Genomic DNA, 51638 nt, shown 5'->3' with positions numbered 1-51638 from the left:
CGCGAATTCAACTTCGAAGTGCGACACTCGCCTATGCCGCCTGACGGTACTCTTCGAATACCTTGACAGGCTGCCTGAATCCGAGACATTTCCGAGGTCGTAGGTTGAGCCACTGCTCCGCTCTCCTGACATCCTCGTCCGTGACCTCTCTCAGGTCTGTTCCCTTTGGGATAAACTGCCTCAACAGCCCATTGCTGTTCTCGTTCAGACCGCGCTCCCACGAAGAGTAAGGGTGCGCAAAGTAAGTCTCGGCACCCAGCGCTTCCTCTATCGCCTTGTGTTCGGCAAACTCGCCGCCGTTGTCAAAGGTGATGGTATGCACCTGCTCGATGTAGGGAGTTAACATCTCGATTATCGCATCCCGCACCACCCCAGCCTGTTTGCTCGCGACCCGCTTGACCAGATAGAGCCGGCTCTTGCGCTCCACCAGGGTGACCAGTGCACCTGTGCCTTGCTTGCCCAGCACCGTGTCCGCCTCCCAATCACCGAGCCGCTCCCGGCTATCGACGATAGCCGGCCGTTCATCAATAGAGCGGGCTTCCTTGATGGGAGAACGCAGGCTGCTCGCCCCCTTGCGGTAGCGCTTGTGGCCCTGGCGCAGATGGCGGTACAACTGGCCACCCCGGGCTTTGTCGGCGGCCACATGGCGGTATATCCACTCGTGACTCACCATGAGGCCTATCTGCTTGCCCACCGCGCTTATCTGCTCCGGGCTCCACCACCAGGCGAGTGTCAGCTCGACAAACTGGATGACATCGGCAGATAGCCGAGATTTGGCCGCACTGGCCCGTCGGTGGGTGGCGTGCTGATGCGCATTGTCTGGCTGGTAGCCCTGCGGCCCGGCGTTACGACGCAGCTCCCGGTAGAGGGTGGAGCGATGAACGCCAATGGCGCGTGCGGTGGCAAGGATGGACATCCCCTGTGCGCGAAGCACCGATAACTGGTATCGTTGCCCCTCGGTCAACTGCTGATAGCTCATGGTGATACTGCTTTTACTTTGGCGAGCAGAAGGGTACCACCAATCAGCAGTTGGCCACCTCTCGCCATTCATCCATGAGTGTCGCACTTATTATCTGAATTCCCGCTCCACCTTGTAGAGGTTGTTCATCCGCCACCACTTATCACTGAGCTTCGAGCGGATATAGGCAATTTGCTCCGGCTCAGTCATGAGGGAGATATCGGGTTCAGTCATGGGAGATCTCAGGTAATAAAAAACCCGCCGAAGCGGGTTAGACTAACTAAATATTTTAGATAAGGCATATGAAATTAGAGCGGAACAGGTCACAAATGCTGGAAGCAATGAATCACCAAACCAAACTTCTCTATATGACAAAAAAAGCCACCGAACCCTATATGAAACATTTAATAGAAAAAATGGAATTACACGATTATATCGTACAGACAAAAGACCAAAACCATCATTGTTATACTTAGCTCGTACCACCTCGACTTCCCTACCAGTTAAGATATGTGGAGTGCCATCGCAACGACTGGAGCCATTTGTGAGTCCAATAGGACTTAACTCATCCTTATCATATAAGTCGGTTGGGCCAATCATTTTTATTAAAATGAAAGTAAAAAACACATCCTTAATTTCAATTTTCACTCGCCCGATGAGCTTACCATCCCCCACAATGGCAAACCCATATTCATCAACAGATTGATATGTCATTCCTGGGTTAAAAATATATTTCAAGTAACGCACTTCCTTACTAGGAAGATAGAGACCTTCTAAGACTTCATTACGGTGATGTCGCCTGATATCTCCAGATACGAGCCAATGTCTCCACTGCAGAAAGATCATAATGGCGATCATAAAATACTCAATCCAGTTAGGCCTAGAGAAAGTAAGTTTGGCTCCGGAAAAAGAAATGTCGTTATCAAATGCTCCCCCTGCAATTGAATATATCAGCACTATCATGCTAACAATCATCAAATTTTTCCTATACTGCCTCTCAAGCTCGACGTTTTCACTAATCATTTACTAATCCTTGACCACCATCTGATAGAATCCATATTATCATCTCATAAGCCCCCCAGTCCCCAGCCCCTGCAACTCCGCTGTCATCTCTGCGACTGGCGTCATGTCGGCACCACCATCCTTCTCAAGCAGGTCAGCCTCAGCGGTCAGCTTGCGGGTCGCGGCCTTGATGCGTTTGGTGTCAGCCTCAATCTTCGGCCCATTCACCTCATCGATACGCAGGGCGCTCAGGGTTCGCTCGATCGACTCAATGCGCTGGATATTGCGGTCTAGGGCCTGCTCAGCCCGCAAGATCTTGTCATAGAGCGCGAGCCGGTCGGCCAGCTCCTGCGCTTCGGCCAAGTCATGCTGCAGGGCCTTCAAGGTTTTGGTAACCGATAGTACGCGAGCTCGGGTGAATAACAGCTCATCCCGAAGTTGCAGTGCTTCTGCTTGGTCGAACAACTCATCAGCGTCGAGAAACTTGGCATAACCGCCATGTGTCTTGGTCAGTTGCATGCCTGGCTTGATGTTCGCCGGCGGATTGGGGTTGCCTGCATTACCCACTGACTCGCTGTTCCCCTTGTCAAAGCGCCCATCTGCGTGACGTCCGGAGTTGTTGTTCGGGCCCGGGCTTGAGCCAGCAGAGGCCTGTATGGAAGAAGCTGACCGTCCCCTTTTTCCTCTCCCCCTTTTTTCCCCTCTCTCTTGGGCTTTGCTCTCATTACGCATGTTGTGCACAGTTTCATCCAAATTGCGCATTTTTCCCTTGGATAATTGCGCACGACTTTGCGCACTGCGCACACTAGGCTGCGCAATTTTATCGTCAGGGTGCGCATCACTCACCTTGATGTAGCGTCTGGCTGACTGGTAATTCAGTCCATGCTGCTCGCACCAGGCCTTTGGGCTGATGCCGGTCTTGGCATAGGCGCTCTGATACTGAGCTGCCACGCTGCTCCAATCGGTCTTTGCCATTTAGATAGACAACTCGCCTTCAACGATGCTGTCACCAGGAACCGGCTCATGAGTAGCCGACACCACAACGCAAACGCCGGTGGAAAGAACAACCAAAGCCGCGCCTCCGTCGTAGCGCTCGACGCTGGCAATGACTCCTGTCACATCGATACCGTTTACCATTTCACCACTCCCGTTCATACGCATCGCCGCCCCCTTTCCAGAAAGACAAACCCCGCCTTGATGTGGCGGGGTTTCATGGTCCAGGCTGCGAGATAGCATCGTAGGCTCGTTCACAGGCTAGTCCTGATACTCGAGCTCGGTCATACGCTGCTGCCAGCTCACCCGCTCTTTCATCAGCCCTGCTGAGCAGGTCGGCGAGCACCATGGCAGGTTGTCCGGTTGCCTGGCCTCCTTGGGTAGTACCGGTATTGCTGGCGCACTGACTTGCTCGGGCTGCCAGGCGGCGGGCTTGCTCATGCAACCGGCCAGACTCAATGCCAGCAGCAGTGGCATCAGCTTGTGCCTGTGCGATTTCTTCTTGTGCATGGTCTCTCACCTCATCAATTTCAGCCTGCTGGCGCTTCTCTTCTGCCCGGGCGTCCTGCTCTGCTTTGGTCCGGGCGGTAGCTAAACGAACGGCCTCTTCATCCCACATTGCCTGCCAGGTCTTACGCTCCCCCTCTACCCCATCGGAATGACCTGATTGGTAAAGCGCTATCCCACCACCGACTAACCCAGCAATGAGCAATGCGCCAGCAAGGAATGGCAATGCCTTGCTCTGTGGCATCATCACCATCACGCCCCCTTACACTTTGCATTGAGTCGCAGCCGGTCTTTCCACAATCCAGAGCAGATCCGGTTACCCGGTGCCGAGCAGTCCTGCTTACCAGATCGCTTGAACAGCAAGATGGCCTCACAGGCTCCTGGGTAATCACTAACGTTCAGGCGCTTAACGATGGTAGAACGGCAGAACGCCCTGGAGCCGATGTTGTGGGAGAGCTCCACATAGGTGTCGAACTCATATTGATAGAGGGGAACGTTGATACATGCCTTGAGGGAGCTCTCGAATACCCGTACCTCCCGCAGACTCCGGTTTACCGCGGCAACGGGAGTGATGGTGTCACCCATCTTGACCCCTTCGGTACTGCCAAAGCCGATGGTGGGGAGTTTGGTGCCGTGTACCGGATCGGGATAAGCCACTGGCTCGAATCCCTCCCGATCCAGGATCCCCACAAAGCCAGCGGCGCTCAGTGTGAGTGCTGCGATTGCGATGCGGACCTTGCTCATTACTCATCATCCAGCCGACACCGGGGCCGGATGATGTTTTGCCACAAGAACCACCCCATCTGGACGGCAATCCACATCAGCGTAGCAACCAGCACCCAGTCATTGACCGAGTACCCTGCCAGTGTCATGCCGGACACCACGACAGGCGGCGCCGTCTTGGCTACCCCTGCAGCAGCGGCAGCCGTCGCGAACCCTTCCTCTTTGGCCATGTGCCCTCCCCCCAGAAACGACAAAGCCCGCACGAGGCGGGCTAGAAATGAAAAAGGCCAGGGTCACGGAGACTCTGGCCATCTTTAAGCAATACTAACGCTGGGGCGGCGGCGATTCAACCAGAAGCATTATTCACAACATGGTCATGTTTGCCACTATCTTGCTCACCGATGTATTCAATCTATCTCTGCAACATAATTTTCTAATAAAATTAAGGAACGGTCGTCATCAATGACAGTACCTTGCAGACATGACTGAGCACGAATAGCGCGAAAACGTTACAACACCACTAAGCTGTTTAAAAACAATGGACTATATGAATGATAAATGCCTTTCTTCTCTGATGTAGCCTACTTGGTGATAAGCTATGCTTGATATCAATCATATCAGCTGCGCTAGATCTCTGCCTTAGAACCGTGCATATTGCCCCACTTAATCTGCTGACATAGATAGCCTTAATTATCCCTGTTCATATTGTTGTATGTGAAGGCTCCTCCTAAGGCACTAAACAGATTAGCGATGTGTGATTGTTGCAAACGACTACACTTGATGTTACGGGAATGGTTATTAATAATGGTATCTTCATGAGCAAAACAGCAATAAATTTTTCTGATGTTTTTATTAAATATTTTCCTGGGTTTCTATCAGTAAGGGACAGCAAACACCGGATTGTCTATATAAATGAACCATTTAGAGAATGGGTTGCAAGTCTCACAGATATGAACATTATCGGTTTAACGAATGATGATATCTGTGACTTAGTCGATGGCAATGTCGCAAATGTATTTGCCCAATGCCATGACTTGACTCTAACATATATGGATAACAATGAAGAATCCAACAAGATTATGTCGTTCAAATTTGACGATAACGTGCATTATTTTGATGTCACAAAATTTAAGAGTGTAGTGGAAGATGAGGTATATATATTCACCTTAGCAACAGATATAACTGACTCATACAATGAAAAAATGTTGTACCAAAAACAAGCTAAAACGGACCCGCTGACTGGAATTTATAATCGAAGTGTTCTAGAAGACCTACAATTAAAATCAGATAACCTACTGATTTATATGGACCTTGATAATTTTAAATACATCAACGATTCATTTGGTCACTTAGCAGGTGATAAGGTTTTGTGTGATGTAGCCAATATTTTGAAGAAAACCTTCCGGCATGATGACTACATTGTGAGAATGGGGGGTGATGAGTACCTTATCATCATCGACTGTACTGAAGATGTAGATGTGAAAGAGGCATTACAAGAAATCGAAATACGATTCAAAACTAAATTCCAAAAGAATTACCCTCGGCTTTCATTTTCATTTGGTTACAACCGCTTTGAGTCAAACATAGATACGACCTTAGATATCATTGACAGGAAAATGTACAAAAATAAAGCAACCAAAAAAGCAACGCCTACATGAGTTAAGCGCAGTGACTCCATGGGAGCTGACACGATAGGAAGAACCTCACTCCATGACCATTTCCCGAACCTGCCGCTCCATAGCCTTAGTGAGATCTGACGCTTGGTAGATCACCTCATCCACCATGCTCTCTACAGATAGTTGTACTTCCCCTCCGAATCGACGGGAGACCAGAGCCATGTCAGGGGCCACACGCCCGGTACCATGACACTTGGGACACTCGCCACCGATTCGTAGCCGCCTGCCGGTTCCAGTGCAATGTGGACAACGCCCGGATATCAGCATCTCATCGACACAGCGACCATGCGCGGCATTTAGGATGGCATTACGCTCATCTAGCAGGCGCAGATATTCATGATCATTACCGTGACGGTGAGCCCGCTTGGCCTTCTCCATTACCACTGCAGCACGGCGGCGTTCTTTGTCATAGTAGGGATGAGATAGAACTAGCCTCTCCAATTGCTCTGGCAGTGGACGTTGTAGCAGGATAGCCAATGCCATACGCCCTACCTCCGCATTACACAGGCCATCGTTGAAGTGAGCCTGCAGCGCCTCTATAGCTTGTTTATCGATCAGGTGATCAGCCATCAGATACTGCAACCCCTGGGGATTATCCTTGGAGGCTATCTGTAGCGCACCAATCAACTCGTCACGCCCAAGAGCGCTGAAGTTACGGGAGGTCGGTTCATGGAGAGCTCCTTTTGGTGAAAACAGGCGCAGTGCCATTTCCAATGCTTTGCTCATGGGGTGGTCCTCAAGTGATTGGTATTCCGGTCAAATGCTTTCAGCAACCAGGCGCGCAGCTGGCCAGTCTTGATATGCTCAGGAGTAACTTCGATAACGGACCATCCAAGCAATGTGGCCTCATTCATCTTCACTCTGTCCTCAACGAACCCTTTGCCCCGGGTGTGCCGCCCCCCAGAGTGGATCCCGCCGTGGATCTCAAGGGCGATCATGTTGAGTGGCCAGGCATAGTCGAACCTCCATTTTCGAACTGGGTGGAATAGCAGCTCGGTCTTTGGCTCCGGAAAACCAACTAGCTCGGCCATCACATTGCCATGCAAGCTGTCTACTTGTTGAACTGTCTTCAGTTGCTCAACTTCCCGCTTAGCTTTGGGGTAATTAGCAAGCAGACGACTAGCTTCAAGGGCTGATAGGTGGATCATGTTGCCCCTTTCACACTAATAAGCCCGCGCACTACCCACTGATGCAGTTGGCGGATCAGGGCGAAGTAGAGGACTTCCTCCTTCTCTCCCGGTAGCCAGCCATAGTTGAATCGTCCATCGATGGCATCGTGGCACGCTGCACAAGCCTCGACTGCAATCAGATCATCACCCTTCAGGGCCATCCCATGAGGCATACTCGGTAGGTGAGCCAACACCGTCGTCTCGGTACCGCCTTGGCACACACCAAGCAACTGCAACTTGCACAACTGCCCTCTGGCGCTATTCCGCAGTGCTTTCGAGCGAATAGGGCTAGTATCAAACCTCATCCAGAAAATCCCATCAGCTGAGCAATGGTATTCTCGGCCTCAGCCTCAGAGCCAAACTGCTGATTCAACACATAGCGCCAACAAACACCGAATACAGCTCGATATAGATCTGAAAATTCGGCCTGTTCCATCTTGGTAAACCGAATGCTTTTTGGTTCTTTGCGCATCCCACCATCCGGCAGTATCACGATAGTGAAATATCCAGCCTCGACAGTCAGCCACTTGCGCATTACCTCGAATGACTTTTCAGCTTGAGGTCCATGACGCTCGACCCTGTTAATGGCTAACAGCTCGATGAACTCATCCTTCGCTTGGTTAAGTGCCTGAGATGAGCCAAAATGTGAGAGGTAACGAACAAAGCGATTCAAGATCCCCTGCTCTGCTGGTGACACCATTCCGCCTGCAGGTTCCCAGTAATCGAAAGTCAGATTGAGTAATGCGAAGAAGCGGCGATGAAAAGCAGGATTACGGCGCCCGCTTCCTTTGGCTTGAATAAATGAGCCAATGGGTAATGATCGGATCGCTTCAGCATCAGCTGGGGTGGAAGGAACCAGCACGCCGCCAGACATTTTCAGCAGAGTCAGCTCCATATAGTGCTAATAAAGACTGGTCTGGTTTGAAGAATTTTAATATTCTTGGTCACGCTTGGCCCTTTTTAGGTTAATAGCCGGATGGTCTAGTTTCGGCATAACCATGGTAAGGCCAAAGTTTGATCAATGTCACGCACCAGTAATTGTGATACTATTGTGTTAGCGAGATATAGAAAACAATCGAGTCTAATCGAATTTATTTTAACAGAAAATAATTCATATCGGTTTTCAATCAAGCCCCAAGCATAATGCTCGGGGCTTTCTCTCAACATCGTGGAGCTCGCTACAGAATGGCCCACATTAACCTTATAAAGCTTAGCCACTAATTTTTACATAAAGCTTGAAATCATGCTTGGCTTTACTGCTTTTGTCTGCCCCCATCTGATAAACTCGAATGGTATAAGTCCCTTTCATCGGCAGCTCACCTTCAAAGCGGTCACCTTTCATAGCACCAGAGAACATGGCATCAGCAGTACTACCAGGAGGAAGGATATTAAAATATGTGTTGTACTTGGTGTCCAATGTCACAAGCATCTTCTGGCCCTTGTTGGCCGTTAACTTATAATCCAAGTTCTGATCACCTTTGATCGAACTGTTAATTGTTGTCTCCGACGTCCCTTTTTTAAACTGAACCTGATGAGCCTTGCTATCATTTGCAGCAAATGCAGGCCAACTACTACCAAACAATCCAATCGAGCAGGCCAATACTAGCATCGTTTTTTTCACGTTATAACCTTCTTGTTGGGTGAGCCTCGCCAAATTTTACTGATTCAGAGATGAAGGTCTATCTGAAATTTACGTATAAGCTCTAATAACAAAAACAGTAATATCTATTGCTATATCTGTGGTTTCTTACAACCGTCAAATATTGAATAAGCGCCAGAACTTGTCTAATAAAAAACACCGGCTATCAGCCGGTGTTCATCAAAGACATATCCTTTCTCAGGCTTAAATGCGGAATTTCCTGACTACATCTTGTAACTGAGTAGCTAAGTGGTTCAAGTCATGGCATGCCTGGGACATCTGCTTAGCGCCTGCTGCGACTTCTTCCGAAGCATTGCTGATGTTGACCACGTTGCGATTCAGTTCTTCACTCACAACCCCCTGCTCTTCTGTTGCGGTGGCAATCTGGATATTCATATGCGAAATACTGCTGACAGCACTGCTGATCTCTGAGATTGACGCCCCTGCTTCCCGGGCGGTGGTAACCGTTTCAACCATCATGGTCTGACTTTGCTGCATCGTGGCTCCCGCTTCATTCGCGCGTTCCTGCAGTTCGGAGATGATACCGTTTATCTGGGAGGTGGAGTCTTGGGTTCGTTTAGCCAGCGTTCTGACCTCATCGGCCACGACTGCAAACCCACGCCCTTGTTCGCCAGCTCGAGCTGCTTCAATCGCTGCGTTCAGCGCCAGCAGATTGGTCTGCTCCGCAATGCTTTGAATTACCTCCAGCACCATGCCGATATTACGGCTATCATCGCCCAGCTGGCGGATCACCACTGCAGTATGCTCTATCGCTTCAGCCACCTTCTCGATACGCACGATAGAGTTGTTCACTGTGTTACTACCCTGAAGGGCTGTTGTACTTGCCTGGGTTGCAGCACTGGCAGCATCGTTAGTATTGCGTGCTACCTCCTGCACAGTGGCCTGCATCTCATTCATAGCTGTGGCCAGTTGGTTCAGCTCATGCTTTTGACCATCCATATTATGGGCAGACTGCAAGGCAACGGCACTGATCTCTTCGGTTGCAGAACCGAGTTGAACCACAGAGCTTGAAACCTCATTTACGAGCATCCGCAAGTTGTCCTGCATCTCGTTCAAGCCCTTGGCCAGCATGCCGAGTTCATCATGGGAAAAGACTTTCATATCGAGCTTGCTGGTGAGGTTACCAGCAGATACCTGATGAATTTGCTCTAACAAAATCATGATCGGATTGCGGATCTGACGGATAAGTAGTAGAGCCGCCAGGATCACAAAAACCACCGTGCCTGCACCCATTGAAATGCTGAGTGTCTTGGCGTTGTCATAAACTACCTTGTCATGAGCGGCCATCTCATGAGCAATCCGATCATTTTCTGCACGCAGACTCAAGGCATCCTGCCCAGCCTTTTCCAAGGCTTGCTTAGACTCGTTATTGATAAGGGACTTTGTTTTGGTCACGTCACCTTGCTCAACGGCCGTCAACAGAATGGAATGGGCAGAAAAGTAATCCGATGCGGCTGCGACAAGGTTCTCGAAGTATTGTTTGTCCCTCTCTGAGACAAAATCCATCTTGGAATATTGTTGTTGCGCAGCCTCAAAGTCACGTTTACTGCTCTCAAAACGTTGTTTGTTGGTACTAATCGCACTCTGATCACTGTCTTGAATACCAATCAGCATGCTCAACTCAGCCCGGCGAGCATCAAGCAAGGCCGTATGCATTTGGCTTGAAGCTCGTATTGACGGAATGACGTTGTTAGTGATCTCGGTTGTATCACGGTAAATGTTCGATAGTTGGGTAACAGAAAACCAGGCAAATCCCAGCATCAGCACCACAAGGGCCGAAAAAACAGTTATCAGTTTATTGCCTATTGTCATTGATTTAAGCATCTAGTTATCCTTATTAACTTTTACATCAACGCTCTATGTCCCACATTTAATATCGGCATCAAAAGTCAGCACCTTAACAAAAAACGACGACCCTAAACTAATAACATTTTAAACAATACATAGCCCTCTCCAACAGCAATAAAATTGCCTAACCGTAAGTATAGAATATCGTAACTAAAAATTGATCTAGATTGGCATTGAGATTTTTCCGCTATAACCATGAACATGTGTTAAATCAAATTTGGTTTTTATTACGAGTAAAAAACGAATCCGGCCTCACAAAAATCACATCACACAATTAAATATAATTGACCATCATCTACCGCTCTTTTTAAAATCCCCTGGCTTGCAGAAAATAATAAAAAGCTGAACCATACAGGAGTCTTTTATGAATAAGCTTGTAATACCCGCCATTTTACTTGCCAGCTCTACGCTGGCGCACGCAGATTCAGACACAACAATAAATGGCTTGGATTTTGGTCCCCTGGCACAGCTAGTGGGAACATGGAAAAGCACGGACAGTGGTGGTGTAGACGTAGCCCCAGGGCAAGAAGGGAGCAAGGTTGGTAAGGGTGGACCTGCAGTCGAACCGTACTATGAGACCTTTACCTTCGAGCCCGCTGCGGATGCAAAAAACGCCAGTGACCAATATTTAGTTGCGATGTATTACAAGCAAGAAGTATTCAGAAAAAGTGACAACGGTAAGTTTCATGACCAGCGTGGTTATCTGATTTACGATAAAAAAAATCAGATGATCTACAACTCATACTGCATACCTCGTGCTGTTTGCGTTGTCGTCGAAGGTAAAGCAGGCAATAAGGTTGATTTTAAAACAGGGAAGCGTGGAATTGCTGAAAGTAGTTATATGTCAGCAAATGATTCAACGACTGACTTTATGATGTCGCTTGATTTCTCTGTTAAAGATCAGCTCAAGTATAATCAGACGACAAGTCTGCAAGTGTACGGTAAACCATTTGCACATTCTGATAGTGGTACATTAATTAAAATCAAATAATGTGAAGAGCCAAGGTGATTTCACCTTGGCTTTTTTAACTGTAAAATTCATATAAATTCCGTACGCAGTTCCAGCTCATCACTAGACCAATTGGTATTCAACACATTTGCATACCATAGCGTCAAAACCACATCCATCTGATTGTTATGCTTCAATGAAGCTGCGGCATCACACGCTGCAATAACTTCTTGCCATAAGTCATCAGGGTTAATCGGTGTGGATTTATCTTTAGAGGAAAGGATGTCGAGTGCTGTCGCGACATATTTCTTAGTTTTGATGGCTGTATCATAGTGGATTGGCATAATGCAACTGATGCTACCCAAGCTGCAGAGGGTCAGGAATGTTACCTTCGGGTTGTTTTTATACTGTTTTTTTTCGCCTAAGTCCTCTCCGAATGCTTCAAATATTGCCATATCCCAAGCAGTGATATGATCATAGTTGTTCTGCACCATCAAATGTACGGCCCTAAGCGCTGCTCCGCCGTATTTTCCATAGATAATCATAGGCACCCCCAAATTTCCCACATGATATATCACAATCAATGCTCTGAGGTTGTTTAATTATCTATTGGGATTATCGATTTAGCCTATTGCTGACAATTTCAAGCTTAAGTAAAAATAGACTTTGATTTAGATCAAGTTCATTTGCAATGTTATAGTTATGTCAATCCACATTAATAAGTAAATAAATGCGTTGGTATATAGGGAGGACGAATGAGTAACACTGGTCTTATGAACAGAGCCTTCAAGACTCGGAATAATCTACCGACTCACTCTCCGAGGTATGCAAGCGACCAGCCCCCTCAACTTCTCAACGACTACCTCATCTTTAGGGCTGGGTAGCACCACAACTTTTGTTTTGAGTGGTTTGGGAGGCTTGGCGGGTTTAGGTGGCCCACATGGTTCGCACGCAACTTTGACGACGCGCACCATCACCATCGTCATGGTTTGCCCATCACTGATGATACATCTCTCAGTAACCCGGGGATGAGTGATTAAGCGGCGGATGAGCCGCCCTGCTACAGCTAGCGAGAGATTAAACTGGTCACACAGCTGCAGGCTGGTGATGAACCTTCCCTGCTGTAGTGCCCAAGCAGCTACGTCTTCAAAGAGTTCTTCTGTTGACATCCTTGTCCTCCGAAAGCACTCAATACTTGTTCCAATAGAATACCTATTTGCTTATATAGCAACTTTGCTCTCTTTCCTACTCCTCAATCCTGGCTCATCCCCCTAATACACAGGCCTTACCTCAACAAATGGAACCATTCGAGTTACCATAATGGCTTCTGTCCATAGAAGCAGTCTATAGGGAATTACAGTGGCATTCTGGTGGGTAAACCATAAGCAAACGTACAGCGCAGAAGTTGAGGGCGGCTACATCTGGTCGCCCATGAAGAACCGCAACGGCTCGAAGAACCAGACCTATATCAACCTCACGCTGACCAGGCCAGGAGATGTCGTAATATCCTACGCCGGCGGCCTTATCAAGGCCATTGGCCTGGTAACAGCCCCTTGCCTGGAAGCTAGGAAGCCCTCTGAATTCGGCAGTTCCGGCGATTCTTGGTCCGACAACGGCTGGGAAGTCCTCATCGACTGGGAGCTGCTGGATAAGCCAATTAGACCAAAAGACCATCTGGAGTTGATAACACCCCTCCTCCCTTCGAAGAATTCGCCTTTGCAGGCCAACGGGAACGGGAACCAGGGTTGCTACCTCGCAGGTATTAGTGAAGATCTGGGCAACCTTCTTCTCTCACTGGCTCCGGAGGTAAACCTCCGAGGCACAACTCCAAGTCCAGCCTGGAACGTCCAAGTCTTCGACAACAAGGAAGAGGAATACCTGTACTGGATTGAGCAGAACCCATCTGGCTTCGTGGCCAATATGGATAAGGCCAAGAGCATGAGGCAATACCCGATGATCCACTCTGCGAGTGATGCTGCTATCTCGAAGGATAAGCGAGGCAACTTTACGACGCACGCCTACTTCAAGATTTGCTCAACGGACCTTCAAGAGCTCAGGAGCCATCTCAAGCGTGAGTTCCACCGGTTCACCTATTGCATGAAGTGCTTCGAGACACTGGAGGAGCAAAGGGAGCATGACGGCGAAGCAGCCATTGCGGAAATCCAGAATTCCCCACTCACTGTGACCGAGAAGGAGCAATTGGTGAAGTCGCGCCGCGGCCAGGGCCTCTTCCGTAGTCGGCTCGAGCAAATAGAGCCCGCCTGCCGGGTCACCGGTGTCACCAACAAGATCCTGTTGATTGCCAGCCACATCAAGCCCTGGTGTGAGTGCGATAATACTGAACGCCTGGATGGTAACAACGGCTTGTTGCTCTCCCCTCACATAGACAAACTGTTCGACCAGGGTTGGATTACCTTCACTGACGCCGGCGACCTGCTGTGTGCAGATCCCAGCATCGAGCAAGCCCTACAGCAATGGGGTGTTTCGCTCCCCCAGAACGTCGGCCCGTTCAACCCAGTCCAGGCCGAATACCTCGAATTCCACCGTGACGAGATTTTCAGGGCTTAACAGGAACTCTCCGCTTAAGACTCCCCGCCCAGGAGCAGGGCCTCATTCCTGCTCCACTCACTGACCATCTCACCCGTTATCTCTTCCTTGTAGCAGATCGGAGCATATCCACCTGCCCGACCCCACGAACTGCGCTTACCCCAACGGCTCCCGGTTGTAAGGATATGGGCAGTTGCCTGGGTAGCTATCGGAGGGCCTAATGTATTTAGGGACCAGATGGAAGGTATAAAAAAACGCCAGCTAAATGCTGGCGTTTTTACTGTTCATTTATACCTTAGCTGCAAACGAGAGAAGCTGATCTGTGTCTTCTGCCGGTATCGTCCGGACGGCGTGTTCTTCAAAGACCCGTTTCACCTCATTTATCGCCGGGATCAGAGCTTGATTCTCGTTGCTCGGAAACTCGATTGGTACGAGCACTCGTTCTGGCGCTAGAACCCCTGCTCCAAACAGCCGCTTGAACCTGCTGGCCCACTGCTCAGCCTCATCAACAATCTTGTTGGGTGTCGGTCTGCCGAAGATAAAGCTCAATGGACGAATAGCCCTACCATCCTCTTGATGAATAAACGGTACCTTTGCTTTCACCAGGCCCATTGGATCACCCAGATCGGCAGCCTTGTAATACCGACGGAGATCATTCTGTTCAAGCAGCAACCGCACCGCAGTCTCCAGCTTCTCTGTAGCAGAAGGCTGCTTAGCAAAGCTGTGATGAACATAGTGTTGGTAGAGCTTTTCCAGATAACCGGCCAAGTCCCCATCAACCATGGCTGGCCGAGCTTGGCTGAAGTAAATAAGACCTTCCTTCGCCTTCGTCGCTTCATGAAACAGACGCAACTTGGCTTCAGGGCTGCTTTGGTTCAGCTGTATCTCTTTTACGCGCAACAGTTCATCGCCAACAATTTTAGCTACAGTCCTCGGAACCTTGACATCAAGTTCGCTGAAGAAGCCCGTTACGCGAGAGAAGCGGCTTGTTTCGATGCGATAGTCAAAGAAGCCGGACTTAGGGGCACACAACACCACCCCTACGTTGGCAAACTCTTCGGTTTCACGGTAGGGGCGGAACTGAACAACGGCATAGACAACTTGATGTGTCATAGCTCTATCCACCTCCAAAAATGGTTTTCATATCTACCCAAGATAGGCATCACAACATCATTGATGATGTCTCCGCCTCCTAGCTGACGGTTGGCCAGTTCACGCCAATGCTGCGGTATCGCGGCCAAAACCTGGGGTAGCTGGCTCATTGCATGAGCCATACGTTCAATATACTCATCTTGAGTCACGATGTCATTGAGAGGGACGCCACGATTGTCACCTGAAAAGACATGGTGCTGTCGTATGTGGATCTCGTCATCTTCAGCAACAAGCGCCAAATTATGGTCAAAAACAACGATCTGAGGGTCGCTCAGCAAATCGAACAACAGATTCACATTGCCGCCTAAATCGGAAAGCGTTCTATCTCCATTTTTGACCCATACGTCAAACACTAAGATATCGCTCTTCAGTTGAGCTGACGCAGCTCTAGCCAAAGGCATATTCACAGCAATCGTGTTGCCATGGTATCTCGATGCGAATCCGATTGTGTCGTCGTCCCAGAACGAGCTCTGCCCTTGTAGCCGCATCAGTTCTGGCATCCCATAGACCAATCGACACTCTGGGGTCATCAAGCCAAACGCCTTGGCCAAGTGGCCGCATACCCACTCTGCGATCAGCTGCCTTGGGGTTACCTCATCCAAAGTCTTCACAACATAGAGGTTGCCGTCTTGACACTCACACAGCCGAGCGCCAGTACTGCCCTCCTGCATGACCCTGATGATATGTGTGACCTGATACGGCCGATGCTCTACAACGAGCTGCTGTTGGTGATTATCTTGCAAATAGCATTATCCCTATGCCGCACGGAGACGCTCTGCGGCGAGGAGGTCCCCATCCAAATTGAAATCCAAGCCAGTATACGTTTGTACGAGTCATGAATGGAACTACCCATACCGCAACGCCCTATTGAAGGCAGAGGCTTTTACCACATCAGTAATTGATAACTTACAGCTTATTGATTAATTACTGATTTATGTCAAAAAAAAGTCCGATATCACAGCTTTAACTGATAAAGCACTCAACTTTATGAGTGTCGATTGGTATGCTCCCCGAGTGGTTCCTATGTCTCACGCAGGGCCTACCGATGGTTACGTTCTCAACCGCCAGACCACTGGTTAAAAGCAGCAATCTGGGGGGCTGGAACCTAGGGGCGGTAGCTAATGCATTTATCGCCCTCCCCCCTCTAAAAAGCATCACATGGACTTGATGTTCATTACTGACAAGGAGCAACCCGATGGGTGAATGGTCAGAGTATTTTGAAGACTTTCCGGAAGAGAACTCTGCGAACTATGTAAACGGGCAGTTCAACCCTCGCCTGGCGCAGGAAATTCGTAATCAAGAGGATCGGCTGAGAGCGACAACCAACAAGGCCCGCTCAGAAATCAACGCCATCATCATGAAGGCTTGGCTAGAGACCAAATCTAAAGCTTTCCTCCTGACCGAGGATTGCCCTCAGTGCGGGCTCACCAAGCTGAACACCTACAAGATCCACGACAAGTTCTACCTCTGTGAGTGCCAGGACTGCGGCATACATGGTAGAGGTGAGAATCATGCACTGGCTCTTAAGAACACCTTCGATGCGATAGGCGATGGGCTTGATTGGAGGGATAACACAATTCAGTTCGAGTGATATAGGAATATCAATACTCAACTTTTTGGTTTATAGCTTAATAAACCATCATAAACTCTTATTAAATTTATTTTGAATGGGATTCATTATGAATATGTTCATTAAAACTTTTACAATATCTGTTGCAATAATCACTCTTACTGCATGTTCTGCTAAACAAACAATTCCTGGTGCAGAAAGTGTTGAGCTCGTTAATGAACAACCAAACATGAATAAATGTGTATTCATCGGTGAAGTCGTTGGCTCTCAAGGTAACTGGTTTACTGGTGATCTGACCTCAAATAAAGACTTGGTTATTGGTGCCAGAAATGAACTCAGAAATGAAGCCTACAAGCTAGGTGCAAATCTTGTGTATATGCAGGATTTAAAGAATACAAATGCATATGGTTCTATGGGTACTACAAACACAACAGGCATAGGTAAAGCATATAAGTGTAGTTTCTGATATCTGCCTAATATCTATATTTAGTCAGATGTAGTAGTCACGCACCATGAAAGTTATGTGCATGGCAGTTAATCGCTATCTGACACTCTGTCAAATACAGCAATACAGGAGCTGCAGCATAGGCGTGACATCTAAACACTTGATTTAGAATGCGAAAAAACAAGAATTGAATTTAAATAAATAACTCAGTTTGGATTTACACATGGAAGCAAGTTATAGTAGCTATGACTTTTACAAGTCAATAGAAAGAATAGATGATATTTTAAATGGCTCTGATGCCTCTTATGAAGATAAAGATTCAGTACCTCCCAGAAACTCCCTAACGTTTAATAATGGCTTTTACGTTGAGTGCGCTGCATTATTTGTTGATATGCGAGGTTCAAAAAACCTAGCTGAAAAACATAAAAGACCAGTTTTAGCAAAGATCTATAAGACTTATATCTCTGAATTAGTGGCTATATTGAAGAGTCATACGAAAGTATGTGAGATATCTATCGAGGGGGATTGTGTTTGGGGTGTTTATAATACTCAATACAAATTTGATCTAGATGAACTTTTTGGTATAGGAGCAAAGGTATCATCACTGATAGACATTCTAAACATTAAATATAAAAGGAAAGGTTACTCTGAACTAACTGTCGGTATTGGCATATCTTATGGAACAGCACTTTTAATAAAAGCAGGATATTCTGGTAGCGGGATCAATGAAGTTGTGTGGTTGGGTAAATTGGTGGGTGAAGCAGCAAAACTATGTTCATATGGAAACAAAACAGCTGGTGAGTATGAAATTATGGTCTCCAATGTTTTTTACAATAACTTGAATGAACACAACAAAATGCTGTTATTAAAAAACAATACTTACGATTGTTATCATGGTTATATCATCAATACAGACATGAATGAATGGGTCAAAAAGAATGGATGAAAAAATTTCATTCATTCTGTCTGCAATTAATGATGCTCAAGCAACTATCCGAGCTACAGATGTAAAGGTGGGGGCATTGTTAGCTGGATTGTTTTTACCCGTAAGCTACATCGGTGCTATATGGGATTATGCCTTGTCGGATTATACGCCTAGGTTGCTATTAATTATGATATGTATTCTTTTCATTTTATGGGCAACATCAATTAGCATTCTTGTAAAAACCATTTCCGCCGTTGGAAATCCGGCAAAAAACATTTCTGGAGAAGAATATTCAAATGGTAGTTTCTACGGTGGTGAACTGTATAAGTTTACGTTTAAACATGCATTGCTAAATTTAAACAAAAACAAATCTTCGATGAGTGTACAACTATTTTATAACACTTACCCATCAAGCCAAGTTGATATTTGCTTGGCTTTATCCTTCGAACATATGAAACTAATCTACATTAGAGACATAAAGTTATATAGATTAGATTTAGCATTAAAAACCACAGTTGTTTTTTTACTTCTAGGGATAGAAACATATATTTTATCTAAAATAATTTAGAATTTTCAATACTACCCACAGTAAGGTAAATGATGTTATCAGCAGTTCAAAAAGAAAAACTTAGACATATAATATCCATCTCGTTAAATAAAGCTGAGAAAAATTGGGACAACGGTGGAAGCTTATTGATTGAGTCTGTTAATAAAGGTGTAGGAATCGAGTCGCGTGATGGTTTTATCATGGACTCAGCAGAACCATCGAAAATACCAGGACATGATATTGTTACTGATGCTGAAACCGTAATAGATGAATTTGTAGCATTTGTTGCAGATATGAGGGATTCAACCAAGCATCTTTTATGTGCAATAAGTGATAAAAAAGCTAAAGTCTCTGGCCTTCAGCGTGTTTATTATGAGACATCTGCTTTACTACCATCATTAGGATTTATTGTTAGCGAAGAAAATGGCAGCGTAACTGAATATCTCGGAGACGGGGCGCTTGCTTTATTCAGGATTAATCCTGATGATAGGTCAGAAGCTATTTATGCTGCACATCGAGCAGCCAAAAACACTATCGGTGATGCTAGAACCATAATCAATGAGATACTTTATGAACGATATAACCTTCCAGCTATTGACCTTGGCGTAGGATTAGCCACGAGCAAAGCACTTGTAACATTAGTTGGTTTACCACCTAATATGCATCCAAAAGCATTCGGGGAATGCGTTTTTCGCGCAACAAAACTATCAGGTGGAAAAAATGAAATCATCAGCGATGACAACTTAAAATCAATGTGGCCAACCGCTAAAGGAGGCACACTTCGGTTTATTAGTAAAAAAGTCAAAGAACTTAACGGATATGTTCTTGCAACATCCTGACCTAGTCTTGACGTAAATGACTGTACAGTTCTAGTTATCACCTGACACCGGCTTCAGGCCGGTGTCACGACTTCACTCCTGAACAGCACCTTGAGGCCGGCAACCAGTTATTGCCCCACCTACCAACACCTACACAGGCGTTCCTCTCAACCGTTCGACTTCCTCCGCTACACGCCCAGGCGCCTTGCCCTGTACCAGCCAGAGCCCTACCCCGCAAAGGCGGTCTGTGTGCCCCAGCACGGCTTGCTCGTCTGCCACCTCCACCAGCACTCGCTCACGACGTCCCCGCGTACAGCTGGGTAGATCACCACCCGGTAGAATTTCGCTGCTTTGACTGCTGCGATCACATCTGGATTGAACATACCTATAGCCTCCCTGTGATGGTGTAGCCGCGTTGGCGGCGGTCGGTGAGGATCAGCTCCATCTCAATCTTCACAGCATCGCGTGTAACCTCTCTATCACGCTGCAGTACGGTAACAGTTGCCTCCATCCGGCACGCCGCGATGGAGAACACAAGCTGGAGTGGCTTTGTCCGTACTGCGGGAGGCAAACGACGAAGTATTTCTGCCCGCACTTCCGCAGGGCGCGGTGCGAACTGGCGATCTACGTCAACAGCCATATCCAACACAACCTCTCGGATTTGGGCTGGAGTGAACCCGCGCAATACGCCCCCCCAGGCCAGTGCCACGCCGCGAGCATTGGTATCCAACTGGTTTGCGCTTGCGGGCCAGCTACCGGCCATCATAGGCAACAGCTCCTCAGCCATAAACGCCGCCATGCGGTCACTCATCAATGGCTGTTCCTGCATTGCTGGCAGGGCTGTCACGCTACAGGGGAGTGTCGTCGTCATAACCTCCCCTCCCCGACTCTCGAAGCGCCTGTGAGGCTTGCTGGGCTGCCTTGATGTTGGCCAAGGGCTTGCACTGTGCGGCTGTTCGGAATGAGCTGGCTGCCCGGCGTATCCAGTTGCGCCAAGTTTTCTCCCAGTCCAGCTTCACCGCTTTGGCGCCAGGCAGGGCTTGCCAGTAATCTGCGAACGTAGCAGCCTCCATCAAGACCCGTTCCTTGGGCAGCCTCGTCTCTTGCATCGCCCACCTCCCCCACTCGGCCGGTAGTCCCCATTCGTTCGGCAAGCGGGTACCTCGTCGAGTGGTTTCGCTTTCAGGGCGAGTTTCCTCCTGGGGGACCAAAGGGGGATCTTGGATCTCTGTAGTAGTCTCTGTAGTAATCTCTGTAATAGATAGCTGGTTTCCAGCACTACTGATTGCTGGTTTTCCCCTAGCCTGTTTGCTGGTTTTCCGCATACTAGGTTGCAAGAAATCACATGCATTCATGACAGCTTCAAGCGCTACCAGATCGATGCAGAAATAGAGCTGTGCAGGTAATCCCACCCGCTTTTCCTTCAACACCCCGAGATTGCGTAATGCCTTGCGCGCGCCCTCCTGTTCGTAGCGGGTCAGCCCCGTCTCTTCCTCCCAGTCAGCCTGAGTCTTATAGAACCATGAGCAACCATCTTCATGCTCTTTGCAGCGCTTTGCCCAATAGAGGGCCTGCGATAGAAATAGAGCGCCGGTGACCGAACCCGTGATGGCTACAAATGGGCGATGAAAGGCGATTGGTCGGTCAAGAAAGTTGATGTTCATTCTTGCCCTCCCCCCAGACTCTCAGAAGCCTGTTCTTCAATATCAGTGTCGTTTTTAAAAGCATGTAGCATGGGGAAAACCCCATTGGCCAAAGTTGGTTTGGTCATGGTCTGGATCCTGTTATGACGAGCAGATAGCCCGGTGGTGAGCCGGGCAGATTGGTTATACGCTAGGTTGTCCCGCTGCACGCTCAAAGGCGCGGTCCTGGAGCTCTCGCGCCAAGCGAAGAGCCTGCCGGTCAGTCCCTGCAGCCTGCGCCGTTGAGATCAAAGGTTCATCAATCGCTAATGCCAGCTCATGCATAACCGCTTTCAACACGATGTTGTCGCGATCGCTGATGCGTTCTGATGCTGGGCGTGGCGGCCAGTTAAAAATGGGCATGCTGTTATCTCCCAAGAATGAAGTTGATCAGGCCAACAAGCTTTTGGAGCGGCTTCTTGGGACGCTCCTCGTCATGGGCGAGCTCGTCGGAGGGTAAAAAGATCAGCAATCCCCGCTCAGGAAGGCCAGTACCGTTCAGGATCTCTTCGACGGTCACAGGTGGAAACCCCTGCTCGATAAGGCTCCGATTGGCCCGTTTGACGGCTCTCGCCAAGATCAGAGGTTCATGTTTCGATATGGAATTAAGCAAGATCAGAAGTGAGGTGCGCGCGAAGGCGGTCTCCGTCATGCCAAATTCTGCCCCGACTTCTTGCCACACACAGCGTTGAGCTGGGTTTCCGCGTAGTCGAAGTGGAGAAATTGAGTCCATTTTTGCGTGATCGGGCAGTGCTGGTCGTCCCATTGGTCAGGTCCTTTTGGTGTGGTCATAAAAGCCGGTGGTCAGGCGGCTTGTTGGGTAGGCTGTTGCAACTCTTTGCTCAAGGGATAATCATCCAGCCCCAGGCGCAGCTCGCCATTGCTAGCGATAACAAAGCTGACGGCATGCTGGGCCGGGATCACATCCCCCCACTTCACAGCAAGGCTACGGGAGATCCCTATCGCTTTCATGGCGCGAGCCATGTTGCCGAAATGCTCAATCACTTCACGTTTCTTCATTGGTCGGGTCCTTGCGATAGTTACAGTACAAAGGCCATCTTAGTTCCTTACTATGAACACATCAATGATCACCATAGCGACCTCCAGATAAGACAAAATGATGGGGTGTTTTATTATGAGAACAGAATCAAGATGACCTCTTTTAGAGATCGGCTGGAATACATGATGAATGAACGCGGCTTCATACAGGCTGATCTGGTACGCAAGTCTGGGGTAAGTAAGGCAGCCATATCTGTTCTCTTATCTGATCCGCTCAAAGACCTGCGAGTAAGCAGCCTGCTATCTATCGCGAAGGCCTTAGGTTGTGATCCTCTTTGGCTTTACACAGGAAAGGAAAGTGGAACCTATGTCTCTACTACCAATCTCGGTGAGGTGCCGGTATGGGAGATGTCTGAGCTTGGCAAGCACCCGACGGATGCCCTTTCAACGCTAGAGAGCGGACGCAGCATTTTTACTGACGCAGAAGGACATCTTATTGGCGTGATCGCCAATGACGATAACCTTATGGGATCTGGCATCAAAAATGGTGATATCTGTATTATTGACCTTGCAGATCGAGTCCCTCGCCAAAACGATATCGTGCTGGTAAGACTCGATAGCAACAAGCAGGAGCGCCTGCTCAAAGCCCTAAATGGACTATCAGGCATTACATTGGTAACCGATGATCCCAGGCTTGGTGTAATCCCTCTCAAGGATGCGCTTGTTTATGGCCGAATGATCGAATTACGTAGAGACATGAAGGAGTAGTAACCCTTCATCCTCCACCATTAGCCCGCACGATGCGGGCTTTTTTGTACCAGAAATCTTCCAAAGATATGTCCACAAAAATGACATTCACAATAACGAACAAATAACATTGACTATTCTGTTCACCAATATTAACCTTCGTCTTGTTCGGTAAAACAATCAGACTATTCCGACAAGGCCATGAATCATCGGCCACCAGCAACAGGACCCGCCCATTGAACCAGGGCATGCGCCTGACCAGCGCGTAAGAACGACAAAGCCCGCACAAGGCGGGCTTCGAAGGACCAGGGAACCACCCCTAGTCAGGCTGCCAGGGGACCAACCCCAGCAACAGGACCCAACCACGCCAAAGGCGAGGAAGGTGTCAACGGGGACCAACCCGCCAACAGGAGCAAATGTACCATGATCAAGAGCATTTTATCCAGAGCGGCTAAACGAGCAGACCAGTGCATTGCCACCATCGCCGACCTGCTGAATGGCAATGCAACACGCCGCCGAGCCATTAAGCTGCGCCTCTATCTGGCCATGCTGGCTGCCGAGCAACATCACATTGTTGCCGCCCGTGCCGCCCAGAAGCGCACCACCGGCTTCGCCAAAAACAGCGCCCTCCTCCACTGGCGCATTGACTATCGCCGCCACGCAGTCTGATTCGGGTCTGGCGCTTCCCTGATAACGCCGTAGCCAAAACCTCTTTATCAAGCACCGCAAGGATGCTTTGGCTAACTGCAACCTGAATTCAGCGTTGCATCGCTCTTTAACAATATGGATTGGGCAGTCACCGCTCGTAATCTGCTGGCCCGCCAGATCCCCGCTAACCCGTTCGAACCGGAATGTGGGGCTGGAAGGTGACAAGGTTCTCAGTAAATAAGCTTTAAAAAAGGAAATTTAGCATGGAAAAACAAGACGATTGCGTAACTGAACATCCCTCCAATCAACCCGTTCTAGCCTTTCAACTGCGGAGCAAAGAGCTCAAAACCATCAATATCTATAGTGATGGTCATATCGACGGTGAAGGTACCGAGGAGTATTGCTGCATTGCAAACTACTTCACTCCTCGCTTTGACATTATCAGGGGGATATCAGCTCAGATGCGCCTCGGCAAGATCTACACCGAAGATGAGCTGGATCTTGCTTTCGCTGGTTATTAGGGGTGGATCACATGGTTCGGCTGCCAACTCCCGAGCTAACTCATCAAGCAAGGGAGATAAATAGTAAGTAATTGTTGTCGCGTTGTGCTCATACACATCTTTGTAAACAGCATAATTCAGCTCTCCACCAAAATAGAGCTGATCCACAGCCTTCACAATCTTACTCAGCTCAATATTCCCTGGGCATTCAACAATTAACCTATGCCACATACATAGCGCTCCAGTGATAACAAAACCTAAAGGATCAACCGGAATATCCTCCGAAAAAGACGAGACAGCCATCAAATCAAAAGCCTCCGGACTCGACACACTCTACCAAATCCCAGCCCTAGCGCCGGGGGTTTCTTTTTTAACCACCACAGGACCCGACCATGAAGAAACGTACCAAGCAGTGCAACGAGACTATCCCCCAACTCAATGACGCATGTCGCAAGCGCCTACGCCAGTTGCGAGAACGCCTTGGCCTCAGCCGACCGAAGTTCGCCAGCTTGCTGGGCATCCCACCCACCACGCTCAAGAACTACGAGCTTAACTACCGAGAGATTGGCGGCGGGACCCTGCTGCTGATTGCTCAACATCCGGAATTGTCCGTTCACTTCCATTGGCTGGTCACAGGTCAAGGGAATGAGCCCGTTAAGTTGGAGGCATCGCAATGAAGGTGCTTGGCTCCAGCAGCCCTCATCAAGTCGAGAGCATCGCAGTTCAGCGCAGGGTTGTATCCATCCACATGCAGAATGATGTGATTGGCGATCGCCGATTCCTTCCCGAAGTTGCACAAGCTCTTCGCGAGACCGCACAAGCTCTGGACGATGGCATCATTGGTAACGAAGCCGCGGACTTTGTAAGGAGCTCCGGAGGGACGGAAATCACCATGCACGGCTATTGCCTCTTCATGGGCCCCCTCTCAAACACGAACTCCTGTTTGGGGCCATCAAAGGTCACAGATAAGAGCTGACCTTCGGGGGTGGTCTTAATCAGCTCCAGGATTCTTGCAACTACACTGGGATTACCACTCTCAGCCAACTTCCGTGCAGCAAGAACTGAAATCTCATATCGCCCGCATTGCGGACAGAGGTAGTCATCCCTGTTGCTGAAATCAGTGGCAATAGCCATAGCTTCACTGTCACAGAAACAGCACTGCATACGACGCTGATTCATATACGCACCTCTTAGATTGTGTCATTTGGAACAACCTCGCACGAAATAGTTAATGGGGCAATACCAGCCCCCATACCAAGGACCCGACCATGAAACAACTCACCGAAGCCCAGGTGCAGGCATTTCGCTGCGCCATGCTGCCGCCCAGTCGTCATCCCTACCCCCTCGACCATGCCCCTTCCACCATAGACCGCAGTGAAGCAAGGCACAGTACGAGCGCCCGCCGAGCTATCGAGGAATATCACGCACAGCGCGCCCTGCGCATTGAAATGGAGCTGTAGCTATGACCAGTGAAACCACTCTGCTTGCACTGCTTGACGGCAAAGAGGCAGAGGCCAACGCCAAGGCTGAATGGATTACCGAGTGGGTCGAGGCAAATCACCTCCCGTTGTTATCTGGCCAACTCGATATCGATGTAGCCACTCTATTGGTAGAGGTCAATGCAGACCAGGCTACGCAGCTTAACCAGGCGATATACCTGCTGATGGTGTCTGGCGACAAAGTACCGCTCACCCTCCTGGTCGAGCAGCTACTGACAGAAGGACTGATCTATCTGGCCCGCAACGCCTGGGGCAACCACCTTGCCGAATTAGAAGAGGCCATGAGCGAGCTCGAGTTCAAGCAATACCAGCAGAGGAACGCAGCATGAACGCCGCCGTCGATACCATCAACGTCCTACAGGATGGGCTCTCAGCAGGATGGTTAGACCTGCTAGGTGCGGGCATTACTGCCCTGCCGCGAGGGCTGGTACAGGGCCTGTCAAACGAGCAATACCACTCTGGCCCCGGGATCAGCAAATCCCAACTCGACGACATCGCCGAGAGCCCCGCCACCTACGTCTGGCGCAAGAGTGCGCCAGTTGACGAGGAAAAGCTCAAGGCGCTGGACATGGGCACCGCCCTGCACTGCCTGCTGCTGGAGCCGGAAGAGTTCAAGGACCGCTTCATCATCGCCCCTAAATTCAACCTCCGCACCAACGCTGGCAAGGACGAAGAGAAGGAGTTCATGGCCAACTGCGCCGAACTTGGCAAGACCATCATCTCGTTCGAGGACGATCGCAAGCTGCAACTGATGCGCGAAAGCGTGTTCGCCCACCCCGACGCCCGCTGGCTGCTAGAGCAAGACGGCATCTGTGAAGGCTCGCTGTACTGGACCGACTCAGAAACAGATGAGCTCTGCCGCTGCCGCCCAGACAGGATGCTGACCGGCCACCCCATTCTGGCCGATGTGAAGAAGGTGGACGACATGGGTCGCCTTAGGCGCCATGTCGAGGAGTTCCGCTACCACGTTCAGGACGCCATGTATTCCGATGGCTATCGGGAAATATACGGCGAGATACCTGACTTCATCTTTATCGCGGTCAGCTCATCCATTGAGTGCGGCCGCTACCCGGTGCGGGTTCGCCCGCTGGAGCAGGATTGGAAAGAGTCTGGCAAAGAACTCTACCGCCGAGACCTTCGCAAATTCCACGAGTGCCGCGTCAATAATGACTGGCACGACCTGATACCACTTACCCGCCCTGCATGGGCAAGGAGAGCTGCGTGAACCAAGCCATTTCAAACCCATTCGGCGCGGCCAGTCAGCGTCAAGAGCAAGGATTAGTGGCAGTTGAGCAACAGCGGGCTATTCAAGAAGTACAGGCCGCCATGGTGATTGCCAAAAAATTCCCGCGCAACCCCGTAGAAGCCACAGATCGCATCTTACAAGCATGCTCACGCCCAACCCTCGCAGAGGGGGCGCTATACAGCTATAACCGTGGAGGTTCGGATGTGACCGGCCCAAGTATCAGGTTGGCAGAGGCGCTGGCACAAGCCTGGGGAAATATACAGTTCGGCATCCGCGAGCTGGAGCAACGCAAAGGCGAATCCATTGTGGAGGCGTTCGCTTGGGATGTGGAAACCAACACCAAACAGCTAAAAATTTTTACTGTTCCGCACATTCGTCACACCAGAAACGGTCAAAAGCGACTGGAAGATCCACGCGATATCTACGAGCTAGTGGCAAACAATGGTGCCCGCCGATTGCGAGCTTGCATTCTTGGGGTGATCCCCGGTGACGTGATAGAAGCAGCACAACGCCAATGCGAGGTAACCCTCAACACCCACGCTGACACAAGTCCCGAGTCGATCAAGCGCATGCTCGATACGTTCAGTGCTGAGTTTGGGGTAACAACAGAGCAGGTGCAGACATATCTCGGCAGACGCGCGGACGCAATGCAGCCAGCGCAGTATGTCCAGATGCGTAAGATTTATGCCTCCCTACGGGATGGTATGAGCAAGCCCGGCGACTGGTTCAAGTCAAAGGAGGAAGAGGCCCAGCCAGAAAAAAGCCGCGCACTTAACGCAATGCGCCAAGAGTCATCCCCTGCCAAGGCCATGGAGACAAAACGCACCACTGAAGAACTCATTCAGCCAGAAGAGGCTGAACCGCATAATCCAATCGACACCAGAGAGCAGATTGACCACTCCAGCGCATACGCGGACCACTGCGCCGCTATTGGAGCAGCAAGCGATACCGTCGAATGGCAGCAGGCCTATAGCAGCGCCTGGGCATGGGCCAGCGAAACCGGCGACCATGCCGTAGCCGACGGCATCAAACAGGTTGCTGGCGAGCGCAAAGCCCAGCTCAAAAAGGTCAAATGAGTGGCTGGTGCAGGATTTCGAGGCCAAACCTGTACTCCATTGAGCACTTTTCTTTCAGCCGCGGTGATATATGACGCCCCCCATCCGAACCGTGCTACTGTGACCCCTCACTTACCGGCCGCTTGCGCTCTGCACCTGATGACTAGCTTGTCATGCAAAAGAGCCTCCCGCCAGGGCACCCTCGCCCCCCCTCTCATCCTCAACCTGACGTTACCAGATAGGCTGTATTGACCCGATGCCGTAAGGTGCATCTCCCCCTGTCGCAGCCTGTTCTCACTGTTGCCATATGCGTTTCACTCTCTTTTATTGCGACAGCGGTCAGCCCGACGGGAACCAGCTTCAAGCCATCGGCCTGAAGTGGCCTGCTGTTTGGCGCTGCCCTGCCGCCAACACAGGACACACCGCCATGATTGCCTACCTCATTCTGGTTCATCGCTATCCCGACCAGTTCAAGCGCCTGTTCAAGGCGATCTACCACGACAGTAATCACTACCTGATCCACGTCGACAAAAGCTCGGGTCCTGAGTTGCAGCAGGAGATTGCCGGATTCCTTAACGACTATCCCAATGCCTCGCTGCTCGCGAGCAAGAATGCACTGTGGGGAGGATACAGTCTGGTGGATGCCGAATTGCGCGGCATAACGGCACTGCTGAAACAGGGTGTGGAATGGGAGTTTTTCATCAATCTGAGTGCCCAGGATTTTCCGCTGCGCACCCAGGGGCAGATCCACCGCTTCTTACACGGCCATCGCGGCAAGGATTTCCTCAAAGTCCTCGATCAGCGCAAGCTGCGCCCCGATACTCTGCACCGCATAGACCACTATGTGACCGAGACGGAGCAGGAGCTGATCTGTGAACCGGTCGCCACCCGCCCCTATCTGGAAGGTGTCACCCCCTACATTGGCAATCAGTGGATGATCCTGAGCCGCGCTTTTTGTGAATTTGTCAGCCACAGCCCCGAGGTGGATCGCTTCAAAACGTTCTACCAAAACACCTTGATCGCCGATGAGGGGTTCTTCCAGACAGTGATCATGAACACCAGCTATCAGGGCCGGATTGTCAATGACGACAAACGGGCCATCGACTGGATCCCCATGGGAGACATCAAGCTGAGGCCACGGGACTATCTGGCAGAAGATGCCACAACGCTGCTGCAAAGCGAGCATCTGTTTGCCCGCAAATTCGATGAGACCATCGACAGCCAGATCCTCGACATTCTGGAAGGGGCACTGGCCCAGCCGGTAGCTGATACCGCCCGAGCCGAGCCTGAGCTGGCATAAGGTTCCGGACAACTACCGACGCAAACGCCAGACAGCCATTGCAGATCAGCTTCAAGCTGTTAGTCGCATGTTCGGATAACATAAATAGGACTGTTATCATGAAAAAAGCTCATATGATGACCATCGGCATACTGGCCATGGGGGCTCTCGCTGGCTGCAATCAGGGCAACAGCCTCACTGTCATAGGTGGTGAACCGATCAGCTACCAGTGCGAGCAGGGCAAGAAGGTGCAGGTGCGCTACTTCTCCCTCTCCGACGAGAGCCTCAACTTTATCAAGCTGTCCCTGCCCGATGGCAAAGACTACACCCTGCCGCAGGCTGTCTCCGCCTCCGGCGCCCGCTATACGGACGAGCACGAAGCAGTCTGGTGGAGCAAAGGGAGTGAAGGGTTTGTCGAGATGTGGGATCTGGCCGGCGAGTGGCAGACCGCCTATAAGGACTGCAAACAGCAATAACAGAAAACCCCCGACTTGGCAGCAATGTCATTCAGATAAGCACTTTTTGACTAGTCATTCATAAATGTGACCTGAGATGAGTGAGCAAGGCAAGATCCAGTCCATCTGACTCCAGCCTATATCCAGCGCAGCTTGCAATAGAAAGAGGGAGGCATCATGCCTCCCTCGCTTTTTAGCCCTGATATTACGTGGGCTGGAACTCACATTCTCTTAAATAAATAGCATTGCACCGACCAGCAGGCTTTTTTATACCCAAGGACCCACCATGACCGAACAAGCCAAGACCGACAGAGCCCAGACCCAACTGGTTGTCCTCGACCCCACAACCGAAATTGCCCTGTTCACCGAAGGGGATGGCATTAATGCCATGCTGGCAGACATTCGCAAGAAGGCATCCAGCCTGGTGCCGGATGTCACCACTGCCAAGGGACGCAAGGAAATTGCCAGCGTCGCCTATGCGGTAACCAAGACCAAAACCTATCTTGATGGTCTCGGCAAGGATTTGACCGCCAAGTACAAGGAAATCCCTGCACGCATCGACGCCAACCGCAAGCTGATCCGCGACACCCTGGATGCCCTGAAAGAAGAGGTGCGCGCCCCGCTCACCAAATTTGAAGAAGCAGAAACAACACGGGTTGCAGAGCTGCAAGCCCGCCTCACCAGGATCAAGGCGTTTCACGCTGCGGCCAGCACCGAGTGTGTAGCCGCAGATCTGCAGGCCATGCTGCTGGAGGTCAAGCAGACCGATCTGGACGACACATGGCAAGAGCTGCTGCCTCAGGCGACCGTTGCTAAGGAGCTTGCGGTCAAACGCCTTAGCGAGACGCTGGCCGCCCGCAAGAAGTATGAAGCCGAACAAGAAGAACTGGAGGAGCTGCGCAAGAAGCAGGCCGAGCAGGATCGCATTGATCGCGAACGCCTGATAGCAGAGCAAGCCGCTGAGAGCGCTCGCATCCAGGAAGAAGACTGTCAACGTCTCGAGCGTGAAGCTGCTCAGCACCGTGAGCAGGAAGCTCTGCGCCAAACCCAGATAGCAATAGAGCGCGAAGCCCAAGCCCGATGTGATGCCGAAGCTGCCGAGCTGGCCCGCCAACAGGCTGAAGACAACGCGGCACTACAAGCTGAAGAAGCGGCGACTCGAGCGGCAGAGCAGGAACGCCAGCACATTGCCGATGAACAACGCCTCAAAGACGAAGATGATGCCCGCCGCCTTGCCGACAGGGATCACCGCGGCAGGATCCATAGCTCAATCATGATGGACCTTATGGGGCTTGGCATTGAGGAAGATAAGGCTGTAACCCTCATTACTCACATAGCTAAGAGCCAGATCGCGCACCTGCGTATCAACTACTGACCACATTGGAGTAGACTTGATGGCTGATTACCGAGGTTCAACCACCCCTTCTAATACCCGCGATCTGACCCAGACACCAATGTTCCTTTTTCGAGCATTGGATCGAGAGTTCAAGTTTGCCCTCGATGCAGCAGCCCTCCCCGAGACAGCCCTATGCCAGCACTATCTAACGCCCGGCATTGATGCTCTCAGCGTGGATTGGGGTGACTTCATCAGCCCCTTTCTGCGTGCACCCTGGGCTTGGCTCAACCCACCCTATTCCGATATCGGTCCATGGGTAGACAAAGCCATTGAGCAACAACGTAAAGGCATCGGTACCGTAATGTTAGTACCGCAAGACACCAGCACTGAGTGGTACCCGGGGGATATGGCCAGCGAAGTCCGCCATATCAAGGGCTACCACGATGAAAAGGGTAAATGGCGCAATGGTCGGATTAACTTCATCAACAAGAGAACCGGCCTCGAAATGAAGAGTAACCCGAAAGGCTCAATGTTTCTTATCTTCGCCCCGAACTGGCGCGGCACCTGCAGAATTTCAGATATCAGCAAGCTGACCTTGATGCTTGCCGGAGCAGAGCCCATCAGCGCTGCTACTTGATACCCCCAAATCATCCACCGTTAGGCTCACAGAAACCGTGGATAAATCAGAGGTTCCCCCATGAAAGATATGGAATCCCCCTACCCTGGCGCAGTCATTACCGGGCTAGGTGTCGTTATGCCTCATCCCAAACAGCCTGATAAATTTGTCCTACCTGGTGGGACTATCTGCAACCGCACTCAAGCCGAAGGCGCAGCTAGGGTGCTCCACAACCTGCAAGCAAAACCCCAGTCTAAAGTGTTGCCCGAGCGTGAACAGTGAGCATTTCCCAAGTGAACCAGTTAGTTATCCTCACACTGCTGGTTGTTGGAACAGCCATCTGTATGTTCATCAACATTGTCACCATTAGCGTGACGGTCCGAGGGACATCAGTGGCCTTAGTTTACTTCTTGGGTGCTGCACATATCTGGCAAATCGATAACCTAGCAAAAGCTCTCACCAACTATTCAGACCATTAACGGCCCTTCCCTCACTAAAGCAGTCCCACCACCCTTTGCACTAGAGGGGCCAATCAACACAATCAGCTAATCACCAAGCGGCACGTAGCAGACGGCAGGCTGAATGCTTTCTCTCTGTATAACCAAACGGGCCAGGATGAAATAGCAAAACCAACAAGGACCTACCATGCAACAACAAACAGTAATGGAACGCCCAAGCTGGGTATTGCCATCAGTAGCGGCTGAAATGACGGGCTACACGGAGAAAGCAATCAAAGAAAAAGTTAAACAAGGCAAGCTCATCGAAGGGGTCCACTATGCCAAGGCTCCAGACAAAAAAATTGTTATTAACTGGCGTCGTTTCGAGGACTGGATGTGCGCAAACCTACCGACGAGATAGATGTTGTACTCTCCACTCTGCAAGGGGTGGAGCGTCATGGCAAAGGCCTCAGGATCACTTTCCACTACATGCGAAAGAGATGTAGAGAAGTCATCAATATTCCAGTGACCAAAACCAATATCAAGCACGTTGCCCGACTGCGTGAAGCGATTCTTCATGAGATTGCCATCGATACTTTTAATTACGCAAAACACTTCCCCAACAGCAAAAAGGCCAACCATTTCTGTGCTGCTTCAGCCCTCCGAGAAATTACAATTGGCGAATTAGTATCCCGCTATCTACAGATCAAAGAAGTTGATATTGGTGACCACACAACAAAACGTTACCGCTCTACTCTAACTCGACTAGCTCAGTACTTCGATAAATCCAGGCCAATGAAAACGCTGCATCCAGAGGATGTTCAAGCCTGGCGCAGCTACCTTATATCTACACCCAGACCACATACTGGTCGCGTATTACTTCCTCGCTCAGTCAATAATTACATGGGCGTTGCAGCATGCCTGTTCAATTGGGCAAAGGCTAATAACTACACCCCACAAGACTTGAGCTCTGCACTTGTTTACGTTGATGTCGATCGTGACAAACCAAATCCAATCGATTTGAAAGAGGAGGCATCACTCATTGCTGCAACAAGCCGCCCCATGGATGCAGCCTGGATCCGCCTAGCTATCTGGACTGGATTGCGCACCGGGGAATTGTGCGCACTTGCTTGGGAAGACATAGATCTGGAACGTGGCGAACTGACTGTTCGCCGTAATGTGACCATATCGCGTAAATTCAAAATGCCCAAAACAGGAAAGGCAAGGACAATCGTCCTCTTGCCACCAGCAATCGAGGCTTTACTTGTCTTGCAACCTTTAACCGGTATCGGGCAACGACACGAGATTACCAAGACTCTCCGCGACGGCCGCCCGCTATCAGAAACTTGTACCTTTGTGTTAGTTCCCAAAATACGAAACGTACATTCCGTTCACATTGGATGCTTTGCCGTAGATACGTTGGCTGGGAAATGGGACAGATTAATAAAACGAGCTGGAATTCAACGCCGGACTCAGTACCATACCCGGCACACGTTCGCATCAAGAATGTTGACCGCGGGCGCAAACCCAGAGTGGGTCGCAGCTTATCTGGGCCACGTTGATAGCAAGATGCTCAGGATGGTCTACGGTGCTTGGATACCGGATAATGACCGAGCAGAGTCTGAACGGGTATGGGAGCGATTAGGCACACAATTTAACGAAATGCCCCAAAAATGCCCCAAGAAATCATGATTACAATGTACTGCGTTGATATGTAAAGGATAATTGATGGACCCCGTTTTCGTGCTCAAAAAGTGGCTGGGTCAGCTATTGATGCCGCTCCCCTTCTCCCTCTCCCTGCTGCTGGTCGCCCTGCTGCTACTCTGGTTCACCCGTTTTCAGAAAACCGGCAAGCTGCTGGCCACTCTCTCGCTGCTCATTGTGGCGCTGATGGGGATGCGGCCGATGAGCTATGAACTGGCCCGCGGGCTGGAGCAGACCTACCCGCCGTTCGAGGTGAGCCAGCATCCCAACATCGACGCCATCGTGGTGCTCGGCAACGGCCATGTCAGCGACCCGGCGGTGCCGATGCGCAGTTGGCAGAACAATATCGCCCTAGCCCGCACTCTCGAAGGGGTGCGCCTCGCCCAGGCCTATCCCGACGCCGAGCTGGTGTTCTCCGGTTATGTGTCGGGGGATACCCTCTCCAATGCCGAGGTCAATGCCCGGATGGCCGAGAGCCTCGGCATATCCCGTTCGCGGATGACGTTGTTTGAAAACAACAAAGACACTCATGATGAGGCTGTCAGTATCAGTCGTCACCTCAAGGGAAAAGAGGTGGCGCTGGTCAGTTCGGCCACTCATTTGCCACGCGCCATGGCCCTCTATCAGGGTCAGGGACTCAATGCCGTGCCGGCCCCCACCGATTACACCGCCAAGCAGAGCCAGGTACCCCAGCCGCTCTACAGTTATTTGCCCAAAGGGCGTTATTTGATGTATTCCGAAGCTGCCATCCACGAATGGATTGGGGTATGGTGGGCTCGCTTGCGGGGGCAGGTTAACGAATGAGCGATCAAGCGTTTCATTCCTGATTTGGATCAGGAAAGCGAAAAAAAATTACGTCATTTGCCGCCGGGTCAGCTATCTTGGGCTCGGTTCAATTCATATAATGTCGCGCAATCAAATGCCTAGGAGATATACAAGATGAGACAGCACCTGGTAATGGGTAACTGGAAACTGAACGGCACCAAGGCTTCTGTAGAAGCTCTGATCAAAGGACTGACCCCGGCTGCTGCCGCTCATCCTTCTGTGCAAGTCGCCGTCTGCCCGCCGGTTATCTTTTTGGGTCTGGTTGAGCAACTGACCGCTGGCAGCAAGATTGCCTACGGTGCCCAGAACGCTGACGTTCACGAGTCTGGTGCCTTCACCGGCGAAAACGCCCCCTCCATGCTGAAAGCTTTCGGTTGCACCTACTCTCTGGTCGGCCACAGCGAGCGTCGTACCCTGCACGCAGAGACTGACGACGTGGTTGCTGCCAAGTACGAAGCGATCCAGAAAGGCGGCCTGATCCCGGTTCTGTGCATCGGTGAAACTCTGGAGCAGTTCGAAGCCGGCGTGACCAAGAACGTGGTTGAGACCCAGCTGAAAGCTGTTATCGACCGTTGCGGCATCGCCTCCTTCAACAACGCCGTTATCGCTTACGAGCCGGTATGGGCCATCGGTACTGGCAAGACTGCCACTCCGGAGATCGCTCAGTCCGTTCACGCTCACATCCGTCAGTACCTGGCCGGTTTTGATGCCGCCGTTGCTGCCAAAGTACAGATCCTGTACGGCGGTTCCGTCACTGGCGCCACTGCAGCCGACCTGTTCGGTCAGCCGGACATCGACGGTGGCCTGGTCGGTGGTGCGTCCCTGAAAGTGGACGACTTCTCCCAGATCATCGCTGGCGCTGCCAAGTAATCGTTGATTACGGCAAAGAGAGGGGCTCGTCCCCTCTCTTGTATCGCTTTTCCTATGGTGGCCCCCGCATCCCATATGAAAGCCGATATAGTAAAAGTGGCTTGTCTATTTAAACATTCGTATTTGACAACTCAGATCCAGAGGCACTCATGACCAAACAAATCAAACGTATTGGTGTTTTGACCAGTGGTGGCGACGCACCGGGTATGAACGCAGCCATTCGCGCCGTGGTTCGCGCCGGTTTGCATCATGGCCTGGAAGTTTACGGTATTTATGATGGCTACCTCGGTCTTCACCAGGATCGTATCGTCAAGCTGGAGCGTCACAGCGTCTCCGACGTGGTGAACCGTGGTGGTACTTTCCTCGGCTCCGCCCGTTTCCCTGCTTTCAAAGACCCCGCAGTGCGCGCCGAAGCGATCGAAAACCTGAAAAAACACGGTATCGATGCGCTGGTCGTCATCGGTGGTGACGGCTCCTACATGGGTGCCAAGAAGCTGACCGAAGAGGGTTTCCCCTGCATCGGCCTGCCGGGCACCATCGACAACGACATCGCCGGTACCGACTTCACCATCGGCTTTGATACCGCCCTGAACGTGGTGGTTGACGCCATCGACCGCCTGCGCGACACCTGCAGCTCCCACCACCGTATCTCCGTGGTCGAGATCATGGGCCGCCACTGTGGCGATCTGGCCATGTCTGCCGCCGTTGCCGGTGGTGCCGAGTATGTGATCGTGCCGGAAGTCGCCTTCGACAAAGAGAAGCTGCTCAAGCAGATCAAGGAAGGCGAAGCCAAGGGCAAGAAGCACGCCATCATCACCATCTGCGAGCACGTTACCGACGTGAACGCACTGGCCAAGGACATCGAAGCCCTGACCGGTCGTGAAACCCGCGCCACCATCCTGGGCCACATTCAGCGTGGCGGTGCCCCGACTGCCCGTGACCGCATCATGTCCAGCCGTATGGGTGCTTACGCCGTTGAACAACTGCTGGCTGGTCACGGTGGTCGCTGCGTCGGTATCCAGCGCAACGAGCTGGTACACCACGACATTATCGACTGCATCGAAAACATGAAGCGTCCGTTCGATCAGGAGCTTTACAACCTCTCCACCACCCTGTTCTAAGCCACGCGGCTTTTAACCGGTTGTTGATGAAAAAAACCCTCCATCGGAGGGTTTTTTTATATCTCAAGCAAACTGGTGCATCGGCACGCTGTTTGCCCCTCACCATACGGGTTGCCTGATCCCACCCCTTGCGCCATCTGACTGATCACTAGCCTTCCTCTCCTCACAGCAACCGGCTTCAGCCTACGAACAGAGTTCCGGTATTGTCGTGGATCTTTTATCACTGCGAACCGGATTGCGTTGAACTGTGCTCTGTCGACCCTGAAACGAGCTTGTTCAGCCTCCTCGTCATACGCCGCTTTTTATATCTCAATCTTGTAGAAGGAATTCAGATATCTTCCCCAACCATGCTCCGGCGCTGCGCTCGTATTGCACTCACATGACTCACACAGATGCACCGGCTACGCAAATCGCTACTCGCGCCCAGCCCAGCCCAGCCCAGCCCAGCCCAGCCCAGCCAGAGAATACGCCTCTGGCCTATTGCGCACCTCACTCTTGCTGCGGCCATGTCTATTCCGAGGCCAACGGGGAAATTGGCGGTGATAAAACAGCCAGCTGCTACTCTGTATCCCCCCGATGTACGGCTCTCATCCCTATGAACCCAGTGTATTGCTGTAAAAATGCGGAGGCTCTGGACTGATAAAGTGATGGTGTGACAAGGGTTGGCAACCAGATTGTCTCCATAGGCTTCTTTTGGATGGGCTATCTACGTCAGGAATCGTCAAATCATTGCCTTGCGCACTTTTTATGGCCTCAATGACACTATTACGAGGGTGAAAACTTATAAAATGCCATTTGAGCTCCATACAAAACCCTTCACCAAACCAACCAACAGCTCACCAACTAATTGAATTTAAATGAAATAACCATAAAAACAGAATCTTGAATGCCTGACATGCCATAGCAGGTGATAAAATCAGCTCAATATGACAAAAATAGCCATCTCAACCAACCACGCACATAAAGCAGCCATTTTATCAACTTACACCTTGTTTTACCCCCTTGTTATGGTATCTTGACTACATCAACCAACAACTTAGGGAGAGAAAAATGAAAGAGTTTGTCGTTACTGCCGTTTTCACGGTGTTTTTCACCCTGGTTGCTGTCTCTCTGCCCTCACTGTCACAGTTCTGAGCCGGATAGAGAGGCATCAATCCGGACCGACCCTCTTTGCCATGTCTGTTTAATCGCCACCAACTGGCGCTTTTCAGCAATAATGCCGAGATGGTCAACATAGATATGATTTCATCACGTTGACGCTGTTTCTTTCGCCACAAGGGTGTAACCAGGATGGTTTAGCCATATGGCCTGATGGAGTAGAATCAGCAGCAGATCATATCCGAGGGGAGCGAGGCTCCCCTTTTTGTTACCCGTCGTTTGACAATCCCCTACCCCGGCATCTACAACAGGCTGGTTGACGCCATACGGCCCATGCCCACAACTGATGTTTTCCCTCCCGTGCTCTCCATTCAACACTGCTACATCCGTCAGCAATCTCTTGTGCACACCTTTGCTCTGATACTTGTCCGGCAGATATAAAAAAGCCCCCGCCATCATGGCAGGGGCTCGCGTTACGCAGTGTCAGCTAAAGGCTGTTATATCTCAGCCCAGCCCAAAGCAGTTATGCCTTGTTCCAACGCTGTGGGTCATATTCCGGGCTGAAGCGGTCAACAATGACAGCACAGGCCGCATCGCCGGTGATATTGAGGGAGGTGCGGATCATGTCGAACAGCCGATCCAGCGCGAACAGCAGCGGCAACCCTTCGATGGGGATCCCGGCCGCCAGCAGCACGGCAACCACCAGGAAGCTTGGGCCCGGCACACCGGCCTGACCGATCGCCCCCAGAGTGGAGGTCACAATGATGGCCGCCCAGGCACCGACGCTCAGATCGATGTTGTAAACCTGCGCGAAGAAGATGGCGACCAGGCCGTAATAGATGGCGTTGCCGCTCATGTTGATGGTGGCCCCCAGCGGCAACACGAAGGAAGCGGTCGCGTTAGTCACTTTCAGATCATGCTCGCAGGTCTCCATATTGACCGGCAGGGTTGCCATGGAAGAGGCGGTGGAGAAGGCCACGATCTGCGGCTTCTTCATGGCAGAGAGGTACTTCATTACCGGCGTATTGGAGAACATCATCACCAGCAGCGGATAGACCACAAAGCCGAAGATGAGGATGGCAGCCACATAGACCACGAACAGCTTGAGTACCAGGGTCAGCACATCGAAGCCATAGGTACCGATGGCTTCCGCCATCAGACCGAACACCCCGAGCGGCGCGATGATCATCACCTTGTTGATCATCCAAACGAAGGCATCCACCAGGGTATTGAGCCCATCGACCAGTGGCTTGGCCCGCTCGCGCGGCTGTTTGGCCAGCGCAATGCCGAGGAACATGCAGAACACCAGGATCTGCAGGATGTTCGCTTCGTTGAGGGAGTTGAAGACGTTGGTGGGGATCATGCCAAGCAAGGTGGCGACTGCATCCGGCAACGCCCCTTTATCGGCGTAGTCACCGCCAAACATGGAGGCAACGGAAGCGAAATCAACCCCGACACCCGGTTTGAAGATCTGCCCCATCACCAGCGCTAGCAACACGGCCAACGCTGAGGTCACGAGGAAGAAGGCCAGCGTAGCCGCACCGATCTTGCCCGCCGCCGGGCTGGCGCCCAGATTGGCGGCGCCGGAGAGGATGGCAACCGCCACCAGCGGGATCACCAGCATCTTGATCAGCTGGATAAACAGGGTACCGAGCGGTGCAAACACGGTGGCTTGTTCACCCATGAACGCGCCGACCACTGCGCCCAGTACCATGGCGACCACAACCTGGAAGCCGATGTTTTTAATGAGTCCTTTAGTTAACACAATATGTTCCTTTATGTAGCAAAATTCACACTTTTCCCAGTGCAATTAACCAAACAGGGGAATGAGCGGCTGCCCATTCCCCTGTTTGCGCGTGTTATCTCACATTTAATTGCTGTTTTAAATCAGCAAATCATTAACCTTGGCTATTAATAAGTTTGCGAAAAAGTGAAGATTCAAAGCGGTCTCGACGATTTTTACCTCATCCCCCATGACAACTGGCAAAAGATTGTGCTAGTTTGGCTGCACAAACGTACACACAGGGATGTAAAGATGCTGAAAGTTAACGAGTATTTCGACGGAAATGTAAAATCCATCGGTTTCGAACAAAAAGGCGAGAAATCAACCGTCGGGGTGATGAACGCCGGTGACTACCTGTTCAACACCGCCGCCCCCGAACGGATGACAGTGATCAAGGGCGCCCTCACCATCCAGCTGGCTGATGAAGATGAGTGGCACACCTACAGCCAGGGTGAATCCTTCCTGGTGGCCGGTCACTCTTCCTTCAAACTGGAAGTGAAAACCCCCACTGCCTATCTGTGCGAATTTCTCGACTGATCAGGCCGGTTGAAGGGGATCAGCCCCTTCAACTTTCTTGGTCCCCCCGGCCCCATTATCTGTGTCCATGTCACAGCACCGCACATCCCCGCTTCCTATCCATGGCAAAAATCCTAGAATAAACAGACATAAACCATCACCGGATTGATGTCATGATCAGCGTGTTTGACCTGTTTTCCATCGGAATTGGCCCCTCCTCTTCCCATACCGTCGGCCCCATGCGTGCCTCCTATGCCTTTGTGCAGCAGCTCAAACTGCAAGGCCATCTGCCGCAGGTCACGCGGGTCGAAGTGGAGTGTTACGGCTCGCTGGGCCAGACCGGCAAAGGGCACGGCACCGGCAAAGCGATCATTCTGGGGTTATCGGGCTTTGAACCGGAATCGGTCGATATCGATGCGATTCCCGCCATTCTGGCTCGAGTGGAAAAGGAACAGAACCTGCCGCTGGCAGGCGAACAACCAAGCCATTTTCCCCGCACCGGTGCCATCATCTTCAACCGCCGAAAAACCCTGCCGGCCCACACCAATGGCATGACTCTGCGGGCCTTTGATAAAGAGGAAAACCTGCGCTTCAGCCAGACCTACTACTCCATCGGGGGCGGCTTCATCATTGAAGAGAGCCACTTTGCCACCGCCAAAGAAGAGGCCGCCAAGTCTGATGCCGAGCACCCTGTCCCCTACCCGTTCGACAGCGGCGCCCAACTGCTGGCCCACTGTCAGGAGAGCGGCCTCTCCATCTCTGGGCTGATCCTGGCCAATGAGCGGGTATTTCACAGCGATGAGCAGATAAAAGCTGGGCTACGCAAGATCTGGCAGGCGATGCAGGGCTGCGTCGAGCGAGGCTGCAAAAGCGAAGGGGTGCTGCCGGGCGGCCTCAAGGTTCGGCGCCGCGCCCCGGGGCTGTTCCGCCAGCTCAGTTGCGAGACCAACTTCAACAAGGATCCGCTGATGGTGATGGAGTGGGTCGATCTCTTTGCGCTGGCGGTCAACGAAGAGAACGCCGCCGGTGGCCGGGTGGTCACCGCCCCCACCAATGGCGCTGCGGGCATCATCCCCGCCGTGCTGCACTACTACGATCGCTTCGTGCACAAGGTGGATGACGAGACGCTGATCCGCTACTTCCTCACCGCGGCTGCCATCGGCATCTTATATAAGAAGAACGCCTCCCTCTCCGGGGCCGAAGTGGGCTGTCAGGGTGAAGTGGGAGTCGCCTGTTCCATGGCGGCTGGCGCGCTGACCGAACTGCTGGGTGGCAGCCCGGCCATGGTGGAGAACGCCGCCGAAATAGGCATGGAGCACAATCTCGGCCTCACCTGCGATCCTATAGGCGGACTGGTGCAGGTGCCCTGCATCGAGCGCAACGCCATGGGGGCGGTCAAGGCGATCAATGCCGCCCGCCTCGCCCTGCGCGGCACCGGTGAGCACAAGGTGTCACTGGACAAGGTGATCAAGACCATGTGGGAGACCGGCAACGATATGAAGACCAAATACAAGGAGACGGCCCGTGGCGGCCTCGCCGTTAACATTACCGAATGTTAAAAAACGGCAAATGACTCCATTTGGTTCCGAAATGCCCGGCATCGCCGGGTATTTTTATGGGCAAACGCTTAACAAAATGGATAAGCACAAAAATAAATTTTATACTCGCGCCTCAGATTCAACAAAAATAGATCTATTTCAACTTTTTTTAGGTCTGGAACCGTTACACTACGGTTATCTGGTTCTGTGACCTGCGCTGACAAGCGCGCTCCATGGATCTCCCAAATTTCTGTGAGTGGGCATGCCGCCCCCTTCTACCCTGAGGTAATAGTGACATGATCAGCGTTTTTGATATCTTCAAAATCGGTGTAGGCCCCTCTTCTTCCCACACTGTTGGCCCGATGAAAGCGGCCAAACAGTTTGTTGACGAGCTGCGCGCGGGCGGCAAGATCCGCGATGTAACCCGGATCAATGTCGATGTCTACGGCTCCCTCTCCTGGACTGGCAAAGGCCACCATACCGACACTGCCATCATCATGGGCCTGGCTGGCAACCTGCCGGAAAATGTTGATATCGATGCCATCCCCGAGTTTATCTCCCGTGTTGAGCAGACCGAGCGCCTGCCGATCGGCCTGCACTGCCACACCGTCAGCTTCCCGCGCGACGCCATGGTATTCCACGACGAAGCCCTGCCGCTGCACGAAAACGGCATGAAGCTGACTGCCCTGATCGAAGATGAAGTGGTTTACAGCAAGACCTACTACTCCATCGGTGGTGGCTTTATCGTTGACGAAGAGAACTTCGGCAAGGCTGACAGCGGCGACATGTCCGTACGCTATCCGTTCAAGAGCGCCGCTGAGCTGGTTGCCCATTGCAGCCAGACCGGTCTCTCCATCTCTGCCCTGATGATGGAAAACGAGAAGTGCTTCAACACTCCGGAAGAGATCTACAAGAAGTTCGGCAAGATCTGGAACACCATGCGTGAAGGTATCGAGCGCGGCTGCCGTACCGAAGGTGTTCTCTCCGGCCCGCTGCGCGTACCCCGTCGTGCCGCACCGCTCTACCGTCAGCTCAACACCAACGAGAACCTCTCGAGCGACCCGATGAACATCGTTGACTGGGTCAACATGTTCGCTCTGGCCGTGAGTGAAGAGAACGCTGCCGGTGGCCGAGTGGTCACTGCCCCGACCAACGGCGCTGCCGGTATCATCCCGGCCGTACTGGCTTACTACGACAAGTTCATCCAGCCGGTTGGCCGCGACGAGTACACCCGCTTCTATCTGGCTGCCGGTGCCGTCGGCATCCTCTACAAGATGAACGCCTCCATCTCCGGCGCCGAAGTGGGCTGTCAGGGTGAAGTGGGTGTCTCCTGCTCCATGGCCGCTGCCGGTCTGACCGAGCTGATGGGCGGTAGCCCGGAGCACGTCTGCGAAGCTGCCGAGATCGGCATGGAGCACAACCTGGGTCTGACCTGTGATCCGGTTGCCGGTCAGGTACAGGTGCCTTGCATCGAGCGTAACGCCATCGCAGCCATGAAGGCTGTCAACGCCTCCCGTATGGCCCTGCGTCGTACCTCCAAGCCGCGCGTCTCCCTGGACAAGGTGATCGAGACCATGTACATCACCGGCAAGGACATGGACTCCAAGTACCGTGAAACCTCCCGTGGCGGTCTGGCCATCAAGGTGATGCAGGTTGCCTGCGAATAAATAGGGGTTGCGACCCTCATCTGAACAAAGGCGGGATATCCCGCCTTTTTTACTGCCCAGATGGGATGCCGGGCACTTAAACCGGCATACCGACCATTTCACTGTAGGGCGTCGCTGATATGTCCCTGCTACGCCACTGCGATGCTGATTGCTTTTTCTAAATACCTCTCCAATTACATACCTTGATTAACTCGTCTCAATGGATTGGAAGCGACGTTCTACCCTGCCAGTAACCTTTACCCGCTATCTTGCCCCTGTCACGGTTTCACAACTAATCGATATCGAGATGGCCCCTAAGCTCAATCCCCTCCACTTTGGGCATACCCTTGTTTGGCAAGACGCGGTTACCACTCCCCCTGCGGATTATCACGCCGCCACATTGATTTCCACCTATGTGGCACTTTCGTGATCAGGGCAAACAATCAAGCACACAAACAGGGGGTTAGCTCATCATTTTGGCCACAGCGCATCGCGCAAACTGGTTTTAGCACAATTATCATCGCCCTCTTTACGCGCCCTTTGATGGACAAATCATCACGCAGTGGAGGCCAAAAAAGCGCCCAAGGAAGAGGCTGAAAATAATCGATGAATGAGCCAATAGCCGTTGAAATGGAGGATATGAGTACGCGCCACTCGCTATTTTTGTGAGCGCCAGCAAAGGTTGAAGATATGGTGTTGGGGGCAGATTGACTTTCTATTTAAACAGCGAAAAGTGAATATCACCAAAGGGAGGGTTTAATTTGGCCAGATCCTGTCACGGGATTATCGCAAGCTACCTCTCCGGAGCCGGAATGCGTCATGCAGAGTCACAAAGAATTAGCCCCGCTGGGCAGAACGCACCACGGGGCTGGATATTCAGGATGGTTTTTTCAGGCTGGCCTTGTGCTGCTCCAGCAAATTCTCAGGGGGCGGCGGCACCTGCAGGTAGAACCCCTGGTTGGTCAGCGCGGCCATCACCTTGCCGACATCAGCCAGACCCAAGGGCTTGGCCGGATCCAGCTTGGTCATCAGCACCAGCTCGGGACGCCCGAATGCGCTCAGCAATGGCTCGGGAACGCGGGAGAAATCCTCTCTTTTTTCAACAAAAAGGTAGGTCTCGGCTTTTTTGCGACTTTTATAGACTGCACACAACATGGAAATTGATATAATCCGACGAGTTTATTGCCTCTGATGGGGGCAAACTATAACATCAGGAATTGAATAACAATAACGGATTAGCATCTCTGCCTCGGGGAAGATTCATGGTTGAGCGCGATAACGAATTGAAAGGGACCACCTTCACTATTTCTGTGTTGCATATCAGCGATGGCGAGCCTGAGCGGATACGTCAGTTGTTGGCCGAAAAAGTGGCCCAGGCACCCTACTTTTTTAATTGTGCGCCGCTGGTGATCAATGTTTCCCGACTGGAACATATTCCCGATTTCGAACAGCTCAAGGAGCTGGTGGAGTCCGAAGAGTTTGTGCTGGTCGGCATCACGGGGGCGCGCAGTGAAGAGATGAAGACAGCCGCCAAGGCGGTGGGACTGGCAGTGATGGCCTCGGGCAAGAGTCGCAAGAGCGAACCGGAACCCGAGCCTGCCCCCGCGCCAGCCGCGCCTGTGGTGGTTCCCGAGCCCGAACCCGCCCCCTTGATCCCGAGCAAGGTACATGTGGGACCGGTTCGTTCCGGCCAGCAGATTTACGCCGCCGGCACCTCGCTGGTGGTGCTGGGGTCCGTCAGTCCGGGAGCCGAAGTGCTCGCCGATGACAGCATTCATATTTATGGCACCCTGCGTGGCAGAGCCATTGCCGGTGCCCGGGGAAACACCCAGGCCCGGATCTATTGCCAGCAATTACAGGCCGAGCTGCTCTCCATCGCGGGCACATTCCAGCTGAGCGATGCATTGCCGGCAGGCCTGATCCAGCAACCGGTACACGTCCGGCTGGACAATGAACAACTCCGAATAGACCGTATCAAATAGAGTTACAAGGAAGCGAGAATGGCGCGAATCATAGTCGTTACATCGGGTAAAGGTGGCGTTGGCAAGACCACAACCAGTGCGGCCCTGAGCACCGGCTTAGCCCAGCGTGGTCACAAGACAGTGGTCATTGACTTTGACATCGGTCTGAGAAACCTGGATCTCATCATGGGCTGCGAGCGGCGCGTGGTGTATGACTTCGTCAACGTCATCAATGGGGAAGCAAACCTCAATCAGGCGCTGATCAAGGACAAACGCTCGGAAAATCTGTTTATCCTGCCCGCCTCCCAGACCCGAGACAAAGATGCCCTCACCCGTGAGGGGGTCGAGAAGATCCTGGATCAACTGGCAGAAATGAAGTTCGATTACATCGTCTGCGACTCCCCGGCGGGGATCGAGGCAGGCGCGCTGATGGCACTCTATTTTGCCGATGAAGCGATCGTCACCACCAACCCGGAAGTCTCTTCCGTGCGTGACTCCGACCGCATCCTTGGCATCCTGGCCTCCAAGTCCCGCCGCGCCGAGCGTGGCGAAGACCCCATCAAGGAGCACCTGCTGCTGACCCGCTACTGCCCGACCCGCGTCAACCGCGGCGACATGCTGAGCGTGCAGGATGTGCAGGAGATCCTGGCCATCCCGTTGCTCGGGGTGATCCCGGAGTCCCAGGCGGTGTTGCGCGCCTCCAACTCCGGCGAACCGGTCATTCTGGACAAGGAGTCCGATGCCGGTCAGGCCTACGAAGATGCGGTGTCCCGCCTGCTGGGCGATGCCAAGGAATTTCGTTTTCTGGAAGAAGAGAAGAAGGGCTTCTTTAGCCGACTGTTCGGGAGTTAAACATGTCATTATTGGATTATTTTCGTTCCAACAAGAAACAGAACACCGCACAACTGGCCAAAGAGCGGTTGCAGATCATTGTTGCTCACGAGCGTTCATCCAGAGGGGGGCCGGATTACCTGCCCCAGCTCAAACAGGACATCCTCGATGTGATCCGCAAATACGTCAACATTGATCCGGAGAAGATAACCGTCCAACTGGATCAGAAGAGTGATGAGCTGTCGGTACTGGAGCTCAACATCACCTTCGCCGATGACAAGAAGGGATGAGCTGACGCCCTATGCGTGACCCCTTCCCCCAATGAAGACCGGATCCTGTCACTGGATCCGGTTTTTTATTGGCACAAAAACAGGCCACAGCGGCTCGCCTCATCTCGCCAAGGGGTCTGCCGACCGCTAGAATAGCGCCGCCCCGCAGGCAGTGATCTGCGCTGGCACCTTTTTCTCTTTTCTGGAACAGACCGCTTATGTCTATGAATGACGAAATGCACAGCGTCGAGGAACTGCTCGATACCGCCCTCGAACTCTTTATGGAGCTGGCCTCTGACAACCTGCCGGAGCAGGAGATCGCCCGCTTCAATCAGGAGTTCAACGATCGCGGCCTGCTGGCCGAAACCGACCCGGCCGATGACTGGGAAGCGGACGTGGGTTTTGCGGTGAGCGATACCGACTATGCCGAGATCTGGGTAGGCCTTGGCAATGAAGAACAAGAGTATGAGCACTTGTTTGCCCGTATGCTGCTCTCCCGCCGTGTTGACGAGAAGTTTTGCCACATCGAATGGTTGCCCCAATAATTCCGGATCCCGATGATCCCAGCCACTATCAGTGGGAGTCTGACCCTGACTCTGTGGCCCCTGAGCGTCCATCTGCATCCCTTGGGCGCCGGGTGTTGAGGTGGGCAGGCAAGATCGCGCTGGCCGGGCTGCTCTGCTCGGTTGGCTCGGTCGCCTTACTCCGTTTTATCGATCCGCCGATGTGGAGCTGGCGTATCGAGCGGGCCCTCTTTCCGCCCGCCAAGATCACCCAGGTGCGCCATGAATGGGTAGATCTGGAGTCCATCTCCAAAGAGCTGCAACTGGCGGTGATCGCAGCCGAGGATCAGCGCTTTGCCGATCACAACGGCTTTGACATGGATGCCATCAACGCCGCGCTCAAGCACAACCAGCACAGCGAACGGGTGCGCGGTGCCAGCACCCTCAGCCAGCAGACCGCCAAGAACCTCTTTATGTGGAGTGATCGCAGCTTCCTGCGCAAGGGGCTGGAGGCCTGGTTTACCCTGCTGATGGAGCTGGGTTGGGACAAGGCCCGTATTCTCGAGGTCTATCTCAATATCGTGGAGTTCGGCCCCGGCATCTATGGCGCCGAAGCAGCTGCCCGCACCTACTTTGGCAAACCGGCCAGCCGCTTGACCCGCTACGAGTCATCCCTGCTGGCCGCCGCCCTGCCCAATCCGTGGCGCTATCGGGTCAAGCCCCCGTCACCCTATGTGCAGAAGCGTTCGGTCTGGATCCGCCGCCAGATGGGGCAACTGGGCCAGATCACCCTCAATCGGGTGCATCAGGCCGACTGATCCTCAGGGCTCATCGGGTTTCTCCGGTGGGCCCAGATGGCCGCCCACCGTCTCGTGGTGGAGTGGCAGATAGTGCCACCACCAGGCCTCGCGCCGTCGCTTGATCTGTTGCCGCCGTCCCCGCTGCTTCATCCCCTTACTCCCTGCCAGATGATCCGCGCCTTAACCATACTCCCCCAACGGCAACTTGGACAGGCCAGCCACGCCCGGCGTACTGGTCTGGCCGCCACAGCCAATAATTGTTACAGTAGCGAACCTCGATGTATCTGGAGTGATTTCATGGAACAGCGTACCCCGGATCAGCTGGTCGAATGGGCCTATGATCAGTTTCTTGAGCAGGCCGCCGATATGCTGGCCCCCGAACAAATAGTCGACATCACCCTGGAGTTTGAGCAGCGTGGCGCCGTGGAGGCAACCCTGCCCAATGCCGACTGGTCGACCGAGCTGGGTGAGCCGGTCGATATGGAGCGCTGGGTCGAAGTGTGGGTCGGTTTGCTGGATCATCAGGATGAGTTTGAGGTGATCTTCGCCACCTTCCTGCTGCCCCGTCTGCTGACCGAAGATCAAGTGCATGTGCGCTGGCATCGCCAGCAGCAGGCATAAAAAAGGCGCCATCGGCGCCTTTCTTGTTTCTGTGCACTCTTATTGCTGTTCTCTGCTAATCCTGCGCCGCGATGGCCTTGGCCAGACAGCGGCGGCACCAGCAAGCGCTGGCCTCCTGCATCGGCATTGCCGGCAACTGGCTGCACCAGCACTGGGCGATGGTCTGACCGGCAGAGACGGCGCAATAGGCCGGTTCGCCACAACCCGGACAGCGGTGGGTGCTTTTCGAGCCATTCAGCTCGGCCATCACCGCCAGCTGGGCCTTGCTATCCATCGCCGACCAGTGGCCGATCTCGGTCAGGGTGCGGCCACAACCAAGGCAAAGCCCATCTTTCGCCTTGCAGAGGCCAACACAGGGACTCGGCATCTTATTCGCTATCCACTGCCGAGTCGGTCTCTGTGGCCACCAGAGTGATGGCGTTATCTTCGATGACAATCTTGCCCTGCTTGTAGAGGCCGCCGATCGCCTTCTTGAAGGTGCCCTTGCTCATGCTGAACAGCTTGTAGATGAGCTCGGGTTCGCTCTTGTCACCCACCGCCAGACTGCCGCCCTGCTTTTTCATCCGGCTCAGAATGCGCTCACCAGCGTCATCAACCCGCGCCAGACCCGGCTTTTGCAGGGTCAGATCGAGCTTGCCATCTTCGCGCACCTGCTTGACCCAGGCGGTTTGCGGCCGACCGGTCATCACCCGGCCAAACACTTCGTTCTTGAACAGCATGCCGGGATACTGACCGTTGACGATCACCTTGATGCCAAGGGGCGAGTGCTCTCCCGGCAGCGCGGTCACTTCGTCACCGACCTTGAAGTTGCTGCCGGCCGGGGTCAGGAAACGCTCGATGCGGCTGGTGCCGACCATGCGCCCTTCGTTATCCAGTTGCAGACGCACCAGATAAACGTGGCCCACCTGCATCGGCTTGTTCTGCTCGCGGCTCGGCACAAACAGATCCTTTTTCATGCCCCAGTCGAGGAAAGCACCAATCTTGTTGGCATTGACCACTTTCAGACCGGCAAATTCGTCCACCATGGCAAATGGCTTGTCGGTGGTGATCACCGGCTCGCAATCGGCATCTAGATAGAGGAAGACCTGCACGCTATCCCCCTCTTTCACCCCTTCCGGCAGTTGACGTTTGGGCAGCAGCAGTTCACCGTACTCATCGGCCGCAAGCCAGGCGCCACGATCTTCGAGTTCAACAACGGTGAGGGTGTTCATCTTGCCAATCTGTATCATGGTGCTCTCTTTTTTCATTACCCGGATGGGCCAACTGAACATGGCCCCTATGGGCGCGCATGTTACCTCAAGAGCGGTGATCCGGCCTAGTCCCCAAGCCACCACTGGCCGCTCTTTCGCCCTTATCTTATCCGCCAATGGTGATTAAATCGCCAAACAGGCGGCCATTTGCTGCAAATAACCCCACTTTTAGGTAGACTTCGCGGCTGTTCAAATCCAGAGGAACTGTCGATGAACCCATCCACTCGTACCCGCCATCTTAATCAATGGATCCAGAGCCACAGCGATCAGGACATGACCTACCCGGCCCTGCACGGTTTTCTCTGTGCTCGTCTGGTGGGGCCGGAAAGCCCTGACTGGCAACGCCCGCTGGCTGGTCTGCTGGAACAGGATGCCGAGTTGGATGAAAAAAGCGCAGAAGCCCTCAACCACCTGATCGCCGAGCTGGAATCCCAAGCCGACGACGCTCAGCTGGCCCTGCCCAGCCAGTGCCGCCTGCCCAGCGATAACCCCGAGCAGGTGTTCGAACAGAGCCACCCCCTCGGTCAATGGTGTTATGGCTTCAGCATGGGTTTTGCCACCTGGCCCAAGCCGAAGGATTTGAACGACCCAACCACCCAGTACCGCTTCAGTCTGGCCGCCGAGCTGAGCCTGTTTCGCGACAAGCAGATGGCCCAGATGCTCTATAGCGCCGCCGCCAGTGAACTCCCCTTTGTCGAGTTCTGCAAACGCCAGCGCCAGAACATGAAAACCGCCCTCAACCAGCTGCTCAACCTCGACCAGTATCAGGCCGCCCCCAGCGCTGATGTGGCCCTCAATGGCGAGCAGGCCCAACAGTGGCAGACCTGGTTCGAGCGGGCCGACAGCTGCCGCGATCATCAGGCCCGCCTCGGCTGGTTCGAGAAGATCATCGCTGATGCCACTCCGCTCTTTGACGACGCCTTCTGGCAGCAAATCGCCGGTCACGGCTGGAGTGCCCCCGAGCTGCGTCCTCTGCTGGCCGCCAGAGCCGGCCGCGCCGACTGCCTGCTGCGCCTTGGCAAACTGGGCGAGGCCAAAGCGGAGTATCTGGCGCTGCTTACAATCTGCATGGCCGATGAGCTGGGTTGCCGCTACAACCTCTCCACCCTCTATGCACTGCAAGGGGATTGGCAGGCGTTGGCCGCCCTGCTGGTGCGCTTCGATGAAGCCTCCAGCTGGTTGCTCTATAACAAGGCGCTGATGGTCTTTGCTACCGAGGGTGCCGAGGCAGCCAAGCCCCATCTGCTGGTCGCCATCGAGGCCAACCCGCACATTCCGGCCTGCCTGCTGGGTCAGCGCAAGCTGCCCAAACAGGAGCCACAAAGCTGGCAAGCGGGCAGCCGCGACGAGGCCGCGCTCTACGCCATCCACACACGCGAGGCCTGGCTCAAGCAAAACGCCCTCATCTGGTTGCGTAAAGGCTGAACAGCGTTGGCTTAAAATCCCGTCGGTCAGACCCGGTTTTTCCTTGAGGGCGTGCGCCACCGCACATTTCATCGCAACCGGGTCAGACAAATCAGCTTGAGTTTCGTATCATCAATGTCAAAGTATCAAAAGAAACTGCATCTGATGCAGCCGTCACAGCAGGGTGTAATATGTCAAAAATCATAGCGTTACTCGCTCACTACCCGCCCTATCAGTTGGTACATGCCGCCGAGATGCTACGGGATACCTTCGAACAGTTTTATGAACAGCGCTACCAGCTGACCGTGCCGCAGTGGCGCCTGATGATGGTGCTCGGCCCCAATTACCCCATCAGCCAGAAAGAGCTGGTCGAGGCGAGCGGCATGGACAAGGTGCGCATCTCCCGCGAGATCCGCCGTCTGGTCGAAAAAGGGATCATCTTTACCGAGAGCAGCGAGCAGGATAAACGCATCAGCCTGGTCTCCCTCACCAATGCCGGGCTCGCCCTCTTCCTGCAACTCAAGAGCGAAGCGGGCAGCTGGCAACATACCCTGACCGACTATCTGCCAAGCGAATCCCGCGAGGCGATCCGTCAGCATCTGCACAGCGTCAGCGCCGCCATCGAGCAGCTGCAATCACTGGATCGGGAGAAATAATCATGGATTTGAAAAAGTTCGCCACCATGGACATCAACATGCTGCTGAGCGTCGTCAATATGCAGCTGCGTGATCACTATGACGATCTGGATGATCTCTGCAAAGCGCAGGATATCGATCAGGCTGCACTGGAAGCGCGGCTCGCCAGCGGCGATTTTCACTACCAGCCAGCGCAGAAACAGTTCAGATAAAGAGAGCTAGCGGGATCGGGATCACAGCGCCAGTGATGGCGCTGGCTCTGCGGTAAAAACCTG

Annotated in this window: 64 protein-coding genes; 38 read left to right on the top strand and 26 right to left on the bottom strand. The window is 52.3% G+C overall.

The annotated features are described in order from the left end of the window. Positions 1 to 31: 31 nt before the first annotated feature. The 8 genes from AB5Y67_RS16080 to AB5Y67_RS16045 all read right to left on the bottom strand — a co-directional run bounded on the left by AB5Y67_RS16080 (position 32) and on the right by AB5Y67_RS16045 (position 4413). Positions 32 to 979, bottom strand: a complete 948-nt coding sequence (locus AB5Y67_RS16080; RefSeq protein ID WP_019706001.1) for an IS30-like element ISAs2 family transposase — start codon at positions 977 to 979, stop codon at positions 32 to 34. Between the two features lie 90 nt (positions 980 to 1069). Beyond that, positions 1070 to 1192, bottom strand: coding sequence for a hypothetical protein (locus AB5Y67_RS16075; protein WP_368207999.1), 123 nt, complete (start codon positions 1190 to 1192; stop codon positions 1070 to 1072). Between the two features lie 42 nt (positions 1193 to 1234). Further along, entirely contained in the window at positions 1235 to 1981 is a 747-nt protein-coding gene (locus AB5Y67_RS16070) for a hypothetical protein (RefSeq protein WP_368207998.1), read from the bottom strand. Positions 1982 to 2020: 39 nt separating this feature from the next. Then, positions 2021 to 2935, bottom strand: coding sequence for a terminase (locus AB5Y67_RS16065; protein ID WP_368207997.1), 915 nt, complete (start codon positions 2933 to 2935; stop codon positions 2021 to 2023). Then, positions 2936 to 3211, bottom strand: coding sequence for a hypothetical protein (locus tag AB5Y67_RS16060; RefSeq protein ID WP_232298128.1), 276 nt, complete (start codon positions 3209 to 3211; stop codon positions 2936 to 2938). Further along, a complete protein-coding gene (locus AB5Y67_RS16055) occupies positions 3171 to 3572 on the bottom strand; it encodes a DUF2514 family protein (RefSeq protein ID WP_232298123.1) in 402 nt (133 codons plus the stop codon). Before AB5Y67_RS16055 ends, AB5Y67_RS16060 begins: the two co-directional genes overlap by 41 nt. A 140-nt stretch (positions 3573 to 3712) precedes the next feature. Beyond that, positions 3713 to 4204: a lysozyme gene (locus AB5Y67_RS16050; protein ID WP_368207995.1), complete on the bottom strand. Its 492-nt coding sequence runs from the start codon at positions 4202 to 4204 to the stop codon at positions 3713 to 3715. Then, the gene (locus AB5Y67_RS16045; protein ID WP_005360884.1) at positions 4204 to 4413 is read right to left on the bottom strand and encodes a hypothetical protein; all 210 of its coding nucleotides are present in this window, start codon (positions 4411 to 4413) and stop codon (positions 4204 to 4206) included. Before AB5Y67_RS16045 ends, AB5Y67_RS16050 begins: the two co-directional genes overlap by 1 nt. 585 nt (positions 4414 to 4998) lie before the next feature. Here AB5Y67_RS16045 and AB5Y67_RS16040 point away from each other — a divergent pair. Beyond that, on the top strand, positions 4999 to 5841 hold the full coding sequence (locus tag AB5Y67_RS16040; RefSeq protein WP_236759461.1) for a GGDEF domain-containing protein: 843 nt from the start codon (positions 4999 to 5001) through the stop codon (positions 5839 to 5841). 45 nt (positions 5842 to 5886) lie between these two features. On the opposite strand, the gene AB5Y67_RS16035 is transcribed toward AB5Y67_RS16040, so the two are convergent. The 6 genes from AB5Y67_RS16035 to AB5Y67_RS16010 form a co-directional block, all read right to left on the bottom strand. After that, the gene (locus AB5Y67_RS16035) at positions 5887 to 6585 is read right to left on the bottom strand and encodes a TIGR02642 family protein (RefSeq protein WP_368207993.1); all 699 of its coding nucleotides are present in this window, start codon (positions 6583 to 6585) and stop codon (positions 5887 to 5889) included. Further along, entirely contained in the window at positions 6582 to 7007 is a 426-nt protein-coding gene (locus tag AB5Y67_RS16030; RefSeq protein ID WP_005360886.1) for a hypothetical protein, read from the bottom strand. Before AB5Y67_RS16030 ends, AB5Y67_RS16035 begins: the two co-directional genes overlap by 4 nt. Then, on the bottom strand, positions 7004 to 7333 hold the full coding sequence (locus AB5Y67_RS16025; protein WP_005351636.1) for a nuclease domain-containing protein: 330 nt from the start codon (positions 7331 to 7333) through the stop codon (positions 7004 to 7006). The genes AB5Y67_RS16030 and AB5Y67_RS16025 overlap by 4 nt, the downstream gene beginning before the upstream one ends. Further along, on the bottom strand, positions 7330 to 7923 hold the full coding sequence (locus tag AB5Y67_RS16020; RefSeq protein WP_005360887.1) for a DUF1367 family protein: 594 nt from the start codon (positions 7921 to 7923) through the stop codon (positions 7330 to 7332). Before AB5Y67_RS16020 ends, AB5Y67_RS16025 begins: the two co-directional genes overlap by 4 nt. Positions 7924 to 8238: 315 nt before the next feature. Then, on the bottom strand, positions 8239 to 8649 hold the full coding sequence (locus AB5Y67_RS16015) for a DNA breaking-rejoining protein (protein ID WP_368207990.1): 411 nt from the start codon (positions 8647 to 8649) through the stop codon (positions 8239 to 8241). A 222-nt stretch (positions 8650 to 8871) separates the two neighbouring features. Next, on the bottom strand, positions 8872 to 10512 hold the full coding sequence (locus tag AB5Y67_RS16010) for a methyl-accepting chemotaxis protein (protein ID WP_368207989.1): 1641 nt from the start codon (positions 10510 to 10512) through the stop codon (positions 8872 to 8874). A 388-nt stretch (positions 10513 to 10900) separates the two neighbouring features. On the opposite strand from AB5Y67_RS16010, the gene AB5Y67_RS16005 reads away from it, so the two are divergent. Beyond that, on the top strand, positions 10901 to 11527 hold the full coding sequence (locus AB5Y67_RS16005) for a heme-binding beta-barrel domain-containing protein (RefSeq protein ID WP_005351629.1): 627 nt from the start codon (positions 10901 to 10903) through the stop codon (positions 11525 to 11527). A gap of 47 nt (positions 11528 to 11574) precedes the next feature. Here AB5Y67_RS16005 and AB5Y67_RS16000 read toward each other — a convergent pair whose 3' ends face one another. After that, positions 11575 to 12030 carry a hypothetical protein gene (locus AB5Y67_RS16000; protein ID WP_231721688.1) on the bottom strand — a complete coding sequence of 152 codons (456 nt, stop codon included), beginning with the start codon at positions 12028 to 12030 and terminating at the stop codon, positions 11575 to 11577. Positions 12031 to 12844: 814 nt separating this feature from the next. Here AB5Y67_RS16000 and AB5Y67_RS15995 point away from each other — a divergent pair. Then, positions 12845 to 14053, top strand: coding sequence for an HNH endonuclease (locus tag AB5Y67_RS15995; RefSeq protein ID WP_368207987.1), 1209 nt, complete (start codon positions 12845 to 12847; stop codon positions 14051 to 14053). A 267-nt stretch (positions 14054 to 14320) separates the two neighbouring features. Here AB5Y67_RS15995 and AB5Y67_RS15990 read toward each other — a convergent pair whose 3' ends face one another. After that, positions 14321 to 15145: a DUF3037 domain-containing protein gene (locus AB5Y67_RS15990; protein ID WP_005360897.1), complete on the bottom strand. Its 825-nt coding sequence runs from the start codon at positions 15143 to 15145 to the stop codon at positions 14321 to 14323. Next, positions 15142 to 15927 carry a HipA family kinase gene (locus AB5Y67_RS15985; RefSeq protein ID WP_139747327.1) on the bottom strand — a complete coding sequence of 262 codons (786 nt, stop codon included), beginning with the start codon at positions 15925 to 15927 and terminating at the stop codon, positions 15142 to 15144. Before AB5Y67_RS15985 ends, AB5Y67_RS15990 begins: the two co-directional genes overlap by 4 nt. A gap of 452 nt (positions 15928 to 16379) precedes the next feature. Here AB5Y67_RS15985 and AB5Y67_RS15980 point away from each other — a divergent pair, with 452 nt between their 5' ends. From AB5Y67_RS15980 to AB5Y67_RS15960, 5 genes are all read left to right on the top strand, one after another. Then, positions 16380 to 16775 carry a hypothetical protein gene (locus AB5Y67_RS15980; RefSeq protein ID WP_368207985.1) on the top strand — a complete coding sequence of 132 codons (396 nt, stop codon included), beginning with the start codon at positions 16380 to 16382 and terminating at the stop codon, positions 16773 to 16775. 88 nt (positions 16776 to 16863) lie between these two features. After that, complete coding sequence (locus tag AB5Y67_RS15975) at positions 16864 to 17220, top strand: DUF4156 domain-containing protein (RefSeq protein WP_368207983.1); 357 nt, start codon at positions 16864 to 16866, stop codon at positions 17218 to 17220. Between the two features lie 202 nt (positions 17221 to 17422). After that, complete coding sequence (locus AB5Y67_RS15970) at positions 17423 to 18145, top strand: adenylate/guanylate cyclase domain-containing protein (RefSeq protein ID WP_368207981.1); 723 nt, start codon at positions 17423 to 17425, stop codon at positions 18143 to 18145. Continuing rightward, a complete protein-coding gene (locus tag AB5Y67_RS15965; protein ID WP_368207979.1) occupies positions 18138 to 18692 on the top strand; it encodes a hypothetical protein in 555 nt (184 codons plus the stop codon). The genes AB5Y67_RS15970 and AB5Y67_RS15965 overlap by 8 nt, the downstream gene beginning before the upstream one ends. A gap of 29 nt (positions 18693 to 18721) precedes the next feature. Then, entirely contained in the window at positions 18722 to 19510 is a 789-nt protein-coding gene (locus AB5Y67_RS15960) for a hypothetical protein (protein WP_368207978.1), read from the top strand. Between the two features lie 364 nt (positions 19511 to 19874). Here the strand turns inward: AB5Y67_RS15960 and AB5Y67_RS15955 are convergent, their stop codons facing one another. The 4 genes from AB5Y67_RS15955 to AB5Y67_RS15940 all read right to left on the bottom strand — a co-directional run bounded on the left by AB5Y67_RS15955 (position 19875) and on the right by AB5Y67_RS15940 (position 22191). After that, the gene (locus AB5Y67_RS15955) at positions 19875 to 20300 is read right to left on the bottom strand and encodes a hypothetical protein (RefSeq protein WP_368207976.1); all 426 of its coding nucleotides are present in this window, start codon (positions 20298 to 20300) and stop codon (positions 19875 to 19877) included. A 37-nt stretch (positions 20301 to 20337) separates the two neighbouring features. Next, positions 20338 to 21153 carry a helix-turn-helix domain-containing protein gene (locus AB5Y67_RS15950; protein ID WP_368207975.1) on the bottom strand — a complete coding sequence of 272 codons (816 nt, stop codon included), beginning with the start codon at positions 21151 to 21153 and terminating at the stop codon, positions 20338 to 20340. A gap of 385 nt (positions 21154 to 21538) precedes the next feature. Then, the gene (locus AB5Y67_RS15945; RefSeq protein ID WP_232298098.1) at positions 21539 to 21823 is read right to left on the bottom strand and encodes a hypothetical protein; all 285 of its coding nucleotides are present in this window, start codon (positions 21821 to 21823) and stop codon (positions 21539 to 21541) included. Between the two features lie 152 nt (positions 21824 to 21975). After that, positions 21976 to 22191, bottom strand: coding sequence for a Cro/CI family transcriptional regulator (locus AB5Y67_RS15940; protein ID WP_368207973.1), 216 nt, complete (start codon positions 22189 to 22191; stop codon positions 21976 to 21978). A 162-nt stretch (positions 22192 to 22353) separates the two neighbouring features. On the opposite strand from AB5Y67_RS15940, the gene AB5Y67_RS15935 reads away from it, so the two are divergent. The 18 genes from AB5Y67_RS15935 to pfkA all read left to right on the top strand — a co-directional run bounded on the left by AB5Y67_RS15935 (position 22354) and on the right by pfkA (position 36508). Continuing rightward, positions 22354 to 22938 (top strand): helix-turn-helix domain-containing protein, encoded by a 585-nt coding sequence (locus AB5Y67_RS15935; protein ID WP_368207971.1) that lies wholly within the window; start codon positions 22354 to 22356, stop codon positions 22936 to 22938. 402 nt (positions 22939 to 23340) lie between these two features. Then, positions 23341 to 23586, top strand: a complete 246-nt coding sequence (locus tag AB5Y67_RS15930) for a hypothetical protein (RefSeq protein WP_368207970.1) — start codon at positions 23341 to 23343, stop codon at positions 23584 to 23586. A 242-nt stretch (positions 23587 to 23828) separates the two neighbouring features. Further along, positions 23829 to 24086, top strand: a complete 258-nt coding sequence (locus AB5Y67_RS15925) for a hypothetical protein (protein ID WP_368207968.1) — start codon at positions 23829 to 23831, stop codon at positions 24084 to 24086. A gap of 371 nt (positions 24087 to 24457) precedes the next feature. After that, positions 24458 to 24742: a DNA-binding transcriptional regulator gene (locus AB5Y67_RS15920; RefSeq protein ID WP_005360927.1), complete on the top strand. Its 285-nt coding sequence runs from the start codon at positions 24458 to 24460 to the stop codon at positions 24740 to 24742. Continuing rightward, the gene (locus AB5Y67_RS15915) at positions 24739 to 25041 is read left to right on the top strand and encodes a hypothetical protein (RefSeq protein ID WP_005360928.1); all 303 of its coding nucleotides are present in this window, start codon (positions 24739 to 24741) and stop codon (positions 25039 to 25041) included. The genes AB5Y67_RS15920 and AB5Y67_RS15915 overlap by 4 nt, the downstream gene beginning before the upstream one ends. A 292-nt stretch (positions 25042 to 25333) precedes the next feature. Further along, positions 25334 to 25525 carry a PA3496 family putative envelope integrity protein gene (locus tag AB5Y67_RS15910; RefSeq protein ID WP_005360930.1) on the top strand — a complete coding sequence of 64 codons (192 nt, stop codon included), beginning with the start codon at positions 25334 to 25336 and terminating at the stop codon, positions 25523 to 25525. Between the two features lie 2 nt (positions 25526 to 25527). Then, on the top strand, positions 25528 to 25893 hold the full coding sequence (locus AB5Y67_RS15905) for a hypothetical protein (protein ID WP_368207964.1): 366 nt from the start codon (positions 25528 to 25530) through the stop codon (positions 25891 to 25893). Continuing rightward, the gene (locus AB5Y67_RS15900; protein WP_368207962.1) at positions 25890 to 26789 is read left to right on the top strand and encodes a PD-(D/E)XK nuclease-like domain-containing protein; all 900 of its coding nucleotides are present in this window, start codon (positions 25890 to 25892) and stop codon (positions 26787 to 26789) included. Before AB5Y67_RS15905 ends, AB5Y67_RS15900 begins: the two co-directional genes overlap by 4 nt. After that, positions 26786 to 27886 carry a hypothetical protein gene (locus tag AB5Y67_RS15895; RefSeq protein WP_368207960.1) on the top strand — a complete coding sequence of 367 codons (1101 nt, stop codon included), beginning with the start codon at positions 26786 to 26788 and terminating at the stop codon, positions 27884 to 27886. The genes AB5Y67_RS15900 and AB5Y67_RS15895 overlap by 4 nt, the downstream gene beginning before the upstream one ends. A 406-nt stretch (positions 27887 to 28292) precedes the next feature. Beyond that, complete coding sequence (locus tag AB5Y67_RS15890; protein ID WP_368207958.1) at positions 28293 to 29165, top strand: beta-1,6-N-acetylglucosaminyltransferase; 873 nt, start codon at positions 28293 to 28295, stop codon at positions 29163 to 29165. A gap of 98 nt (positions 29166 to 29263) precedes the next feature. After that, positions 29264 to 29620, top strand: coding sequence for an MliC family protein (locus tag AB5Y67_RS15885; protein ID WP_368207956.1), 357 nt, complete (start codon positions 29264 to 29266; stop codon positions 29618 to 29620). Between the two features lie 265 nt (positions 29621 to 29885). After that, on the top strand, positions 29886 to 30974 hold the full coding sequence (locus AB5Y67_RS15880; protein ID WP_368207954.1) for a hypothetical protein: 1089 nt from the start codon (positions 29886 to 29888) through the stop codon (positions 30972 to 30974). Positions 30975 to 30993: 19 nt separating this feature from the next. Then, entirely contained in the window at positions 30994 to 31572 is a 579-nt protein-coding gene (locus tag AB5Y67_RS15875) for a phage N-6-adenine-methyltransferase (RefSeq protein WP_005360938.1), read from the top strand. Between the two features lie 624 nt (positions 31573 to 32196). Then, on the top strand, positions 32197 to 32409 hold the full coding sequence (locus AB5Y67_RS15870; protein WP_005360940.1) for a hypothetical protein: 213 nt from the start codon (positions 32197 to 32199) through the stop codon (positions 32407 to 32409). After that, complete coding sequence (locus AB5Y67_RS15865; protein ID WP_368207952.1) at positions 32385 to 33680, top strand: DUF3596 domain-containing protein; 1296 nt, start codon at positions 32385 to 32387, stop codon at positions 33678 to 33680. Before AB5Y67_RS15870 ends, AB5Y67_RS15865 begins: the two co-directional genes overlap by 25 nt. Before the next feature lie 36 nt (positions 33681 to 33716). Beyond that, a complete protein-coding gene (elyC, locus tag AB5Y67_RS15860; protein WP_368207950.1) occupies positions 33717 to 34496 on the top strand; it encodes an envelope biogenesis factor ElyC in 780 nt (259 codons plus the stop codon). Between the two features lie 135 nt (positions 34497 to 34631). Further along, entirely contained in the window at positions 34632 to 35387 is a 756-nt protein-coding gene (gene tpiA / locus AB5Y67_RS15855) for a triose-phosphate isomerase (protein ID WP_047440675.1), read from the top strand. Between the two features lie 149 nt (positions 35388 to 35536). After that, the gene (gene pfkA / locus AB5Y67_RS15850) at positions 35537 to 36508 is read left to right on the top strand and encodes a 6-phosphofructokinase (RefSeq protein WP_005336840.1); all 972 of its coding nucleotides are present in this window, start codon (positions 35537 to 35539) and stop codon (positions 36506 to 36508) included. A gap of 1621 nt (positions 36509 to 38129) precedes the next feature. Here pfkA and AB5Y67_RS15845 read toward each other — a convergent pair. Further along, complete coding sequence (locus AB5Y67_RS15845) at positions 38130 to 39371, bottom strand: dicarboxylate/amino acid:cation symporter (RefSeq protein ID WP_005352303.1); 1242 nt, start codon at positions 39369 to 39371, stop codon at positions 38130 to 38132. 270 nt (positions 39372 to 39641) lie between these two features. Between AB5Y67_RS15845 and AB5Y67_RS15840 the strand changes: the two genes are divergently transcribed. The 3 genes from AB5Y67_RS15840 to AB5Y67_RS15830 all read left to right on the top strand — a co-directional run bounded on the left by AB5Y67_RS15840 (position 39642) and on the right by AB5Y67_RS15830 (position 43110). Continuing rightward, positions 39642 to 39926, top strand: coding sequence for a pyrimidine/purine nucleoside phosphorylase (locus tag AB5Y67_RS15840; RefSeq protein WP_005336842.1), 285 nt, complete (start codon positions 39642 to 39644; stop codon positions 39924 to 39926). Positions 39927 to 40078: 152 nt separating this feature from the next. After that, positions 40079 to 41464, top strand: a complete 1386-nt coding sequence (locus tag AB5Y67_RS15835) for an L-serine ammonia-lyase (protein WP_199415495.1) — start codon at positions 40079 to 40081, stop codon at positions 41462 to 41464. A gap of 275 nt (positions 41465 to 41739) precedes the next feature. After that, a complete protein-coding gene (locus tag AB5Y67_RS15830) occupies positions 41740 to 43110 on the top strand; it encodes an L-serine ammonia-lyase (RefSeq protein WP_005336844.1) in 1371 nt (456 codons plus the stop codon). 855 nt (positions 43111 to 43965) lie between these two features. Here the strand turns inward: AB5Y67_RS15830 and AB5Y67_RS15825 are convergent. After that, positions 43966 to 44244 (bottom strand): YcgL domain-containing protein, encoded by a 279-nt coding sequence (locus tag AB5Y67_RS15825; protein ID WP_005360946.1) that lies wholly within the window; start codon positions 44242 to 44244, stop codon positions 43966 to 43968. 107 nt (positions 44245 to 44351) lie between these two features. On the opposite strand from AB5Y67_RS15825, the gene minC reads away from it, so the two are divergent. From minC to mtgA, 5 genes are all read left to right on the top strand, one after another. Further along, positions 44352 to 45071, top strand: coding sequence for a septum site-determining protein MinC (gene minC, locus AB5Y67_RS15820; protein WP_058056865.1), 720 nt, complete (start codon positions 44352 to 44354; stop codon positions 45069 to 45071). A gap of 18 nt (positions 45072 to 45089) precedes the next feature. Beyond that, positions 45090 to 45902, top strand: coding sequence for a septum site-determining protein MinD (gene minD, locus AB5Y67_RS15815; RefSeq protein WP_005336847.1), 813 nt, complete (start codon positions 45090 to 45092; stop codon positions 45900 to 45902). A 2-nt stretch (positions 45903 to 45904) separates the two neighbouring features. Beyond that, positions 45905 to 46171 carry a cell division topological specificity factor MinE gene (gene minE, locus AB5Y67_RS15810; protein WP_005336848.1) on the top strand — a complete coding sequence of 89 codons (267 nt, stop codon included), beginning with the start codon at positions 45905 to 45907 and terminating at the stop codon, positions 46169 to 46171. Between the two features lie 197 nt (positions 46172 to 46368). Next, positions 46369 to 46695 carry an HI1450 family dsDNA-mimic protein gene (locus tag AB5Y67_RS15805; RefSeq protein ID WP_005352317.1) on the top strand — a complete coding sequence of 109 codons (327 nt, stop codon included), beginning with the start codon at positions 46369 to 46371 and terminating at the stop codon, positions 46693 to 46695. Further along, entirely contained in the window at positions 46680 to 47471 is a 792-nt protein-coding gene (gene mtgA / locus AB5Y67_RS15800) for a monofunctional biosynthetic peptidoglycan transglycosylase (protein ID WP_199428271.1), read from the top strand. Before AB5Y67_RS15805 ends, mtgA begins: the two co-directional genes overlap by 16 nt. 3 nt (positions 47472 to 47474) lie before the next feature. On the opposite strand, the gene AB5Y67_RS15795 is transcribed toward mtgA, so the two are convergent. Then, positions 47475 to 47603 carry a hypothetical protein gene (locus tag AB5Y67_RS15795; protein WP_265177014.1) on the bottom strand — a complete coding sequence of 43 codons (129 nt, stop codon included), beginning with the start codon at positions 47601 to 47603 and terminating at the stop codon, positions 47475 to 47477. A 147-nt stretch (positions 47604 to 47750) separates the two neighbouring features. On the opposite strand from AB5Y67_RS15795, the gene AB5Y67_RS15790 reads away from it, so the two are divergent. Continuing rightward, a complete protein-coding gene (locus AB5Y67_RS15790) occupies positions 47751 to 48074 on the top strand; it encodes an HI1450 family dsDNA-mimic protein (protein WP_005336851.1) in 324 nt (107 codons plus the stop codon). A gap of 55 nt (positions 48075 to 48129) precedes the next feature. Here the strand turns inward: AB5Y67_RS15790 and AB5Y67_RS15785 are convergent, their stop codons facing one another. After that, entirely contained in the window at positions 48130 to 48441 is a 312-nt protein-coding gene (locus tag AB5Y67_RS15785) for a DUF1289 domain-containing protein (protein ID WP_110303768.1), read from the bottom strand. 1 nt (position 48442) lies between these two features. Continuing rightward, entirely contained in the window at positions 48443 to 49303 is an 861-nt protein-coding gene (locus AB5Y67_RS15780; RefSeq protein ID WP_005336853.1) for a S1 RNA-binding domain-containing protein, read from the bottom strand. A 231-nt stretch (positions 49304 to 49534) separates the two neighbouring features. Here AB5Y67_RS15780 and AB5Y67_RS15775 point away from each other — a divergent pair, with 231 nt between their 5' ends. From AB5Y67_RS15775 to AB5Y67_RS15765, 3 genes are all read left to right on the top strand, one after another. Continuing rightward, entirely contained in the window at positions 49535 to 50749 is a 1215-nt protein-coding gene (locus AB5Y67_RS15775; protein ID WP_199428270.1) for a UPF0149 family protein, read from the top strand. 170 nt (positions 50750 to 50919) lie between these two features. Next, complete coding sequence (locus AB5Y67_RS15770) at positions 50920 to 51384, top strand: MarR family winged helix-turn-helix transcriptional regulator (protein WP_005336856.1); 465 nt, start codon at positions 50920 to 50922, stop codon at positions 51382 to 51384. Positions 51385 to 51386: 2 nt separating this feature from the next. Next, a complete protein-coding gene (locus AB5Y67_RS15765) occupies positions 51387 to 51575 on the top strand; it encodes a DUF4250 domain-containing protein (RefSeq protein ID WP_128835647.1) in 189 nt (62 codons plus the stop codon). Positions 51576 to 51638: the final 63 nt, after the last annotated feature.

This window comes from Aeromonas sp. s12 (assembly GCF_040907925.1).
Taxonomy (GTDB): domain Bacteria; phylum Pseudomonadota; class Gammaproteobacteria; order Enterobacterales; family Aeromonadaceae; genus Aeromonas; species Aeromonas veronii.
This window is presented reverse-complemented; position numbering and strand designations above follow the sequence as displayed.

Excerpts from the sequence above, each read along its gene's own strand:
- AB5Y67_RS16080 (WP_019706001.1), bottom strand. The coding sequence starts at position 979 with ATGAGCTATCAGCAGTTGACCGAGGGGCAACGATACCAGTTATCGGTG.
- AB5Y67_RS16075 (WP_368207999.1), bottom strand. The coding sequence starts at position 1,192 with ATGACTGAACCCGATATCTCCCTCATGACTGAGCCGGAGCAAATTGCC.
- AB5Y67_RS16070 (WP_368207998.1), bottom strand. The coding sequence starts at position 1,981 with ATGATTAGTGAAAACGTCGAGCTTGAGAGGCAGTATAGGAAAAATTTG.
- AB5Y67_RS16065 (WP_368207997.1), bottom strand. The coding sequence starts at position 2,935 with ATGGCAAAGACCGATTGGAGCAGCGTGGCAGCTCAGTATCAGAGCGCC.
- AB5Y67_RS16055 (WP_232298123.1), bottom strand. The coding sequence starts at position 3,572 with ATGTGGGATGAAGAGGCCGTTCGTTTAGCTACCGCCCGGACCAAAGCA.
- AB5Y67_RS16050 (WP_368207995.1), bottom strand. The coding sequence starts at position 4,204 with ATGAGCAAGGTCCGCATCGCAATCGCAGCACTCACACTGAGCGCCGCT.
- AB5Y67_RS16045 (WP_005360884.1), bottom strand. The coding sequence starts at position 4,413 with ATGGCCAAAGAGGAAGGGTTCGCGACGGCTGCCGCTGCTGCAGGGGTA.
- AB5Y67_RS16040 (WP_236759461.1), top strand. The coding sequence starts at position 4,999 with ATGAGCAAAACAGCAATAAATTTTTCTGATGTTTTTATTAAATATTTT.
- AB5Y67_RS16035 (WP_368207993.1), bottom strand. The coding sequence starts at position 6,585 with ATGAGCAAAGCATTGGAAATGGCACTGCGCCTGTTTTCACCAAAAGGA.
- AB5Y67_RS16030 (WP_005360886.1), bottom strand. The coding sequence starts at position 7,007 with ATGATCCACCTATCAGCCCTTGAAGCTAGTCGTCTGCTTGCTAATTAC.
- AB5Y67_RS16025 (WP_005351636.1), bottom strand. The coding sequence starts at position 7,333 with ATGAGGTTTGATACTAGCCCTATTCGCTCGAAAGCACTGCGGAATAGC.
- AB5Y67_RS16020 (WP_005360887.1), bottom strand. The coding sequence starts at position 7,923 with ATGGAGCTGACTCTGCTGAAAATGTCTGGCGGCGTGCTGGTTCCTTCC.
- AB5Y67_RS16010 (WP_368207989.1), bottom strand. The coding sequence starts at position 10,512 with ATGCTTAAATCAATGACAATAGGCAATAAACTGATAACTGTTTTTTCG.
- AB5Y67_RS16005 (WP_005351629.1), top strand. The coding sequence starts at position 10,901 with ATGAATAAGCTTGTAATACCCGCCATTTTACTTGCCAGCTCTACGCTG.
- AB5Y67_RS16000 (WP_231721688.1), bottom strand. The coding sequence starts at position 12,030 with ATGATTATCTATGGAAAATACGGCGGAGCAGCGCTTAGGGCCGTACAT.
- AB5Y67_RS15990 (WP_005360897.1), bottom strand. The coding sequence starts at position 15,145 with ATGACACATCAAGTTGTCTATGCCGTTGTTCAGTTCCGCCCCTACCGT.
- AB5Y67_RS15980 (WP_368207985.1), top strand. The coding sequence starts at position 16,380 with ATGGGTGAATGGTCAGAGTATTTTGAAGACTTTCCGGAAGAGAACTCT.
- AB5Y67_RS15975 (WP_368207983.1), top strand. The coding sequence starts at position 16,864 with ATGAATATGTTCATTAAAACTTTTACAATATCTGTTGCAATAATCACT.
- AB5Y67_RS15970 (WP_368207981.1), top strand. The coding sequence starts at position 17,423 with ATGGAAGCAAGTTATAGTAGCTATGACTTTTACAAGTCAATAGAAAGA.
- AB5Y67_RS15965 (WP_368207979.1), top strand. The coding sequence starts at position 18,138 with ATGGATGAAAAAATTTCATTCATTCTGTCTGCAATTAATGATGCTCAA.
- AB5Y67_RS15960 (WP_368207978.1), top strand. The coding sequence starts at position 18,722 with ATGATGTTATCAGCAGTTCAAAAAGAAAAACTTAGACATATAATATCC.
- AB5Y67_RS15955 (WP_368207976.1), bottom strand. The coding sequence starts at position 20,300 with ATGAGTGACCGCATGGCGGCGTTTATGGCTGAGGAGCTGTTGCCTATG.
- AB5Y67_RS15950 (WP_368207975.1), bottom strand. The coding sequence starts at position 21,153 with ATGAACATCAACTTTCTTGACCGACCAATCGCCTTTCATCGCCCATTT.
- AB5Y67_RS15945 (WP_232298098.1), bottom strand. The coding sequence starts at position 21,823 with ATGACGGAGACCGCCTTCGCGCGCACCTCACTTCTGATCTTGCTTAAT.
- AB5Y67_RS15940 (WP_368207973.1), bottom strand. The coding sequence starts at position 22,191 with ATGAAGAAACGTGAAGTGATTGAGCATTTCGGCAACATGGCTCGCGCC.
- AB5Y67_RS15935 (WP_368207971.1), top strand. The coding sequence starts at position 22,354 with ATGATGAATGAACGCGGCTTCATACAGGCTGATCTGGTACGCAAGTCT.
- AB5Y67_RS15930 (WP_368207970.1), top strand. The coding sequence starts at position 23,341 with ATGATCAAGAGCATTTTATCCAGAGCGGCTAAACGAGCAGACCAGTGC.
- AB5Y67_RS15925 (WP_368207968.1), top strand. The coding sequence starts at position 23,829 with ATGGAAAAACAAGACGATTGCGTAACTGAACATCCCTCCAATCAACCC.
- AB5Y67_RS15920 (WP_005360927.1), top strand. The coding sequence starts at position 24,458 with ATGAAGAAACGTACCAAGCAGTGCAACGAGACTATCCCCCAACTCAAT.
- AB5Y67_RS15915 (WP_005360928.1), top strand. The coding sequence starts at position 24,739 with ATGAAGGTGCTTGGCTCCAGCAGCCCTCATCAAGTCGAGAGCATCGCA.
- AB5Y67_RS15910 (WP_005360930.1), top strand. The coding sequence starts at position 25,334 with ATGAAACAACTCACCGAAGCCCAGGTGCAGGCATTTCGCTGCGCCATG.
- AB5Y67_RS15905 (WP_368207964.1), top strand. The coding sequence starts at position 25,528 with ATGACCAGTGAAACCACTCTGCTTGCACTGCTTGACGGCAAAGAGGCA.
- AB5Y67_RS15900 (WP_368207962.1), top strand. The coding sequence starts at position 25,890 with ATGAACGCCGCCGTCGATACCATCAACGTCCTACAGGATGGGCTCTCA.
- AB5Y67_RS15890 (WP_368207958.1), top strand. The coding sequence starts at position 28,293 with ATGATTGCCTACCTCATTCTGGTTCATCGCTATCCCGACCAGTTCAAG.
- AB5Y67_RS15885 (WP_368207956.1), top strand. The coding sequence starts at position 29,264 with ATGAAAAAAGCTCATATGATGACCATCGGCATACTGGCCATGGGGGCT.
- AB5Y67_RS15880 (WP_368207954.1), top strand. The coding sequence starts at position 29,886 with ATGACCGAACAAGCCAAGACCGACAGAGCCCAGACCCAACTGGTTGTC.
- AB5Y67_RS15875 (WP_005360938.1), top strand. The coding sequence starts at position 30,994 with ATGGCTGATTACCGAGGTTCAACCACCCCTTCTAATACCCGCGATCTG.
- AB5Y67_RS15870 (WP_005360940.1), top strand. The coding sequence starts at position 32,197 with ATGCAACAACAAACAGTAATGGAACGCCCAAGCTGGGTATTGCCATCA.
- elyC (WP_368207950.1), top strand. The coding sequence starts at position 33,717 with ATGGACCCCGTTTTCGTGCTCAAAAAGTGGCTGGGTCAGCTATTGATG.
- tpiA (WP_047440675.1), top strand. The coding sequence starts at position 34,632 with ATGAGACAGCACCTGGTAATGGGTAACTGGAAACTGAACGGCACCAAG.
- pfkA (WP_005336840.1), top strand. The coding sequence starts at position 35,537 with ATGACCAAACAAATCAAACGTATTGGTGTTTTGACCAGTGGTGGCGAC.
- AB5Y67_RS15840 (WP_005336842.1), top strand. The coding sequence starts at position 39,642 with ATGCTGAAAGTTAACGAGTATTTCGACGGAAATGTAAAATCCATCGGT.
- AB5Y67_RS15835 (WP_199415495.1), top strand. The coding sequence starts at position 40,079 with ATGATCAGCGTGTTTGACCTGTTTTCCATCGGAATTGGCCCCTCCTCT.
- AB5Y67_RS15830 (WP_005336844.1), top strand. The coding sequence starts at position 41,740 with ATGATCAGCGTTTTTGATATCTTCAAAATCGGTGTAGGCCCCTCTTCT.
- AB5Y67_RS15825 (WP_005360946.1), bottom strand. The coding sequence starts at position 44,244 with ATGTTGTGTGCAGTCTATAAAAGTCGCAAAAAAGCCGAGACCTACCTT.
- minC (WP_058056865.1), top strand. The coding sequence starts at position 44,352 with ATGGTTGAGCGCGATAACGAATTGAAAGGGACCACCTTCACTATTTCT.
- minD (WP_005336847.1), top strand. The coding sequence starts at position 45,090 with ATGGCGCGAATCATAGTCGTTACATCGGGTAAAGGTGGCGTTGGCAAG.
- minE (WP_005336848.1), top strand. The coding sequence starts at position 45,905 with ATGTCATTATTGGATTATTTTCGTTCCAACAAGAAACAGAACACCGCA.
- AB5Y67_RS15805 (WP_005352317.1), top strand. The coding sequence starts at position 46,369 with ATGTCTATGAATGACGAAATGCACAGCGTCGAGGAACTGCTCGATACC.
- mtgA (WP_199428271.1), top strand. The coding sequence starts at position 46,680 with ATGGTTGCCCCAATAATTCCGGATCCCGATGATCCCAGCCACTATCAG.
- AB5Y67_RS15795 (WP_265177014.1), bottom strand. The coding sequence starts at position 47,603 with ATGAAGCAGCGGGGACGGCGGCAACAGATCAAGCGACGGCGCGAGGCC.
- AB5Y67_RS15790 (WP_005336851.1), top strand. The coding sequence starts at position 47,751 with ATGGAACAGCGTACCCCGGATCAGCTGGTCGAATGGGCCTATGATCAG.
- AB5Y67_RS15785 (WP_110303768.1), bottom strand. The coding sequence starts at position 48,441 with ATGCCGAGTCCCTGTGTTGGCCTCTGCAAGGCGAAAGATGGGCTTTGC.
- AB5Y67_RS15780 (WP_005336853.1), bottom strand. The coding sequence starts at position 49,303 with ATGATACAGATTGGCAAGATGAACACCCTCACCGTTGTTGAACTCGAA.
- AB5Y67_RS15775 (WP_199428270.1), top strand. The coding sequence starts at position 49,535 with ATGAACCCATCCACTCGTACCCGCCATCTTAATCAATGGATCCAGAGC.
- AB5Y67_RS15770 (WP_005336856.1), top strand. The coding sequence starts at position 50,920 with ATGTCAAAAATCATAGCGTTACTCGCTCACTACCCGCCCTATCAGTTG.
- AB5Y67_RS15765 (WP_128835647.1), top strand. The coding sequence starts at position 51,387 with ATGGATTTGAAAAAGTTCGCCACCATGGACATCAACATGCTGCTGAGC.